This window comes from Stenotrophomonas sp. FW305-3-2-15-E-LB1 (assembly GCF_058787375.1).
Map to the genome: position 1 here is coordinate 1 of NZ_JBYSZR010000029.1, position 57,671 is coordinate 57,671.

At 68.8% G+C, this 57,671-nt stretch carries 47 protein-coding genes and 1 rRNA gene (1 of these 48 running past the window's edge); 22 read left to right on the plus strand and 26 right to left on the minus strand.

Annotation, left to right across the window (positions count from 1 at the left end; all coding sequences use genetic code 11):
- Positions 1-181: 181 nt before the first annotated feature.
- The 9 genes from recO to rpoE all read right to left on the minus strand — a co-directional run bounded on the left by recO (position 182) and on the right by rpoE (position 8,825).
- A complete protein-coding gene (recO, locus tag AC3WL7_RS17315; RefSeq protein WP_492751965.1) occupies positions 182-901 on the minus strand; it encodes a DNA repair protein RecO in 720 nt (239 codons plus the stop codon).
- Between the two features lie 18 nt (positions 902-919).
- On the minus strand, positions 920-1,816 hold the full coding sequence (gene era / locus AC3WL7_RS17320; protein ID WP_079222747.1) for a GTPase Era: 897 nt from the start codon (positions 1,814-1,816) through the stop codon (positions 920-922).
- Positions 1,813-2,493: a ribonuclease III gene (gene rnc / locus AC3WL7_RS17325; RefSeq protein ID WP_079222748.1), complete on the minus strand. Its 681-nt coding sequence runs from the start codon at positions 2,491-2,493 to the stop codon at positions 1,813-1,815. The genes era and rnc overlap by 4 nt, the downstream gene beginning before the upstream one ends.
- Complete coding sequence (locus AC3WL7_RS17330; protein ID WP_079222749.1) at positions 2,483-2,866, minus strand: DUF4845 domain-containing protein; 384 nt, start codon at positions 2,864-2,866, stop codon at positions 2,483-2,485. The genes rnc and AC3WL7_RS17330 overlap by 11 nt, the downstream gene beginning before the upstream one ends.
- Positions 2,867-2,898: 32 nt before the next feature.
- Positions 2,899-3,693: a signal peptidase I gene (lepB, locus tag AC3WL7_RS17335; protein ID WP_079222750.1), complete on the minus strand. Its 795-nt coding sequence runs from the start codon at positions 3,691-3,693 to the stop codon at positions 2,899-2,901.
- 54 nt (positions 3,694-3,747) lie between these two features.
- A complete protein-coding gene (gene lepA / locus AC3WL7_RS17340; protein ID WP_079225334.1) occupies positions 3,748-5,541 on the minus strand; it encodes a translation elongation factor 4 in 1,794 nt (597 codons plus the stop codon).
- Between the two features lie 180 nt (positions 5,542-5,721).
- Positions 5,722-7,257, minus strand: a complete 1,536-nt coding sequence (locus AC3WL7_RS17345; protein ID WP_492751972.1) for a DegQ family serine endoprotease — start codon at positions 7,255-7,257, stop codon at positions 5,722-5,724.
- Positions 7,258-7,332: 75 nt separating this feature from the next.
- Positions 7,333-8,208 carry a sigma-E factor negative regulatory protein gene (locus AC3WL7_RS17350; protein ID WP_492751974.1) on the minus strand — a complete coding sequence of 292 codons (876 nt, stop codon included), beginning with the start codon at positions 8,206-8,208 and terminating at the stop codon, positions 7,333-7,335.
- The gene (gene rpoE / locus AC3WL7_RS17355) at positions 8,205-8,825 is read right to left on the minus strand and encodes an RNA polymerase sigma factor RpoE (RefSeq protein ID WP_079222753.1); all 621 of its coding nucleotides are present in this window, start codon (positions 8,823-8,825) and stop codon (positions 8,205-8,207) included. The genes AC3WL7_RS17350 and rpoE overlap by 4 nt, the downstream gene beginning before the upstream one ends.
- A 234-nt stretch (positions 8,826-9,059) precedes the next feature.
- Between rpoE and AC3WL7_RS17360 the strand changes: the two genes are divergently transcribed.
- The 4 genes from AC3WL7_RS17360 (at position 9,060) to AC3WL7_RS17375 (ending at position 14,046) form a co-directional block, all read left to right on the plus strand.
- A complete protein-coding gene (locus AC3WL7_RS17360) occupies positions 9,060-11,123 on the plus strand; it encodes a 3-hydroxyacyl-CoA dehydrogenase NAD-binding domain-containing protein (RefSeq protein WP_492751978.1) in 2,064 nt (687 codons plus the stop codon).
- A 540-nt stretch (positions 11,124-11,663) separates the two neighbouring features.
- Positions 11,664-12,527 carry a pirin family protein gene (locus AC3WL7_RS17365; RefSeq protein ID WP_079225336.1) on the plus strand — a complete coding sequence of 288 codons (864 nt, stop codon included), beginning with the start codon at positions 11,664-11,666 and terminating at the stop codon, positions 12,525-12,527.
- Between the two features lie 145 nt (positions 12,528-12,672).
- The gene (gene aqpZ, locus AC3WL7_RS17370; protein ID WP_492751981.1) at positions 12,673-13,392 is read left to right on the plus strand and encodes an aquaporin Z; all 720 of its coding nucleotides are present in this window, start codon (positions 12,673-12,675) and stop codon (positions 13,390-13,392) included.
- A gap of 195 nt (positions 13,393-13,587) precedes the next feature.
- Entirely contained in the window at positions 13,588-14,046 is a 459-nt protein-coding gene (locus AC3WL7_RS17375; RefSeq protein WP_079222756.1) for a hypothetical protein, read from the plus strand.
- A 132-nt stretch (positions 14,047-14,178) separates the two neighbouring features.
- Here the strand turns inward: AC3WL7_RS17375 and AC3WL7_RS17380 are convergent, their stop codons facing one another.
- Positions 14,179-15,030, minus strand: a complete 852-nt coding sequence (locus AC3WL7_RS17380) for a pirin family protein (protein ID WP_492751984.1) — start codon at positions 15,028-15,030, stop codon at positions 14,179-14,181.
- 233 nt (positions 15,031-15,263) lie between these two features.
- Here AC3WL7_RS17380 and AC3WL7_RS17385 point away from each other — a divergent pair, with 233 nt between their 5' ends.
- Entirely contained in the window at positions 15,264-17,345 is a 2,082-nt protein-coding gene (locus AC3WL7_RS17385; protein ID WP_108758047.1) for a carbon starvation CstA family protein, read from the plus strand.
- Complete coding sequence (locus AC3WL7_RS17390; protein WP_049467479.1) at positions 17,345-17,569, plus strand: YbdD/YjiX family protein; 225 nt, start codon at positions 17,345-17,347, stop codon at positions 17,567-17,569. The genes AC3WL7_RS17385 and AC3WL7_RS17390 overlap by 1 nt, the downstream gene beginning before the upstream one ends.
- A 566-nt stretch (positions 17,570-18,135) precedes the next feature.
- Here AC3WL7_RS17390 and AC3WL7_RS17395 read toward each other — a convergent pair.
- Positions 18,136-18,738, minus strand: coding sequence for a glutathione S-transferase family protein (locus AC3WL7_RS17395; protein WP_492751989.1), 603 nt, complete (start codon positions 18,736-18,738; stop codon positions 18,136-18,138).
- Between the two features lie 44 nt (positions 18,739-18,782).
- Between AC3WL7_RS17395 and AC3WL7_RS17400 the strand changes: the two genes are divergently transcribed.
- The 3 genes from AC3WL7_RS17400 (at position 18,783) to AC3WL7_RS17410 (ending at position 21,417) form a co-directional block, all read left to right on the plus strand.
- Positions 18,783-20,333: a DNA recombination protein RmuC gene (locus AC3WL7_RS17400; RefSeq protein WP_492751991.1), complete on the plus strand. Its 1,551-nt coding sequence runs from the start codon at positions 18,783-18,785 to the stop codon at positions 20,331-20,333.
- Positions 20,334-20,405: 72 nt separating this feature from the next.
- The gene (locus AC3WL7_RS17405) at positions 20,406-20,804 is read left to right on the plus strand and encodes a hypothetical protein (protein WP_492751993.1); all 399 of its coding nucleotides are present in this window, start codon (positions 20,406-20,408) and stop codon (positions 20,802-20,804) included.
- A 67-nt stretch (positions 20,805-20,871) separates the two neighbouring features.
- Positions 20,872-21,417, plus strand: a complete 546-nt coding sequence (locus tag AC3WL7_RS17410; RefSeq protein WP_492751995.1) for a glutathione peroxidase — start codon at positions 20,872-20,874, stop codon at positions 21,415-21,417.
- Between the two features lie 63 nt (positions 21,418-21,480).
- Here AC3WL7_RS17410 and AC3WL7_RS17415 read toward each other — a convergent pair whose 3' ends face one another.
- The 6 genes from AC3WL7_RS17415 to AC3WL7_RS17440 are packed head-to-tail and all read right to left on the minus strand — an operon-like array spanning position 21,481 to position 25,561.
- Positions 21,481-22,482, minus strand: coding sequence for an MlaA family lipoprotein (locus AC3WL7_RS17415; RefSeq protein ID WP_200733946.1), 1,002 nt, complete (start codon positions 22,480-22,482; stop codon positions 21,481-21,483).
- A gap of 1 nt (position 22,483) precedes the next feature.
- Positions 22,484-22,795 (minus strand): STAS domain-containing protein, encoded by a 312-nt coding sequence (locus AC3WL7_RS17420; RefSeq protein WP_079224414.1) that lies wholly within the window; start codon positions 22,793-22,795, stop codon positions 22,484-22,486.
- Entirely contained in the window at positions 22,785-23,447 is a 663-nt protein-coding gene (locus AC3WL7_RS17425; protein WP_108747720.1) for an MlaC/ttg2D family ABC transporter substrate-binding protein, read from the minus strand. The genes AC3WL7_RS17420 and AC3WL7_RS17425 overlap by 11 nt, the downstream gene beginning before the upstream one ends.
- The gene (gene mlaD / locus AC3WL7_RS17430; RefSeq protein ID WP_079224410.1) at positions 23,444-23,965 is read right to left on the minus strand and encodes an outer membrane lipid asymmetry maintenance protein MlaD; all 522 of its coding nucleotides are present in this window, start codon (positions 23,963-23,965) and stop codon (positions 23,444-23,446) included. Before mlaD ends, AC3WL7_RS17425 begins: the two co-directional genes overlap by 4 nt.
- A gap of 58 nt (positions 23,966-24,023) precedes the next feature.
- Positions 24,024-24,773, minus strand: a complete 750-nt coding sequence (locus tag AC3WL7_RS17435) for an MlaE family lipid ABC transporter permease subunit (RefSeq protein ID WP_079224408.1) — start codon at positions 24,771-24,773, stop codon at positions 24,024-24,026.
- The gene (locus tag AC3WL7_RS17440) at positions 24,773-25,561 is read right to left on the minus strand and encodes an ABC transporter ATP-binding protein (protein ID WP_492752000.1); all 789 of its coding nucleotides are present in this window, start codon (positions 25,559-25,561) and stop codon (positions 24,773-24,775) included. Before AC3WL7_RS17440 ends, AC3WL7_RS17435 begins: the two co-directional genes overlap by 1 nt.
- Positions 25,562-25,773: 212 nt before the next feature.
- Between AC3WL7_RS17440 and recC the strand changes: the two genes are divergently transcribed.
- From recC to recD, 3 genes are read left to right on the plus strand one after another with little or no spacing between them, the layout of a single operon-like run.
- Positions 25,774-29,115, plus strand: coding sequence for an exodeoxyribonuclease V subunit gamma (recC, locus tag AC3WL7_RS17445; protein ID WP_492752002.1), 3,342 nt, complete (start codon positions 25,774-25,776; stop codon positions 29,113-29,115).
- Positions 29,112-32,750: an exodeoxyribonuclease V subunit beta gene (gene recB / locus AC3WL7_RS17450; RefSeq protein ID WP_492752004.1), complete on the plus strand. Its 3,639-nt coding sequence runs from the start codon at positions 29,112-29,114 to the stop codon at positions 32,748-32,750. Before recC ends, recB begins: the two co-directional genes overlap by 4 nt.
- Entirely contained in the window at positions 32,747-34,612 is a 1,866-nt protein-coding gene (gene recD, locus AC3WL7_RS17455) for an exodeoxyribonuclease V subunit alpha (protein ID WP_492752006.1), read from the plus strand. The genes recB and recD overlap by 4 nt, the downstream gene beginning before the upstream one ends.
- Positions 34,613-34,837: 225 nt before the next feature.
- Here the strand turns inward: recD and AC3WL7_RS17460 are convergent, their stop codons facing one another.
- The 6 genes from AC3WL7_RS17460 to AC3WL7_RS17485 all read right to left on the minus strand — a co-directional run bounded on the left by AC3WL7_RS17460 (position 34,838) and on the right by AC3WL7_RS17485 (position 40,491).
- Positions 34,838-35,236 (minus strand): hypothetical protein, encoded by a 399-nt coding sequence (locus AC3WL7_RS17460; protein WP_492752009.1) that lies wholly within the window; start codon positions 35,234-35,236, stop codon positions 34,838-34,840.
- A gap of 67 nt (positions 35,237-35,303) precedes the next feature.
- On the minus strand, positions 35,304-37,343 hold the full coding sequence (locus AC3WL7_RS17465) for an FUSC family protein (RefSeq protein ID WP_492752011.1): 2,040 nt from the start codon (positions 37,341-37,343) through the stop codon (positions 35,304-35,306).
- A gap of 3 nt (positions 37,344-37,346) precedes the next feature.
- On the minus strand, positions 37,347-38,807 hold the full coding sequence (locus AC3WL7_RS17470; RefSeq protein ID WP_492752013.1) for an efflux transporter outer membrane subunit: 1,461 nt from the start codon (positions 38,805-38,807) through the stop codon (positions 37,347-37,349).
- The gene (locus tag AC3WL7_RS17475) at positions 38,804-39,721 is read right to left on the minus strand and encodes an efflux RND transporter periplasmic adaptor subunit (protein WP_492752015.1); all 918 of its coding nucleotides are present in this window, start codon (positions 39,719-39,721) and stop codon (positions 38,804-38,806) included. The genes AC3WL7_RS17470 and AC3WL7_RS17475 overlap by 4 nt, the downstream gene beginning before the upstream one ends.
- On the minus strand, positions 39,718-39,927 hold the full coding sequence (locus tag AC3WL7_RS17480) for a DUF1656 domain-containing protein (RefSeq protein ID WP_010487502.1): 210 nt from the start codon (positions 39,925-39,927) through the stop codon (positions 39,718-39,720). Before AC3WL7_RS17480 ends, AC3WL7_RS17475 begins: the two co-directional genes overlap by 4 nt.
- 108 nt (positions 39,928-40,035) lie before the next feature.
- A complete protein-coding gene (locus AC3WL7_RS17485; RefSeq protein WP_079224394.1) occupies positions 40,036-40,491 on the minus strand; it encodes a MarR family winged helix-turn-helix transcriptional regulator in 456 nt (151 codons plus the stop codon).
- A 607-nt stretch (positions 40,492-41,098) separates the two neighbouring features.
- Here AC3WL7_RS17485 and folE point away from each other — a divergent pair.
- The 4 genes from folE (at position 41,099) to AC3WL7_RS17505 (ending at position 47,377) form a co-directional block, all read left to right on the plus strand.
- A complete protein-coding gene (gene folE, locus AC3WL7_RS17490; RefSeq protein WP_079224393.1) occupies positions 41,099-41,710 on the plus strand; it encodes a GTP cyclohydrolase I FolE in 612 nt (203 codons plus the stop codon).
- A 112-nt stretch (positions 41,711-41,822) separates the two neighbouring features.
- A complete protein-coding gene (locus AC3WL7_RS17495) occupies positions 41,823-43,292 on the plus strand; it encodes a DUF3375 domain-containing protein (protein ID WP_079224391.1) in 1,470 nt (489 codons plus the stop codon).
- Complete coding sequence (locus AC3WL7_RS17500) at positions 43,279-43,980, plus strand: DUF4194 domain-containing protein (protein ID WP_283221242.1); 702 nt, start codon at positions 43,279-43,281, stop codon at positions 43,978-43,980. Before AC3WL7_RS17495 ends, AC3WL7_RS17500 begins: the two co-directional genes overlap by 14 nt.
- Positions 43,981-43,996: 16 nt before the next feature.
- Entirely contained in the window at positions 43,997-47,377 is a 3,381-nt protein-coding gene (locus AC3WL7_RS17505) for an ATP-binding protein (protein ID WP_108760559.1), read from the plus strand.
- A gap of 54 nt (positions 47,378-47,431) precedes the next feature.
- On the opposite strand, the gene AC3WL7_RS17510 is transcribed toward AC3WL7_RS17505, so the two are convergent.
- A complete protein-coding gene (locus AC3WL7_RS17510; protein WP_079224385.1) occupies positions 47,432-48,211 on the minus strand; it encodes a sulfite exporter TauE/SafE family protein in 780 nt (259 codons plus the stop codon).
- 81 nt (positions 48,212-48,292) lie between these two features.
- On the opposite strand from AC3WL7_RS17510, the gene AC3WL7_RS17515 reads away from it, so the two are divergent.
- A complete protein-coding gene (locus AC3WL7_RS17515) occupies positions 48,293-48,685 on the plus strand; it encodes a YchJ family protein (RefSeq protein ID WP_492752029.1) in 393 nt (130 codons plus the stop codon).
- Positions 48,686-48,688: 3 nt separating this feature from the next.
- Here AC3WL7_RS17515 and AC3WL7_RS17520 read toward each other — a convergent pair whose 3' ends face one another.
- Positions 48,689-49,969: a GGDEF domain-containing protein gene (locus AC3WL7_RS17520; protein ID WP_492752032.1), complete on the minus strand. Its 1,281-nt coding sequence runs from the start codon at positions 49,967-49,969 to the stop codon at positions 48,689-48,691.
- 142 nt (positions 49,970-50,111) lie between these two features.
- Between AC3WL7_RS17520 and egtB the strand changes: the two genes are divergently transcribed.
- The 4 genes from egtB (at position 50,112) to AC3WL7_RS17540 (ending at position 55,616) form a co-directional block, all read left to right on the plus strand.
- Positions 50,112-51,383, plus strand: a complete 1,272-nt coding sequence (egtB, locus tag AC3WL7_RS17525; protein WP_492752034.1) for an ergothioneine biosynthesis protein EgtB — start codon at positions 50,112-50,114, stop codon at positions 51,381-51,383.
- On the plus strand, positions 51,380-52,366 hold the full coding sequence (egtD, locus tag AC3WL7_RS17530; RefSeq protein WP_492752036.1) for an L-histidine N(alpha)-methyltransferase: 987 nt from the start codon (positions 51,380-51,382) through the stop codon (positions 52,364-52,366). Before egtB ends, egtD begins: the two co-directional genes overlap by 4 nt.
- An 87-nt stretch (positions 52,367-52,453) precedes the next feature.
- Positions 52,454-54,610: a lytic murein transglycosylase gene (locus AC3WL7_RS17535; protein ID WP_492752041.1), complete on the plus strand. Its 2,157-nt coding sequence runs from the start codon at positions 52,454-52,456 to the stop codon at positions 54,608-54,610.
- Positions 54,611-54,884: 274 nt separating this feature from the next.
- Positions 54,885-55,616: a GYF domain-containing protein gene (locus AC3WL7_RS17540; protein WP_492752038.1), complete on the plus strand. Its 732-nt coding sequence runs from the start codon at positions 54,885-54,887 to the stop codon at positions 55,614-55,616.
- Between the two features lie 6 nt (positions 55,617-55,622).
- Here the strand turns inward: AC3WL7_RS17540 and AC3WL7_RS17545 are convergent, their stop codons facing one another.
- On the minus strand, positions 55,623-56,810 hold the full coding sequence (locus AC3WL7_RS17545) for a benzoate/H(+) symporter BenE family transporter (RefSeq protein WP_492752043.1): 1,188 nt from the start codon (positions 56,808-56,810) through the stop codon (positions 55,623-55,625).
- A gap of 639 nt (positions 56,811-57,449) precedes the next feature.
- Between AC3WL7_RS17545 and AC3WL7_RS17550 the strand changes: the two genes are divergently transcribed.
- Positions 57,450-57,671 (plus strand): 16S ribosomal RNA (locus tag AC3WL7_RS17550); its annotated part runs 320 nt beyond the window's last position; the annotation flags it as partial.

The following is a 57,671-nucleotide window of genomic DNA, read 5'->3' on the forward strand; positions in this document are numbered from 1 at the left end:
GGTTGAGGGGGCGTGAGCCGCATGGATGCGGCGACCGAGCCTACATGGACGTATTTACGGCGTCCCCCTCAACCGGACCCACCCCGCCATCCCACGGAATGCAGGCCTTTGACGTTGACGTTGACGTTGACGTTGATTCTGCAGGTGCAGGGCTGCAAGCCCTGCCGAACACCCCTCCCCCTTACCTCCGGGGAGTGAGCTGCTCGAGCAGTTCCCAGGATTTGAGGCCCTTGGCCCCCAGGTGATGGGACAGCACCCGCCGCATCGGCAGCCGCAGGCTGGCCAGGTCTGCCGCATCCGGCTCGTCGTCCGCCGCCAGCGCCAACAGCGCCGCGCCCGTCGCCGCCGCCTGGCGTTCACCGCCACGCTCGCTCAGCAACCGTTGCGGCCCCTCCTGCGGATCCAGCGCGTAACGTGCCGCCGGGTCCACCGGCTGGCCGTCACTGGCCGTATCCAGTTCGAACCCCAGCCCCAGCGCCGCCAGCAGCTCACGCTCGAAACGGCGCAGCGTCCACGCCAGCCCCGCCCCCACCGCCAGGCGCGCACGCGCCTCGCCGTAGGCGAGGTACAGCTCCGGCAGCGGGTCCTGGCGGGGCGCCAGGCGCAGGGTCAGTTCACTCAGGTAGAAACCGGCCAGCATTGCCTGGCCGACCAGGCGCGGGGCTGCGTCCAGCGCCTCGGCGCCGCGCAGCTGGGCCAGTTCACCACGCTGCAGGGCGCTGAAACGTATCCACTGCAGCGGCTGCAGGGCCGCACGCAGCACCTGGCCCTTGGCCGTGGACACCCCGCGCGCCAGCACGCCGATGCGGCCGTGCTGCGCGCTCAGTACCTCCACCAGCAGGCTGGTCTCACGGTAGGCCCGTGCGTGCAGCACGAACCCGGTGTCGTCCTCGATCAGCATCGAAGCGACCGCCGCGGCTTATTCGTAGCCGAAGGCCTTCAGTGCGGCCTCGTCATCGGACCAGCCTTCACGCACGCGCACCCAGGTTTCCAGGAACACCTTGGCCCCGAACAGACGTTCCATCTGCAGGCGGGACTTGGCGCCGATCTCCTTCAGGCGGGCGCCGCCCTTGCCGATCACGATGGCCTTCTGGCCTTCGCGCTCGACCCAGATGACCGCGCCGATGCGCAGCAGGTTGCCGTCTTCGGTGAAGCGCTCGATCTCCACCGTGGTGGCGTACGGCAGCTCTTCGCCAAGCTGGCGCATCAGCTGTTCACGCACCAGCTCGCCGGCCAGGAAGCGCTGGCTGCGGTCGGTGATCTCGTCTTCGCCGAACATCGGCGGCGCTTCCGGCAGCAGGGCCAGCACGTCGCGGACCAGGGCTTCCAGGCCGTTGCGCTTCTGCGCGGAAATCGGGTGCACGGCCGAGAAATCGCGGCCTTCGGTCACCTGCTGCAGGAACGGCAGCAGCGCGCCCTTGTCCTTCATGCGGTCGATCTTGTTGACCACCAGCACCACCGGGATGCCGGCATCGCGCAGCACGTTGAAGGCCAGGCTGTCTTCTTCGTCCCAGCGACCGGCTTCGATCACCAGCAGGCCGGCGTCGACGCCTTCCAGCGAGCCGCGCGCGGCACGGTTCATCACCCGGTTCATCGCCCGCTTCTGCACCTTGTGCAGGCCGGGGGTGTCGACCAGCACCAGCTGGCCTTCCGGGTAGGTGGCGATGCCCAGCAGGCGATGGCGCGTGGTCTGCGGGCGGTTGGAGACGATGCTGACCTTGGCGCCGACCAGCGCGTTGGTCAGGGTCGACTTGCCCACGTTCGGGCGGCCGATGACGGCCACGCTGCCGCAATGATGGGGAGTTTGTTCGCTCACTTGGAATCCAGTTGTTCTAGGACGGCAGCAGCCGCTTGTTGTTCGGCAAGCCGGCGCGAGGGGCCTTCGCCCTCGGTGCTGGCGGCAGGGTCCGCGACGTTGCAGCGTACCCGGAAGTGCTTGGCGTGGTCGTCACCGGATTCTGACACCAGTTCGTACTGCGGCAACGCCTTCTGTCGGGCCTGCAGCCATTCCTGCAGGCGGGTCTTGGGGTCTTTCTCGGGCCGGCCGGTGGCCGGCAGGGCCTCCATCGAGGCGGCAAACCAGGGCAGCACGACGGCCCGGCAGGCCTCGAAGCCGACATCCAGGTAGATCGCGGCCACGACCGCCTCCAGGGCGTCGGCCAGGATCGAGTCGCGGCGGTGGCCGCCGGACTTCAGTTCGCCGGGCCCCAGGGTCAGGCGTTCGCCCAGCTCGAGGGTGCGGGCGATCACCGCCAGGGCGCCTTCACGCACCAGCTCGGCGCGGGCGCGGGTCATGGCCCCCTCGTCGGCCTTGGGCCAGCGCTGGTACAGCGCCTCGGCGACCATCATGTTGACGATGCTGTCGCCGAGGAATTCCAGGCGCTCGTTATGCGGCGCACCGGCACTGCGATGGGTCAGCGCCTGCTTGAGCAGGGCTGGATCGCTGAAAACGTGACCGATCAGGTCACCACGTTGGATGAATTTACTGGGCACCGCTACGAACGAGGTCCTGGGATGATTCGAATTTGCCAACCACATCGAGGTTGCCCACCAGCGGCTGGCGCACTTCGTAGTTGACGTTGAGGGTCCAGCCGTTGTCACGACGGTTGAACTTGACGTTGGCCGGCTTCACGTTTTCCGAGTAGTTGATGTACAGGCGCCTGAAGAACAGATCCTGGATCTGCGCCGGGGCCATGGAGCCCACTTCCGGTTCCTTGGCCAGGCTCTTCATCGCCGAGCGCACGGCGTAGTACTCCTGGTACATCGGGAACAGCTTCATGCCGATGTAGAGGAAGAAACCCACCACGATCAGGACCACCAGGAAGGAGGTCAGGGTCATGCCGCGCTGCGTGTTCATCGTCTTCATTGCGTTCTCCCCAGATACGCGTGGATGTGAAGTCAGTTGATGCCCGAGCCGATGCGCGACGGCTGGAAGCCATCCTTGCAGAACCAGCCCTGGCAGTTGAGCCAGATCAGGAACGCGCGGCCGCGCAGGTTTTCTTCCGGCAGCAGGCCCCAGAAACGGCCGTCATCGCTGTTGTCGCGATTGTCGCCCATCACCAGGTACTTGCCCGCCGGCACGGTCCACTGTCCCTGGCCGCGAGGATAATCGGTCTCCAGCACGGTGTGGGTGCGGCCCGGCAGGTGCTCGACCAGCAGGTTGGCGCCCTCGCCCTGGCCCTTGTCGCCGGCGTAGATGCCCTTGTTGTCGTACTTCAGCGGCTCGCCATTGAGGATGACGCCGTCGCCTTCGAAGACCACGGTGTCACCCGGCACGCCGATGACGCGCTTGATGAAGTTCTCGCCCTTGGCCGGATCGTTGTCGCCGTGGCCGGGGAAGTGGAACACCACCACGTCACCCCGCGACGGCTCGCCCAGCGGGACGAACTTGGTGTTGGAGATCGGCAGGCGCAGGCCGTAGGAGAACTTGTTGACCAGGATGAAATCGCCGATCAGCAGGTTCGGCATCATCGAGCTGGACGGGATCTTGTACGGCTCGGCGATGAAGCTGCGCACGATCAGCACGACTACCAGCACCGGGAAGAACGCCCGCGAGTAGTCCACCAGCACCGGCTCGGTATCGAGCAGGCCCGCACGCTGCGCCCGGCGCTTGGCCAGGTACAGCTTGTCGGCCAGCAGGATCAGGCCCGAGGCCAGGGTCAGTACGACCAGGAGGATCTCAAACAGTTTCATTCAGGGTCCTTTGCAACGTCACCGGACGAACGGCCCCGAAGGGCCGCTGCGGGCTTACTTGTTGTCCATCTGCAGCACGGCCAGGAAGGCTTCCTGCGGGATTTCCACGCGGCCGACCTGCTTCATGCGCTTCTTGCCTTCCTTCTGCTTTTCCAGAAGCTTCTTCTTGCGCGAAACGTCGCCACCATAGCACTTGGCCAGCACGTTCTTGCGCATGGCCTTGACCGTGGTGCGGGCGATGATCTGCGAGCCGACGGCGGCCTGGATGGCCACGTCGAACTGCTGGCGCGGGATCAGGTCCTTCATCTTCTCGCACAGCTCGCGGCCGCGGCGGTCGGCATGGCTGCGGTGCACGATCAGCGACAGCGCATCGACCTTGTCACCATTGATCAGCACGTCCACGCGCACGAACGGGCCGGCGTCGAAGCGCACGAAGTGGTAGTCCAGCGAGGCGTAGCCACGGCTGACCGACTTCAGCTTGTCGAAGAAGTCCAGCACCACTTCGGCCATCGGCAGCTCGTAGCTGATCTGCACCTGGCTGCCCAGGTAGTTGATGCCGAGCTGGCTGCCGCGCTTTTCTTCGCACAGCTTGATGATGTTGCCGATGTACTCCTCGGGGGTGAGCACGTTGGCGCGGATGATCGGCTCGCGGATCTCTTCGACATGGTTGACCGGCGGCAGCTTGGCCGGGTTGTCCATGTTGACGATGGTGCCGTCGGTCTTCAGGACTTCATAGATCACCGTCGGCGCGGTGCTGATCAGGTCCAGGTTGTATTCGCGCTCCAGGCGCTCCTGCACGATTTCCATGTGCAGCATGCCGAGGAAGCCGCAGCGGAAGCCGAAGCCCATCGCTTCGGAGCTTTCCGGCTCGAAGCGCAGCGCGGCGTCGTTCAGGCGCAGCTTGTCCAGTGCCTCGCGCAGGTCCGGGTAGTCCTCGGCGTCGACCGGGAACAGGCCGGCGAACACGCGCGGCTGCATCTCCTGGAAGCCCGGCAACGGCTTGGCAGCCGGATCGGCGGCCAGGGTCAGCGTATCGCCGACCGGCGCACCGTGGACGTCCTTGATGCTGGCGGTGACCCAGCCCACTTCACCGGCACGCAGCGCCGGCAGCACTTTGCGCTTGGGCGTGAACACGCCGACGTTGTCGACCTGGTGGGTGCGGCCGGTGGACATCACCTGCAGCTTGTCGCCGGCCTTGATCTGGCCCTGCATGACACGCACCAGCGACACCACGCCGAGATAGTTGTCGAACCAGGAGTCGATGATCAGCGCCTGCAGCTTGTCGGTATCGCGCGGCACCGGGGCCGGGATGCGATGGACGATGGCTTCCAGCACGTCCTGCACGTTCAGGCCGGTCTTGGCGCTGACCGGCACGGCGTCGGCGGCGTCGATGCCGATGACGGCCTCGATCTCGGCCTTGGCGCGCTCGATGTCGGCGGTGGGCAGGTCGATCTTGTTGATCACCGGCACCACTTCCAGGCCCTGCTCGACGGCGGTGTAGCAGTTGGCCACCGACTGCGCTTCCACGCCCTGGGCGGCATCGACCACCAGCAGCGCGCCTTCGCAGGCGGCCAGCGAGCGGCTGACTTCATAGGAGAAGTCGACGTGGCCGGGGGTGTCGATGAAGTTCAGGTGGTAGGTCTGGCCGTCCTTCGCTACATACGGCAGCGAGACCGACTGGGCCTTGATGGTGATGCCACGCTCGCGCTCGATCGGGTTCGAATCGAGCACCTGCGCTTCCATCTCGCGGGCCTGCAGGCCGCCGCAAAGCTGGATGATGCGGTCGGCAAGCGTGGACTTGCCGTGGTCGACGTGGGCAATGATGGAGAAGTTGCGGATGTTCCGCATCGAATCAGAAGACATAGGTGGCGGCGGCGCGCGGCGTCGTCAGGGTAACGGTCGATTATCGCATGCCCGGGCCTCTGCCGCGAAAGCAGCCTGATCGGACCGGGCCCGGAATGGCCAAAGCCCCGCCGGGGCGGGGCTTCGGGGGAGTACCAGGGCCGCCCGGGGGCGGCCGTGAAGGCCTTACTGGCCGGCCTTGACCGCCACGAAGGCGCTGTTGCCGCTGCTGGCACGGACCAGCAGCAGGACCACGTCGCCCTTCTTGTAGCCGGACAGCGCGCGGTTGAGCGCATCGACACTGCCGACCGGAGTGTTGCCGACGCGCAGGACGACCATGCCCGGGGCCAGGCCGGCGTCACGGGCGCCTTCGCCCTTGACCCCGGTGATGCGCACGCCCTCGCCCGATTCCAGGCCCAGCTGCTTGCGCTGCACCGCGTTGAGCTCGGTCACGTCCAGGCCCAGCAGGGCATTGGCACCGGACTGCGGCGCGGCATCGGCATTGGCCGCCGACGGGCCGCGGGCGCTGTCCTGGCCGTCATCGGTCAGGGCGGTCAGGGTGGCACTGAGCTCACGCGGCTTGCCATCGCGGTACACGACCAGGGTGACTTTGCTGCCCGGGGCCATCGCGCCGATCAGCGGCGGCAGGTCGGACCAGGTGTTGACCGTGCCGCCGTTGACCGAGCGGATGACATCGCCCAGCTGCACGCCCGCCTTGGCCGCGGCACTGCCGGGCACGATCTGGTTGACCAGCGCGCCACGGCTGTCCGGCAGGCCCAGGCCCTGCGCCTTCAGCGAATCGATCGGTTCGACCACCGCGCCCAGCTGGCCACGGGTGACCTTGCCGCTCTTCTTGATCTGCTCGACCGCGCTCATCGCCAGGTCGATCGGGATCGCGAAGCTGATGCCCATGTAGCCGCCGGAGGCGGAGAAGATCTGCGAGTTGATGCCGACCACTTCGCCGCGGGTGTTCAGCAGCGGGCCGCCGGAGTTGCCCTGGTTGATCGCCACGTCGGTCTGGATGAAGGGCACATAGCGCTGGTCAGGGCCGCCGGTGCTGCGGCCGACGGCACTGACCACGCCAGCGGTGACCGAATGGTCGAGGCCGAACGGCGAGCCGATCGCGACAACCCACTGACCGGGCTTGAGGGTGTTCGAATCGCCCACGCGCACGGTCGGCAGGTTTTTGCCGTCGATCTTCAGCAGGGCCACGTCGTACTGCTGGTCGCTGCCGACCACCTTGGCGGTGAACTCGCGGCTGTCGCCCAGCTTCACCTTCACTTCGCTGGCGTCGGCCACCACGTGGTAGTTGGTCAGCACGTAGCCGTCGGGCGAGATGATGAAGCCCGAGCCCATGCCACGCCCCTTGATGCTGGGGCCGCCATCCTGGCCACCCGGCCCCTGCCCCGGCATCGGGAAATCAGGGCCGAAGAAGCGGCGGAAGAACTCAGGCATGTCGTCGTCGCCCATCGGGCCGCGCGAGGCCTGGCGGTTGTTGCGGACGATGGTGACATCGACGTTGACCACGCCGGGGCCGACCTGTTCGACCAGGTTGGTGAAATCAGGCAGGCCGCTGACCAGCGGCTGCGCCGGGGCACGCGGTGCGGCGGCGGCAGCCGGCGCCGCCTGCGGTGCGGCCGGTGCGGCGGGCTGGGCACAGGCCACCAGCGGCAGGGTCAGGGCGAGCAGGCCCATGGCCTGCGTGCGGAGTCGGTGAGTCATCGGACGGCAACCTCCGGATCGGATGGAGAGGGGGAAGGAGGGCCCCGCCAGTGGCGGGGCATGGGCCCGCACGTGTCAGTCGCGCGGGCGCTGCGGCGCCGGCAGTTCTTCCTGCAGGCGCGGTTCGAACGGGTAGAACGCGGCGCCGCCGGACGAGGTCGGGAAGCTGGCGTTGAGCGCACCGCCGGCGGCCGGGGCCAGGCTGGACTTCGGCCAGGGCCGGGCCTGCAGGCTGCCGACATCACCGAAGGGCAGGTGGCGGGTGCTGCTGGCCGGCACGCTGGGGCTCAGCGCCGGCTGCGCGGTGGCCACTGCGCGCTGCGGCGCGTCATCGCGCTGGGCCACGCGTGCGGCCTGCTGGCTGCGGGTCGCGCTGGCGCGGCGGGCGTCCTGGCGGCGGCTGGCCGCCATCGCTACGGCCGGTGCGGCGGCCACGGCCATCGCGGCGCTGTCGACCGAGGCCTCGGTCACGGCGGACGGGCCCGGCGCAGGCGCCAGTTCGGCCTGGCTGGCCACCACCTGCGGCGGCAGGGGCTCGCCAGGGCCGGCATCCTTCAGCTTCTCGCCGCCCATGAACAGGGCCACGGCGGCCACCGAGGCGGCCAATGCGGCACCACCGCCCCAGGCACGCCAACCGGTGCGGCGCACCTGGCGCCGCGGCTCGGCCTGCGGTGCCGGTTCGGCGGCGATGGCGGCGGCCACGGCCGCGCTGAAACCGGCCGGGGCCAGCAGCGACGCCTGGCCACGCATCACGTCGCCGAGCAGCTGCCAGCGTTCCTGGCTGCCGGACAGCTCGGGATCGTGTTCCATGCGGCGCAGCAGGAAGCGCGCCTCATCGGCACCGAGCTCGCCATCGACCAGGGCCGACAGCTGTTCGCGGTGGCGCTGGTCCAGGCGCTGGCCGGCGGGGGATTGGTGGTTCTGCGATTCGTTCAGGGGACTGTGGGTCATACGCGGCTCTTCTCACGGGTGGCGCTGCCGATGTCCAGCAGCGGCCGGAGTTCGGTGTCGATCGCCTCGCGCGCCCGGAAGATCCGGGACCGCACGGTGCCGATCGGGCACCCCATCTTCTGCGCGATTTCCTCGTAACTCAGGCCTTCCACCTCGCGCAGGGTGATCGCCGACCGGAGTTCTTCCGGCAGCGCGTTGACGGCCTTCATCACCGTCTGTTCCAGCTCCTGGCGCATCAACTCGCGTTCGGGCGTGTCGGTGTCGCGCAGGCGTGTTCCGGTATCGAACTGCTCGGCGTCGCCGATGTCGATGTCATCGGTCGGCGGGCGTCGATTGTGTGAAGCCAGGTAGTTTTTGGCGGTGTTCACGGCGATCCGATGCAACCAGGTGGAGAACTGGGCATCGCCACGGAAACTTCCGATCGCGCGGTAGGCGCGGATGAAAGTGTCCTGGGCGACGTCCTGACATTCGCTCCAGTCGGCGATGTAGCGACCGACCAGACCGACGACCCGGTGCTGGTACTTGCGTACCAGGACATCGAAGGCCGCGCTCTCGCCGCGCTGCACGCGCCGGACCAGTTCCAGATCCAGCTCCTGTGGTGTTTCAACATCGGCCATGAGGGGCCGCACTCCTGTCAGCCCAACCGACGTCGGGCAATGAGACTGCCAATCCCGGGAAAAGTTCAGTCGCCGATCACCTGGCGCCGCACCAGCTTTTAACCACCGTTCCGCTAGCGTCCCGGTCCGGGGCCATGGATCCGGGGTCGCCACCCCCAGCTATAGGGATTTGACGCGGGGGAAACAACCTCTGGATCATAGCCGCTTCTCCATACACAACCGGATGGAACGTCCATGCTCTCAGGCTTCGATGGTCTCCGCTTCAGCCACTGGCACCCCGAGATCCGCGATGACGGCGTGGTCGTGCTGTCACTGGATCGTCAGGACAGCAGTGTCAACGCAATGTCGCAGGACGTGCTGCTGGAGCTGGGCGACCTGCTCGAGCGCATCGCCCTGGACCCGCCCAAGGGCGTGGTCATCCAGTCGCTGAAGAAGGCCGGCTTCATCGCCGGGGCGGACCTGAAGGAGTTCCAGGAGTTCGACCGGCGCGGCACCGTGAACGATGCCATCCGCCGTGGCCAGTCCACTTACCAGAAGCTGGCCGAGCTGCCCTGCCCCACCGTGGCGGCCATCCACGGCCACTGCCTGGGCGGCGGCACCGAGCTGGCGCTGGCCTGCCGCTACCGCGTGGCCTCCAATGACAGCAGCACCCGCATCGGCCTGCCGGAGACCCAGCTGGGCATCTTCCCGGGTTGGGGCGGCAGCGCGCGCCTGCCGCAGCTGGTGGGCGCCCCGGCGGCGATGGACATGATGCTGACCGGCCGCACCCTGTCGGCCTCGGCCGCCCGTGGCATCGGCCTGGTGGACAAGGTGGTGGCGCCGGCAGTGGTACTCGATACCGCCGTGGCCCTGGCCCTGTCCGGTACCACCCGCCCGTTCAAGCAGCGCGCCACCGCTTGGGCGACCAACACCTGGCTGGCACGCAAGCTGCTGGCCCCGCAGATGGTCAAGCAGGTCGCCCGCAAGGCCAAGAAGGACCAGTACCCGGCGCCGTACGCGCTGATCAGCACCTGGCAGCGCACCGCCGGCAAGCCGGTGCAGGCGCGCCTGGACGCCGAGCGCCGCGCGGTGGTGAAGCTGGCCAGCACGCCGACCGCGCGCAACCTGATCCGCATCTTCTTCCTGACCGAACGCCTGAAGGGGCTGGGCAGCGGTAATGCCGGCATCCGCCACGTGCACGTGGTCGGCGCCGGCGTGATGGGCGGCGACATCGCCGCCTGGGCCGCCTACAAGGGCTTCGAGGTGACCCTGCAGGACCGCGAGCAGCGTTTCATCGACCCGGCCATGGAACGCGCGCAGGCGCTGTTCGCCAAGAAGGTGCGCGATGAGAGCAAGCGCCCGGCGGTGGCCGCGCGCCTGCGTGCCGACCTGGAAGGCAATGGCGTGGCCGAGGCCGATCTGGTGATCGAAGCGATCATCGAGAACCCGGAGGCCAAGCGTGCGCTGTACCAGACGCTGGAACCGAAGATGAAGCTGGACGCGCTGCTGACCACCAATACCTCCTCGATTCCGCTGGTGGAACTGCGCGACCACATCCAGCGCCCGGCGCAGTTTGCCGGCCTGCACTACTTCAACCCGGTGGCGCAGATGCCGCTGGTGGAAATCATCCACCACGACGGCATGGCGCCGGAGACCGAGCGCCGCCTGGCCGCGTTCTGCAAGGCGCTGGGCAAGTTCCCGGTGCCGGTGGCCGGCAGCCCGGGCTTCCTGGTCAACCGCGTGCTGTTCCCGTACATGCTGGAAGCCGCCACGGCGTACGCCGAGGGCATTCCGGGCCCGGTGATCGACAAGGCCGCGGTGAAGTTCGGCATGCCGATGGGCCCGATCGAGCTGATCGACACGGTGGGCCTGGACGTGGCCGCCGGCGTGGGCAAGGAGCTGGCGCCGTTCCTGGGCCTGCAGGTGCCCGAGGCACTGGCGACGGTGGACCCGGCCAAGCGCGGCAAGAAGGATGGCCAGGGCATCTACACCTGGGAGAACGGCCGGGCGAAGAAGCCGGACGTGGCGCGTGACTACCAGGCCCCTGCGGACCTGGAAGACCGCCTGATCCTGCCGCTGCTGAACGAAGCGGTGGCCTGCCTGCACGAAGGCGTGGTGGCCGATGCGGACCTGCTGGATGCGGGCGTGATCTTCGGTACGGGGTTTGCCCCGTTCCGCGGTGGTCCGATCCAGCACATCCGCGCGGTGGGCGCCGATGCGATCGTCGAGCGGCTGAAGGCGCTGCAGCAGCGCCACGGCGACCGTTTCGCCCCGCGCCCGGGCTGGGACAACCCCGTCCTGCGCGAACCGGTGGTGTGAGTGCGTCGGCCGGGCCTGCGGCCCGGCACCCGCGGTAGTGCCGGCCGCTGGCCGGCAGCCCTGAAAGCCAGAGCCGGAGCAACAGCCGGCTCTGGCTTTTCTGTTTGTTGGGCGGGGCGGTGTGGGCTTGGTGGTGGGTGCCGACCGTTGGTCGGCACATCTGTCAGATATCGAATGAACTCATCCACGCATGGCGTGGATGCGAGCGCAGCGACCGGCGTTTGATTTTGATTTTCTTTTTTCTTTTCCGTGGCTGACGCGCCCGGAAACTGTCGGGGGCCGGGCGGGTGGGTTGCGCAGGACCGTTGGCGCCATGGATGGCGCCATCGAGCCCCCATGGATGGGTTTACGGCCTGTCCTGCGCAGCCCACCCGCCCGGCCAGCCACAGCGCCAGTCGACTAACAGTCGACTCTACCGACCGACCAGCCACGAGGGGCTGCGCCGTTGGCTGGAACAACCTGTTACCCGCATGGGGCATGTGCCCATAACCACCGCATGCCATGCTGGCACCCTTGATCCCTGCCAGCGAGAACGCCCGCATGACCACCATCATCGCCCCGCGCGTCCACGACATCGGCGGCCTGGAAGTGCGCCGCGCGGTGCCCACCCTGCAGGCCCGCAGCATCGGCTCGTTCGTGTTCGTCGACCAGATGGGCCCGGCCATCATGCACCCCGGCACCGCCATCGACGTGCGCCCGCACCCGCATATCGGCCTGGCCACCGTCACCTACCTGTGGTCCGGCGCCATCGGCCACCGCGATACGCTGGGTTCGGACCAGGTCATCCGCCCCGGCGACGTGAACTGGATGACCGCCGGCCGCGGCATCGCCCATTCCGAGCGCACCCCGCCGCCGGATCGCAGCCACGACAACCCGATCCACGGCATGCAGACCTGGGTCGCGCTGCCGAAGTCGCACGAGGAAATCGAACCGGCGTTCTACCACCATGCCGCCGCCACCCTGCCCGAGCAGCGCCGCAACGGCGCGTGGCTGCGCGTCATCGCCGGCCGTGCCTACGGTGAGGAATCACCGGTGAAGGTCTTCGCCGATACGCTCAACGTGGCCATCGACCTCGACCCGGATGCGGAGATCGACATCGACAACGGCCATCGCGAACGCGCGCTGTACATCCTCGAAGGCCAGGCGCAGCTGGATGGCGTGGATATTCCGGCCCAGCACCTGGTCATCCCCGAGGCCGGCGCCGTTGGCCGCCTGCGCGCGAAGACACCGGTGAAGGCCATGCTGTTCGGTGGCGAACCGCTCGATGGCCCGCGCCACCTGTGGTGGAACTTCGTGTCCAGCTCCAAGGAGCGCATCGAACAGGCCAAGCACGATTGGGAAGCCGGGCGCTTCGGCACCATCCCCGGCGACGACAAGGAATTCATTCCGCTGCCGCAGTACTGAGGCAGAGAGCAGTCGAGCAGGCTCGACGCTACGGCAAGGCCTCGGCACGCCCCGCCGGGGCTCCACGCCGCGTATACGCGGCCATCACCTGCTGCGCACTCCAATGCGACCGCACGCATCCGCGCGCCTCATTGGAGAGCACGTCATGGGCATGGGCAAACGCTTGGCCGCCGAGTTCCTCGGCACGTTCTGGCTGGTCCTGGGTGGCTGTGGCAGCGCGGTGCTGGCCGCGAAATTCGGCGGCGACGGCAATCCGCTGGGCATCGGCTTCCTCGGCGTGGCACTGGCTTTCGGCCTGACGGTGGTGACCGGCGCGTACGCGTTCGGCCACGTGTCCGGCGCGCACTTCAATCCGGCGGTCAGCTTCGGGCTCTGGGCCGGCGGCCGCTTCCCGGCCCGCGACCTGCTGCCCTACGTCATCGCCCAGTGCGCCGGCGGCCTGCTGGCCGGCTTCATCCTCCTGCAGATCGCCTCCGGTGCGCCCGGCTTCGGCATTGACAGCAGCCAGGCCGGGGCATTCGCCAGCAATGGCTACGGCGCACTGTCGCCGGGTGGCTACAGCGTGGCCGCCGCCTTCCTGTGCGAGGTGGTGCTCACCGCCGTGTTCCTGGTGGTCATCATGGGGGCCACGCACGGCAAGGCACCGGCCGGCTTCGCGCCGCTGGCCATCGGCCTGGCCCTCACCCTGATCCACCTGATCAGCATCCCGGTCACCAATACGTCGGTGAACCCGGCCCGCTCCACGGCCGTGGCTTTCTTTGCCGGCAGCGGCGCGACCGGCCAGCTGTGGCTGTTCTGGGTGGCCCCGCTGCTGGGCGGCATGATCGGCGGGATGATCTACAAGTGGGTCGGCAGCGACCACTGAGCCCTACCCTGGCCATCACGGCCGACGCTCGGCCGTGATGGTTACGGTTGTAACCGCAATTTGTGCGATCGCTCACGTTCCGTTAAGGTCGGAGTGACCGCCCGTACACATGCGGACGGCACGGCATCCGGGGATGGGATGCCACCGCCACCGGCGCGCCGGTGGAGCCTTACAACACGCCACCTTGGGGGATGCATGAAGTTCGTGCCTGTTGTCTTGTCGAGCCTGCTGTTCGTCGCGGCCCATGCCGCCGCACAGGCTCCGGTCGAGTGTCCGTCGCTGCCCGCCAGCAGTGGCCTGCAATGGCAGCAGCAGGCACAGCCCGATTTCGTGGTGTGCCGTGCGGCCACCGCCGAAGGCCGCGAAGTGCTGAGCCTGATGCTCAGCCAGCGCGACCCGGGCATTCCACTCAGCCGCTCGCTGCGCCAGGAAAAAGGCAGCTTCGGCGGTGAATCGATGTACTGGTACCAGCCCGACCTGGGCGGCCAGCAACCGCCCGGCTACGCCGAGCGGCGCATCAGCGTGGTCAAGCTGGACAAGGGACGCTATGCGCAGATCGCGCTGTACCCGGACAGCAGCCAGGAACTGGGCAGCCTGCAGCAGCTGGCGCAGGGCATGAGCCTGACCCCGTCGGCCGTGGCCGACGGTCGCTGAGCGGTTGCGGGGATGACTGCCTGGCAGCATCCCCGCACTTCAACTTTGATCGGTAGCGCCGGGCCATGCCCGGCGAACCGGCGCTTGCGCGCGAAGCTGGGAAAGCCGCCGGGCATGGCCCGGCGCTACCCCTCAGAAGCGGCCTTCCTGGAAATCCACGAAGGCCTGCATCAGCTCCTGCCGGGTGTTCATCACGAACGGGCCGTGGCGCATGACCGGCTCGCGCAGCGGGCGACCCGCCACCAGGATCAGCCGTGCGCCTTCGCTTCCGGCCGACAGGTGCAGCTGTTCGCCGCCGCCCAGCACCGCCAGTTCCTGGCGCGCCACGTCACGCGCGGCGTCCTGCTCGCCCACCGTCACCCCGCCCTCGAAAACATAAGCGAAGGCGTTGTGCCCTTCCGGCAGCGTGTAGGTCCAGGCGCGGTCGGCCTCGAGGCTGATGTCCAGGTACACCGGGTCGGTGGCCGGCTGGGCGATCGGGCCGGCCGTGCCATCGACGGTACCGGCGATCACCTTCACCTCCACGCCCGCCGCCGGCTGCACCACCGGAATGCGCTCGGGCGCGAATTCCTGGTACTTGGGGTCGGTCATCTTGTCGCGCGCCGGCAGGTTCACCCACAGCTGGAAACCGCGCATCTGCCCGCTTTCCTGCTCCGGCATTTCCGAATGGACCAGGCCGCGGCCAGCGGTCATCCACTGCACGCTGCCCGGGGTCAGCAGGCCTTCGTTGCCGTGGTTGTCGCGGTGGCGCATGCGCCCGTCGAGCATGTAGGTGACGGTCTCGAAGCCACGGTGCGGGTGTTCCGGGAAGCCGGCGATGTAGTCCTCGGCGCGATCAGTGCCGAATTCATCCAGCAGCAGGAACGGATCCAGGTCGGGCAGCGACGGGCCACCGATGACGCGGGTCAGGCGCACGCCGGCACCGTCGGAGGTGGGCATGCCACGGATGGTGCGCTGCACGCGCACCGGCTCGGGAAGGCTCATGGCGACTCCTGTTGGATGGATGCCGATGAAGATGGACGCCGCACGCCGCAACGCCAATGGGCGGCACCGCAACCGATTGTTCCACCACTGGTGTTCGCCGGGCGTCATGTCCGCCGCGCGGCGGCGCCTGCGTTGTGTTCGACCAAAGTACTACCGCAGAAAAGTCCCGCACACATTGACCGTGCACAGGTCACGCGGGACTCTTTGAACATCTTTCCGGGAGAGAGCACCTCATGAAAGGGTTTTCCAAAATAGGCTGGGCGGCCCTCGCCCTGCTTGGCGCATTCTGTCTGGGCACAGTGGCCCTGCGCCGCGGTGAACACATCAACGCCTTGTGGATCGTGGTCGCCGCGGTATCGCTGTATCTGGTGGCCTACCGCTTCTACAGCCTGTTCATCGCCGACAAGGTGATGCAGCTCGATCCGACCCGGGCCACCCCGGCGGTGATCAACAACGATGGCCTGGACTACGTCCCGACCAACAAGCACGTGCTGTTCGGCCACCACTTCGCCGCCATCGCCGGCGCCGGCCCACTGGTCGGCCCGGTGCTGGCCGCGCAGATGGGCTACCTGCCCGGCCTGCTGTGGCTGGTGGTGGGCGTGGTGCTGGCCGGCGCGGTGCAGGACTTCGTGGTCCTGTTCCTGTCCAGCCGCCGCAACGGCCGTTCGCTGGGCGACCTGGTGCGTGAGGAAATGGGCCAGGTGCCCGGCACCATTGCGCTGTTCGGCGCCTTCCTGATCATGATCATCATCCTGGCGGTGCTGGCGATGGTGGTGGTCAAGGCACTGGCCGAAAGCCCCTGGGGCATGTTCACGGTGATCGCGACAATGCCCATCGCGATCCTGATGGGCGTGTACATGCGCTACATCCGCCCCGGCAAGATCGGCGAGATCTCGGTGGTCGGCCTGATCCTGCTGCTGGCCGCGATCTGGTTCGGCGGCAAGGTGGCGGCGGACCCGACCTGGGGCCCGGCCTTCACCTTCACCGGCACCCAGATCACCTGGATGCTGATCGGCTATGGTTTCGTCGCCTCGGTGCTGCCGGTGTGGCTGCTGCTGGCACCGCGCGACTACCTGTCCACCTTCCTGAAGATCGGCACGATCATCGCCCTGGCAATCGGCATCCTGGTGGTCATGCCGGAACTGAAGATGCCGGCCCTGACCCAGTTCGCCGCCAGCGGCGACGGCCCGGTGTGGAAGGGCGGCATGTTCCCGTTCCTGTTCATCACCATTGCCTGCGGCGCGGTGTCCGGCTTCCACGCACTGATCTCCTCCGGCACCACGCCCAAGCTGCTCGCCAATGAAGCGCACATGCGCTACATCGGCTACGGCGGCATGCTGATGGAATCGTTCGTGGCAGTGATGGCGCTGGTGGCGGCCTCGATCATCGATCCGGGCATCTACTTCGCAATGAACAGCCCAGCGGCCGTGATCGGTGCCGATGCGGCCTCGGCGGCGCACTTCATCACCAACACCTGGGGCTTCACCATCAGCCCGGAACAGCTGACCGCGACGGCGGCGGCCATTGGTGAACCGACGATCCTGCATCGCGCCGGTGGCGCCCCCACGCTGGCGGTTGGCATCGCGCAGATCCTGCATGAGGCGATCCCCAGCAGCAGCGACGCGATGATGGCGTTCTGGTACCACTTCGCGATCCTGTTCGAAGCACTGTTCATCCTGACCGCAGTCGATGCCGGTACCCGTGCCGGTCGCTTCATGCTGCAGGACCTGCTGGGCAACTTCATCCCGGCGCTGAAGAAGACCGAATCGTGGACGGCCAACATCATCGGCACCGCCGGCTGTGTCGCGCTGTGGGGCTACCTGCTCTACACCGGCGTGGTCGATCCGTTCGGCGGCATCCAGACGCTGTGGCCGCTGTTCGGTATCTCCAACCAGATGCTGGCCGGTATCGCGCTGATGCTGGGCACGGTGGTGCTGTTCAAGATGAAGCGTGACCGCTATGCGTGGGTGACCGCGCTGCCGGCGGTGTGGCTGCTGATCTGCACCACCTACGCGGGCTTCATCAAGATCTTCGACAGCAACCCGGCACAGGGCTTCCTGGCGCAGGCGCACAAGTACCAGGCGGCCATCGCCAGCGATACCATCACCGCGCCGGCCAAGTCGGTGGCGCAGATGCAGCAGATCGTGGTCAACGCCTACGTCAACACGGGCCTGACCTCGCTGTTCCTGCTGGTGGTGGGTGCGGTGCTGGTGTATTCGATCAAGACCATCCTGGCGGCGCGCCGCAATCCGCAGCGCAGTGACCGCGAGACCCCGTACGTGGCACTGAAGCCGCACGAAATGGTGGATCTGTAATGAGCACGCAACTCGTTCCCGTCGGCCAGTACCAGGCGCACCGCCGCATCTGGCGGCGCCTGGTGCAGACCGCACGGCTGTGCTGTGGGATTCCTGATTACGACAACTACGTCCGGCACATGCTGGAGAAGCATCCGGACCAGGAGCCGATGGACTACAAGACGTTCTTCCGTGAGCGGCAGGAAGCGCGGTATGGCGGTCGCAACGGCGGTCGCTGCTGTTGAAGTTGTGTGTGGGTGCCGGGCTTGCCGCCCGGCGCCCGCAGAAGCCGGAGCAACTGCAACTGCAACTGCAACTGCCAAAGCGTCGGCTCTGGGTTTCTGTTTGGTTGGCGGGGCGGTGTGGGCTTGCAGGACACGCCGTAAACCCTTCCATGGGGGCTCGATGGCGCCATCCATGGCGCCAACGGTCCTGCAAGCCCACACCGCCCCACCTCTGACAGACTGCCGGTGACGGCGAGACACATGCGGGGTCAGATCCGTTTCCCGAAGGAAACGGATCTGACCCCATTTTGTTTATCGATATCTGACACATGTGCCGACCAACGGTCGGCACCCACCAACAGCAGCAGGTTCCAACAGCTCGCAGGAAACTGTCGAAGGCGGGGTGGGTCCGGTTGCGGGGGCGTGAGCGCCATGGATGGCGCGACCGAGCCTCCATGGACGGATTCACGGCGCCCCCCGTAACCGGACCCACCCCGCCAACCCACGGATGCCCAGCTTTTGCCGTTGCCGTTGCCGTTGCATTGAGCAGGTGCAGGGCTGCAAGCCCTGCAAACAAACCCCACCCCTCAGGCAACGCCGTTGTCGACGTGCGCGGCAAACCCCGGCTGCTGCCGCAAGCGCTCGAACCACGCCTCGACATTCGCCAGCACCGGCTTGCCGCCCGGCGTGCTGCGCCAGCGCTGCGTCGACAGGCCGAGCACGACGTCCGCCAGGGTGAAATCCGCGCCGGCCACGTGCGCATGGCCGGCCAGCTGCGCGTCGAGCATCGTCATCAGGCGGTTCCACTGCGCCAGGCTCGCCTCCGCCCGCGCATCGTCCGGGTAATCGGCATGCCCGCGCACGCGCGCCATGAACACGTGGCGCCACGCCGTGTTCAGATCAGTCGCCTGCCAGTCCATCCACTGCTCCACCCGCGCCCGTGCCTGCGGCGCCACCGGCAACAGGTCGTGGCGCCCGGCGCGCGCGGCCAGGTAGCGGCAGATGCTGTTGGATTCCCACAGCACGAAGTCGCCCTCGCGCAGCACCGGCACCTGTGCGTTCGGGTTCAGGCCGCGCAGCAGCTCGGCATCGGGTGCCGCATGGTGCCGCACCGCCAGGTCCAGCCCGGCGCACAGCCACAGCACCTTGCGCACGTTGATCGAGGTCGGCTTTCCGTACAGTTCGAGCATGGCCAGACGCAGCGTTTGAGACGGGGCCAGCCTACACTGGCGGCATGCAAACCGAATTCCTGCTCCTCGGCGCCCTCCTCCTGGCCGTCCTCGTCCTGCAGCTGGTCGCCCTGCTGCGCCGCCCGCCCCATGACCGCCTGGAACAGGCCGTGCGCGAGGAGGCGCGGGCCGGCCGCAGCGAACTGCGCGAACAGCTCGATGGCTTTGCCCGCGCACTGACCGATCTGTCCACCCGCACCGACCAGCGCCTGGACCTGCTGCGCGAAGCCCTCGGCGAAGATGCGCGCAAGGCGCGCGCTGAAGCGGCCGAAAGCCAGCAGCGCAGCGGTGCGTTGATGGGCCAGCGCCTGCAGGAACTGCGCGCACAGCTGGAAGTGTTCGGCCAGCAGCAGGAAGCACGCATCCATGCCTTCGGCCAGCAGCTGCAGGAACTGACCACCCGCACCGACACCCAGCTGGGCGCGCTGCGCCAGACCCTGGTGGACGATGCGCGCAAGGGCCGCGAGGAAGGCGCGCAGTCGCAGCAGCGCCTGACCGAAAGCCTCGGCCTGCGCCTGCAGGAACTGACCCAGCGCAACGAACAACGCATCGCCGAGATGCGCACGACCCTGGAAGAACAGCTGCGCGCGCTGCAGAGCGACAACGCGCAGAAGCTGGAACAGATGCGCGTGACCGTGGACGAGAAGCTGCAGACCACGCTGGAAACGCGCCTGGGGCAGTCGTTCAAGCTGGTCTCCGAGCGCCTGGAACAGGTGCAGCGCGGGCTGGGCGAAATGCAGCAGCTGGCCACCGGCGTGGGCGACCTCAAGCGCGTGCTGACCAACGTCAAGACGCGCGGCAGCTGGGGTGAAGTGCAGCTGGAGAACATCCTCGAACAGACGCTCATCCAGGAGCAGTACGCGCGCGCGGTGAAGGTGCGCCCGGACAGCAACGAGATGGTCGACATCGCGGTGCGCCTGCCCGGCCGTGGCGACGACGCGCCGGTGTGGCTGCCGATCGATTCCAAGTTCCCGCGCGAGGATTACGAGCGCCTGCTGGACGCGCAGGACCAGGGCGATGCCGAGCTGGTGCGCGTCCAGGGCGCGCAGCTGGAACGCGCGGTGAAGGTGCAGGCCAAGTCGATCTCCGAGAAGTACATCGTGCCGCCGCACACCACCGATTTCGCGGTGATGTTCCTGCCCACCGAAGGCCTGTACGCCGAGGTCATCCGCCGTCCCGGCCTGGTCGACCTGCTGCAGCGCGACCACCGCGTGGTGGTGGCCGGCCCGACCACCATCACCGCGCTGCTCAACAGCCTGCAGATGGGCTTCCGCACGCTGGCCATCGAGAAGCGCTCCAGCGAAGTGTGGAGCCTGCTGGGTGCGGTGAAGAGCGAGTTCGGCAAGTTCGCCGGCATCCTGGAAAAGGCCGAGAAGCAGATCACCACGGTCGGCCGCAGCATCGGCGCGGCCAGCCGCAAGACGCGCACCATCGAACGCCGCCTGCGTGGCGTGGAGACGCTGGCCAACGAGCAGGTGCAGCAGCTGCTGGGCGACCTGGGCGAGGCGGAAGAAGAGGGTGGCGAGGACGAGGCCAGCGAGGGCGAAGGGACCTGAGTGCACTGACACACCACCTGCACCACGCAATGCGTATGCTGGCGGCCTCGATCACCGCCTGCAGGTCCGACCATGCGTCTACGCTTCCTTGCCAGCCTGGCCCTGGCCGCCCTGTTGTCGGCCTGCAGCAGCACGCCGCCCGCCGCTGATGCGGCGGCACAGCCGGCGGCGGCAGACACGCCGGAAGCCACCGAGGCCTACCAGGAAGCGCGCGATGTGGATTGCCGCGCCGCCGGTGGCACCCTGCAACCGCTGGGCCGCCTGCAACGCGTGCAGTGCGTGATTCCCTATGCCGATGCGGGCAAGGCCTGCAGCAGCAAGCGCGACTGCAGCGGCCAGTGCCTGGCCACGGGCGAAGCCGAGGCGGGCGTGGTGGCAACCGGCACCTGCCAGCGTGATGCCAGCCAGAACTTCGGCTGCCGCCAGCGCATCGAGGATGGCAAGGCGCAGGGCACGATCTGCGTGGATTGATCGCACGCGGCGCATCCGCGCAGCGCTATGCTGGTGGACCTTTCCCCGCCATAGCCGGAGCCCCCGCGTGAGCACCCCGATCCAGGATGTTTCCCTCACCACCATCGACGGCCAGCCGTCCACCCTGGGCGATTACCAGGGCAAGGTCCTGCTGGTGGTCAACGTCGCCTCCAAGTGCGGCCTGACCCCGCAGTACGAAGGCCTGCAGGCGCTGTACGCGGAAAAGCAGGCCCAGGGCCTGGAAGTGCTGGGTTTCCCGGCCAACAACTTCCTCGGCCAGGAGCCGGGCAGCGAAGCGGAGATCCAGCAGTTCTGCCAGCTGACCTACGACGTTACCTTCCCGATGTTCGCCAAGATCAGCGTGGCCGGCGAGGACACCCACCCGCTGTACCAGCAGCTGACCGCTGCGCAGCCGCAGGCCATCGGTGAAGGCCCGCTGCGCGAGCGCCTGGCCAGCAAGGAGATTCCGATCCACGCCGCACCGGCAGTGCTGTGGAACTTCGAGAAGTTCCTGGTCGGCCGCGATGGCAAGGTCGTCGCACGCTTCGCCCCGGACGTGGCCGCCGATGACGCGCGCCTGCGCGAGGCGATCGAGGCCGCGCTGGCCGCCTGACCCCGGGCCATGAGCAAAAAAAACCCCGCCAAGGCGGGGTTTTTCATGCATGGACCACGGTGATCAGTTGGTCCAGTTCGGCATCGGCATGGCATCCACCGGAATCGGTGAATTCTCATCGTCGCTGCCGCGCTCGCGCTTGCCGCGCAGGTCGTTCTCGATCTGGTAGTTGCGGCGCTGCAGCCAGGCATCGCGCACCAGCGCGTACTCATCCACCGCCGAACTGCGCAGGTCGTCCACCGCCATCAGCTGCGCGCGGGTGTCGACCAGCTGCAGGCCCTGCAGGGCGATGCGGATCTTGTCTTCCTCGATCGTGCGCATCGGCGACAGCGGCATGTCGCCCGCCAGGCCGAACACATCGCGCACGGTACGCGGGCCGAAGAACGGCAGTTCCACGTAGCGCGAACGGCGCCAGCCCCAGGCACCCAGGGTCTGCCCGAAGTCCTCGCGGCGGTTGGGCACCATCGCCTTGCTGGCCGGGTCGAACAGGCCACCGATGCCCACCGTGGAGTTCATCAGGAAGCGGCCGAGGGTATCCCAGGCATCATCCGGGCGGCCCTGCAGCAGCTGGTTGAGGATGGTGACCGGCGAGCGGATGTTGCTGAAGAAGTTGCTCACGCCGGTGCGTGCGAAGCGCGGCACGACGTGGGTGTAGGCAGTCGCCAGCGGGCGCGCGATCACGTTGTCCACGCCCACGTTGAAACGGTGCACGCGGCGGTTCAGCGGCTCCCACGGGTCATAGGCAGCCGTGGTGGCGGCCGTGCCGGCGTTGCCGTACAGCGCGTCGAAATCGTCATCGCCACCGGGGGCGGCGGCGGCGGCCGCCGTGGCGGCATCGGTTTCGGCGGTGTCGGCCGGCGGCGGGGTGGCCGTCGCCGTTGCGTCGTCCGCGGCAGCGGCCGGTGCCGCTTCAACCGTGCCGGTATCGGCAGCGGGTGCATCGGCGGCCGTGCTGGCCGGGACCACGGTGTCGGCCACCGGCGCATCGCTGCGCGCGGGCTTGCCGGCACAGGCGCTGAGCGCCAGGGCCAGGATCATCAGGGGAATGGCGCGTACGACGTTCATGTCAGCTCGCAGCAGAGGGTGCATTGAAATCCAGATCGGGCGACAGCCGGTAGGCCGCGCTCAGTTCGTTGAAACCAGCCGGGGTGCCGGAGATCGCCAGCGGGTGGCCCTGGGTGCGCGCACGCGCGGCCAGTTCGGCCAGCAGGGCCAGGCCGGCGCTGTCCACGCGCTCGACCTCGCCCAGCTCCAGTCGTGCCAGCTTTGCCGGCAAGGCCTGCAGCTGCGGCCACAAGGCGATCACCGCGGCACGGTCGAGCACCCCGCGCAGGCGCAGGGTGTCGCCTTCCAGCAGTGCCAGCGGCTTACTTGCCATTGCCGGCCGGCCCGGCCTGCATGCTGCCGCTGCGCAGTTCGCTGGCCACCTGCTTGATGCCCTTCTGGCGCAGCGGGGCGTCGAACTGGTTGCGGAAGGTCTGCACGTAGGAGATGCCTTCGATGTTGACGTCGAAGATCTTCCACTGGCCGTTGACGTTGCGCATCCAGTACTCGACCGGGGTCGGCTCGTTGCCGGCACGCACCAGCTCGGTGGCCACGCGCACGCCGCGGTTGCCCGGTAGCGGGCTCTCGCCCTTCAGGCGGAAGCTCGGCTTGCCCTGGATGTTCAGCAGGGTCGAGCCGTAGCGCTGCATCAGGCTGTCGGCCATCGCATCGGCGAACAGCTTGATGTCGGCGTCGGAGGCGCCGCGGGCGTGCGTGCCCAGCACCAGGCGCGCGGCATAGTCGCGGTCGAAGGTGCGGGTCAGTTCGCTGTCGATGTAGCTGCGCAGGCTGGCCGGGTTGCTGGTGAACTCAGCGCGGCGCTGCTGCAGGGTCGACATGATGCGGCTGCTGGCGTCGATCACCACCTTGCCGGCCTGGCCCTGCGGGGCGGCGGCAGCGGCGGGGGCGGACTGCGCCTGGGCCAGGAACGGGGTGGCCAGCAGCAGCGACGAGGCCAGCAGGGCCGGGATCAGTTTCATCTTCATGGTTGCGGTTCCGTTGCAGGCGACTGCTCGCCATCGTTGGGTTTCTGGCCAGCGCCACCGGCACTGCCACTGAACATGTACTTGCCGACCAGCTGCAGCAGGTCCACCGCCGGCTGGGTGAAGACGATCTCCTCACCGGGCTTGAGCACTTCCGGATCACCACCGGGCTGCAGACCGATATAGCTCTCGCCGAGCAAACCGCTGGTGAAGATGCCGGCGGAGGTGTCGGCCGGCAGGTCCTTGACCTTGCTGTCCATGCGCAGGGTCACGATCGATTCGAACTTCACCGGGTCCAGTTCGATCGAGGCGACCTGGCCGACGGTGACGCCGCCGATCTTCACCGGCGCCTGCTTGCGCAGCTGGCCGACCTGGGAGAAGCGTGCCTTCAGCTCATAGCCCTGGCCGCCCCAGCTCCAGCGCTGGTTGGTCGAGGCAACGGCCAGCACCATCAGCGATGCCAGGGCCAGCAGCAGGAATGCGCCGACGGAGAATTCGAGTCTGGGACCGCGTATGGCCATGTGGATTACCTGATCGAGTCGTGGTGGCCGCGCGCCCTGCGCACCGCCAAAGGAGGGGTTAGGTGAACAACATTGCCGACAGCACGAAGTTGAACATCAGCACCAGCAGCGAGGCGTTGACCACCGCACGGGTGGTGGCCACCGAAGTACCTTCGATGGTCGGCTCGGCATGGAAACCGACGTAGGAGGCCACCAGCGCGGCGGTGCCGCCGAAGATCGCCGACTTCAGCATCGCCACGCCGAAGTCATCCCAGAAGTCCACGCTGTTGCGCAGCGCCGACCAGAAGACGCCATTGTCCAGGCCCAGCACGTGCACGGCTTCGAAGTAGCTGGCACTGATGGCCAGCGAGCAGAAGATGCCGGTCAGCAGCGGCACGGTCAGCACTGCCGCCCAGAAGCGTGGCGCCACCGCCTTGGCCACCGGGTCGATGGCCATCAGCTCCAGTGCCTTGATCTGGTCGGTGGCCCGCATCAGGCCCAGTTCGGCGGCGATCGAGCTGCCGGCGCGGCCGATGAACAGCAGGGCGGTCAGCACCGGCGCCAGCTCGCGGTACAGCGACAGGCCGAGCAGGGTCGACAGCGCGTCGGCCGCACCGAAGGTGGTCAGCGTGCGGTAGCCCTGCAGGGTCAGCACCAGGCCGACGAAGGCACCGCCGACGGCGATGATCGGCAGCGAGCGCGCGCCGATCTTGTAGATCTCGCGGGTCAGCTCGGCCAGGAAATCACGCGTCGGCAGCGAACCACGCAGCACGGTCAGCGAGAACAGGCCGGCGCGGCCCAGCGAACGGGTGGCTTGCACGAACGGCATCAGGCAACCCTCGCCCGCGGAGCGGCGTCGAACGGAATGGGGCCGTCGGGCTGGCCATGCAGGAACTGCCGCAGCAGCGGGTCCTGGCTGGACTGCAGCGCTTCGGGCGTGCCCTGGAACACGATGCCGCCATTGGCAATGGCGATCACCTGGTCGCAGATCGGCAGGGTTTCATGCACGTGGTGGCTGACGATGATGCTGGTCAGGCCCAGGCTGTGGTTGAGCCGCTGGATCAGGCTCATGATGACCCCGGAGGCGATCGGGTCCAGCCCGGTCAGCGGCTCGTCGTAGATCATCAGAGGCGGGTCCAGGGCCAGCGCGCGGGCCAGTGCCACGCGGCGCGCCATGCCGCCGGACAGCTCGCGCGGCCAGGCATCGGCGGCGGCCAGCAGGCCCACCGCGTGCAGCTTCATCTGCACCAGCCGGCGCAGCACCGCGGCCGGCAGGCGGGTATGGGTGCGCAGGGGCAGGGCGACGTTCTCGGCCACGGTGAGGTCGGTCAGCAGGCCATTGCCCTGCAGCAGCACGCCCACGCTCTTGCGCATTTCCAGCAGCGCGCCGCTGTCTTGCGGAATGGGCTTGCCGAACAGGGTGACCTCACCGCCGACCGGGCGCAGTTCGCCGGTCAGCGCCGCCAGCAGGGTCGACTTGCCGCTGCCGGACGGGCCCAGCACGGCGGTGATGCTGCCCTGTGGAACCTGCAGCGAAACGTCGCGCAGGATCGTGCGTCCGCTCCGGTCGATGCGGACGTTGGACAACTGCACCAGACTGGAGGCGGAAGCCGACATGGGCACCATTAACGTTTTTTAGACATCGAAGGGTGGGGTCAGCCGGCTGAACATAAGCAGACTGGACGGTGCAGTATTGTGGCACGTCGCGGCCGGCGACAGGCCGGGACAATTCCCGGGGGTGCCGGAACAATCCATCGCAGCGGTCGCTGCGTCCCCCAGTGACGTACGTCACCATTGAATACTGCCGAGCGTCCTGCACACTGTGCACGATGACCGACCCGTTCAGCGACTTCCGCCTTTACCACTCCAACTCGTTGGACGTGCTGGCCGCCCTGCTGGCCCGCAACGTGCGCATCCCGGTGCCGGGCCAGCCGCTGCTGGCGCCGGAGGTGGTGCTGATCCCGCAGGTGGCGATGCGGCGTTGGCTGCAGGCAACCCTGGCGGCCGAGTACGGCGTGGCGGCCAACCTGGAATTCCTCACCCCGGGCGAGTTCGTCGCACGCGCGCTCAACGCCAACGTCACCGGCGAAAGCGACGACCTCGATGCCGCCGGCCTGCACTGGAAGCTGTACCAGGCGCTGCGCGACCCCGCGCTGCTGGCACAGCCACCGATGCGTGCGCTGCAGGCCTATCTTGCCGGCGGTGATGCCCTGAAGCCGTGGGCGCTGGCGGGCGAGCTGGCCTCGGTGTTCGAGAAGTACCAGGCCTGGCGCCGTGACTGGCTGCTGCGCTGGGATGCCGGCGCCGACCCGGCCGATCCGCAGGCGATCCTGTGGCGGGCCATCGCCGGCGGACGCGGTTACCGCGCGCGGCGCATCCAGGCCTACCTGGATCGCTTCGAAGGCCCGGACAAGCCGAAGCCGAACGGCCTGCCGCCGCGCCTGTCGGCGTTCGCCACGCTCAACATCTCGCCCGATGTGCTGCGGGTGATGGCCACCCAGGCCCGCGTGGGCGAGCTGCACTTCTATATGCCCACGCCGGTGCAGTCCTACTGGGGCGACCTGCAGACCCTGGCCGAGCGCCTGCGCAGCGGCGCGCCCGATCCCTTCGGCGAGGCCGCGGGCGAGAACCGCCTGCTGGAGGCCTGGGGCGCGGCTGGCCGCGACTTCATGGCGGTGCTGGGCAGCTACGAAGTGGTGCACCCGGCCGGCGAGATCGCCGCGTACTCCGATCCCGAGGATGACACCCGCCCGACCCTGGCCGAGGGCGGCCTGGCAGACAGCCTGCTGCACCGCCTGCAGCGCGATCTGTTCCACCGCCGCGCGCTGCCCTCGGGCGAACTGCGCGCGGAACTGCGCAGCGATGACCCCAGCCTGCAGGTGCATGCCTGCCATACCCGCCTGCGCGAACTGCAGGTGCTGCACGACCAGTTGCGCAGCCTGCTGCAGGACCCGCGCTTCGACCCGCCGCTGCAGGCCCGCGAGATCGCGGTGCTGGCGCCGGACATCGATCCCTACGTGCCGTACCTGGAAGCCGTGTTCGGTGGCCGTGGCGGTGACGAGGAACATATCCCCTATGCGCTGGCCGACAGCAGCCCGCTGGCGGGCGAGCCGCTGGCCGACGTGTTCGTGCACCTGCTGTCGCTGCCGGTATCGCGCTTCGGCCTGAACGAGATCCTGGACCTGCTGGCCAGCGCACCGCTGGCCGAGGCGGCCGGGCTGGAGGCGGTGGATTTCGACCGCCTGCATGGCTGGCTGCAGCAGGCCGGCGCGCGCTGGGGCCTCGATGCCAACCATCGCGGCCAGCTGCTGGCGCCGCGCGACGATGCCTACACCTGGCAGTTCGCGCTGGATCGCCTGCTGCTGGGCCACGCCACCGGCAGTGATGTGGACCTGGCCGGCGTCGCGCCGTGGATCGAACTGGAGGGCGGCGCACTGGACGCGCTGGACCGGCTGCTGCGCCTGCTGCGCGTGCTGGCGCTCTACCAGCGCAGGCTGGGCGAGACCCTGAGCCCGGCGCAATGGCGGCAGCGCCTGCTGTCCCTGCTCGATGCGCTGCTGCCGGAAGCCCCCAGTTCACCCAACAGCCAGCGCGCGCTGGAGCGCCTGCGCAAGCTGCTCAACCAGTTTGCCGACGACGCGCACAAGGCCGGCTTCGAGGACGGCGTGCCGCCGGAGGTGGTGCGTGCGCACTTCGCCGGTGCCCTGTCCGAGGCCGATACGCGTGCGCCGCTGCTGACCGGCGGCATCAGCTTCGGCCGCATGGTGCCGATGCGCCTGCTGCCGTTCCGGGTGATCTGCGTGCTGGGCCTCAACGATGGCGACTTCCCGCGCCGCGACCCGGCCGCTGGCCTGAACCAGCTCACCGCCGAGCTGGACACGCCGCGCCGCCGACCGGGCGACCGTTCGACCCGCGAAGATGACCGTTTCCTGTTCCTGCAGCTGTTCGCCGCCGCGCAGGATGTGTTCTACCTGAGCTACCTGGGGGCAGACCCGCGCGATGGCAGCGTGCGCGAGCCCTCGGTGCTGGTCAGCGAGCTGATCGACGCGGCTGCGGCCTACCACCAGGATCCGGTCGCGGCCACCCGCGGGTTCACCGTGCGCCATGCGCTGCAGCCGTTCTCGCCTGCCGCCTTCGGCGAGGGTGATCCGCGCCGTTTCAGCTACCGCCGGCAGTGGCACCCGGCCGCCGGGCGCATGGCCGGCCAGCGTGGCGGGTTGCAGCCGTGGTTCGACGCCGCGCTGCCGCCGCCCGTGGACGATGCGGTGGAAACCGAAGTCGCACTGGATACGCTGCGCCGCTTCCTGTGCGACCCGGCCGGGCAGTTCCTGGCCCAGGCCCTGGGCCTGCGCCTGGCCGACGACGTCGAAGACGTGGATGACCTGGAGCCGCTGGTGCTGTCCTCGCGCGGCCCGGAAAAGCGCAGCGTGCAGGCTGCGGTGGTGCGCGCCACCATCAGCGGTGATGTCGAGCCGCTGTACCCGCGCCTGCGCGCCCGTGGCCTGCTGCCGTCCGGTGCGCTGGGCGAGCGCCAGTTCGAGGCGGAACAGCTCAAGACCCGCCCCTACGCCAGCGCGATGCTGGGCTGGATGCAGGGGCAGCCGCTGGAAAGCCGCCGCTACGACGTGGAGATCGACGGCGTGCGCCTGCACGGCCGCGTGGCCGATCGCCACCCCGAAGGCCTGGTCCGGCTGCGCGCCGGCACGCTGAACGGCAATGCGGTGATCCGCCAGGGCCTGGACTGGCTGCTGGCCAATGCCGCCGGTGACGCGCTGCCGCTGGTGCAGTTTCACGATGGCGGCGACGCCGGGCCCGGGCCGCACATCCTGCCCGCACCGGGCGCGGCGGCTGCACGCGCCGCCCTGCGCGCCCTGCTGCAGCTGCGCCAGCGCGGCCTGCGCGAGCCGCTGCGCTTCGCCCCGTACACCGGCTGGGTGCTGTTCACCGCCCCCGTGGAAAAACAACGCAGCGAAGGCTGGAAGCAGTGGCACGGCAGCGACCGCAGCTGGGGCGAAGCCAACAGCGATGCGTGGCAGCTGCTGCTGCGCGGCGCCGATCCCTTCGCCGATGACGATGATTACGCCGACCTGCTGCGCAACAGCCAGGTCGTCTTCGGTGCGGTACGCGATGGGCGTGGCCCGGCGGGCACCGGCAAGGAGGCCGACGCATGAGCACCCCCGTGGATCCCTACCTGCTGCTGCCCCTGCAGGGCATCGGCCTGATCGAGGCCAGCGCCGGTACCGGCAAGACCTTCACCCTGGCCACGCTGTTCACCCGCCTGGTGGTGGAACAGGGCCTGCGCATCGGCCAGATCCTGGCGGTCACCTTCACCGACGCCGCCACCCAGGAACTGCGCAAGCGCATCCGCGAGCGCCTCGCTCTGGCCGCGCGCCTGGTCGATCTGCCGCCCGCCGATGACGAGGCCCCCGACGCGCTGCTGACCCGGCAGGTGCTGCAGCGCCACCTCGAAGCGGGCAGCGAGAGCGCCGTCGCGCTGAAGCGCCGCCTGCAGGTGGCCGCCGACGAAATCGACCTGGCCTCGATCTTCACCATCCACGGCTTCTGCACCCGCGTACTGCGCGAGCATGCGCTGGAAAGCGGGCATACCTTCGATCCGCCGGAACTGCTGGCCAGCGACCGCGAGCTGCTGGAGGAACTGGCGGCCGACCTGTGGCGCGTGCACGCCAACGATGCGGCGACGCTGGAGCCGCTGACCTGGCTGTGGTCGAACCCGGACGCGCTGGCCTCGGACCTGCGCGCGCTGCTGGCCTCGCCGCCGTTGTACCCGCGCCCGCAGCCGCTGGCGGTGGAGGATCCCCGCGCGGCCCTGCAGGGCGCGGCGGCGGACCTGTCGATGGCCGTGCGCGAGCATGGCGAGCAGTTCTTCCTCGACCTGTGCGAGGCCGTCGACAACAAGTGGATCAACGGCGTTTCCTACAAGCTGGGCTGGCTGCATCCGCTGGGCCGGCAGCTGCTGGCCTGGGCCGGGCGTGGCGATGCCACCGAACTGCTGTCCAGCGACCGCCTGCCGGCGCTGCTGCCCGATGCACTGATGGCCAAGACCAACAAAAAGTTCGCCGACCGCACGCCGTCCTCGCCACTGCAGGCTCCGCTGCAGCGCTACGTGGCCCTGCTGGCCCAGCGCGAGCAGTGGCTGCGCGCCGCCGCGCTGAACTTCCTGCACGCCCTGCGCGAGGAAGCCACCCAGCGCCTGGCCACGCTCAAGCGCACGCGCCGCGTGCAGACCTATGACGACCTGATCGACGGCGTGGCCCAAGCACTGGAGGGCTTGCAGCGGCTGGACCTGGTACGCAAGCTGCGCCAGCAGTACCGCATCGCCCTGGTCGATGAATTCCAGGACACCGATGATCGCCAGTGGGGCATTTTCCACACCGTGTTCGGCGATTCGCCGGAGGTGCAGCAGCTGGGCCTGCCACCGGCGCTGTTCCTGATCGGTGACCCGAAACAGGCGATCTACGGCTTCCGTGGCGGCGACATCCACACCTACCTCAAGGCCAAGCAGGCCGCACGGCCGGCACCGCCGCTGGACCAGAACTTCCGTTCGCGGCCCTCGGTGCTGCGCGCGCTGCAGGCGCTGTACGACAACGGCGGCGACGACGCGTTCCTGGAGGCGGGCATCGGCTTCGAGCCGGTCCGTCCCGGTGGCGTGCGCAGCGACGATGATTACCAGCGCGACGGCGCAGCAGCGCCGGCACTGACCCTGCGCGTGCTGCGCAGCGACGGCGACAAGGCATTGAGTGCCGACGCCTCGCGTGCCGCCGCCACCCACGCCTGCGTGGCGGACATCCACCAGACTCTGCTGGACGCGCGCGCCGGCACCGCCATCCTGCGCGGCCGCCCCGTGCAGCCCGGTGACATCGCCGTGCTGGTGCGCTCGCACCGCGAGGCAACGCTGGTGCAGCGCGCGCTGGCGGCGGTGGGCATTCCGGCGGTGGCAGCCGGCAAGCAGAGCCTGTTCTCCACCAGCGAGGCGCGCGACCTGCGCGCGCTGCTGCTGGCCCTGCTGCAACCGGCCGACGAAGGCCGCCTGCGCGCGGCGCTGGCGACGGTGCTGCTCGGCCAGCGGGCCAGCGCGATCGCCAGCATGGAACGCGAGGGTGACCTGCAGCGTGCGTTCCAGGCGCAGCTGCTGCACTGGCGCGAGCGCTGGCAGCGCGGCGGCCCGTTCGCCGTGGTGGCCGATGTCTGCGCCGCACAGGGCGAGCGCCTGCTGGCGCTGATCGATGGCGAGCGCCGGCTGACCAACTACCTGCAGCTGGGCGAACTGCTGCAGGAAGCCTCCGCGCAGGCGCTGGGCATGCATGGCCTGCTGGACTGGCTGCAGGGGCAGATGGCCAATGCCGACCAGAACGACGAGCAGCAGCTGCTGCGGCTGGAGTCGGATGCGCGCCGCGTGCAGATCATCACCCTGCACAAGAGCAAGGGCCTGGAGTACCCGCTGGTCTACCTGCCGTTCGTTGGCATCGACGGTGGCGCACCCAACAACGCCGCGCACTGCACCGTGCACGTGGGCGGCGAGCGCCAGCTGCACTGGAAGCTGGACAAGGACGAGGCCTGGGATGCCGCCAGCGGGCAGCGCGACCGCGAGCAGCGCGCCGAGGATGCGCGCCTGCTGTACGTCGGCCTGACCCGCGCCGAGCATGCGCTGTGGATCGCCATCGGCGACCTCGCCGGACTGGGCAGGACCCGCCTGGCACCGCTGCTGGGCGACCTGCAGGGGCTGCGCGCGCACGCCGATGTGCATATCGACGACAGCGAGCCGGTGCTGCGCCTGCCGCAGCTGCCGGTGGAACAGGAAGGTGAACTGCCGGCCGTGCGCGGCCTGACCCGGCGCGTGCCGCACGATTGGTGGGTGTACAGCTTCACCCAGCTGGCACATGCCGATGCCGGCAATGACATCGAAGCTGCTGCGACCGAACTGCCGTCGCCCGCAGCCGATGAGCCGGCCGGCGCGGAACTGCCGCTGGAACCGGCCCTGCCCGAACCCGCTGCCACCGAAGCCGCGCCGCTGGACCCGCGCTTCATGGGCAGTCGATTCGGCAACGTCCTGCACGAGGCGCTGGAGAACGTCGATTTCGCCGCGTGGGGCGGCTGGACACCCGACCAAGCCGCGCCCGATGGGCAGGCCGAGCTGCTGCGCAAGGCGCTGCACGACGAAGGCTATGCCGACGAGGACCTCGACGACGGCGTGGCGGTGCTGGTGCCGCTGGTTGGCCACACGCTCACCGTCGCGCTGCCCGAAGGCGGTGCCCTGCACAGCCTGGGCGAAGGCGAGCGCCGCGCCGAAATCGAATTCCACTTCGCGATCGAACCGACCGCCGTGCCGGCGCTGCTGCAGCTGCTGCACGCCCATGGCATTTCCAGCGCGCGCCGCGGTTTCGGCCTGCGCCGCCGGCTGGAAGGGCTGATGACCGGCAAGATCGACCTCACCTATGTGCGCGATGGGCGCTGGTACGTGCTCGACTACAAATCCAACCGCCTGCCGGGCTACAGCCCGGACCTGCTGCAGATCGCCATGCGCCACAGCGAATACGACCTGCAGGCGCTGATCTACACCGTGGCCCTGCACCGCTGGCTGCGCTTCCGCCTGGGCGGTGCCTACGACTACGTGCGCGACATGGGCGGGATCCGCTACCTGTTCTGCCGCGGCCTGGATGGCAACGGCAATGGCGTGCACGTGGACCGCTTCGCGCCAGCGCTGGTGGATGGGTTGGACGCGCTGTTCGCCGGTGGCGACGCCGCCCATGCCGAACTGGTCGCACGCGCCATCGGAGCCCGCGCATGAGCGCCACCCTGCTGCAGCAGCTTTACCGCGGCGGTCATCTGCGCACCCTCGACCATGCCTTGGCCACCAGCCTGCGGCGTCTGCGCGAGGACACGCCCGATGGCGTGGCGGTGGCCGCCGCACTGGCATCGCTGGCGGTGTCGCAGGGCCATGCCGCGTTCGATCCGGCACAGCCGCAGCGTGTGCTGGAAGGTTTCCAGGCCTGGCCCGCGCCGGCGCAGTGGCTGGCCCAGCTGCAGGCTTCGCCGTGGGTGGCGCAGCCGGATGACCCCGACGCGGCCGCCGACGAGGCACCGCTGGTGCTGGAAAACGGCCTGTTGTACCTGCGCCGCTACCGCGAATACGAGCGGCAGCTGGCGGCAGGACTGCAGCGCATCGGCCGCCACCCGTTGCCGACACCGGACATGGCGGCGCTGGCACCCTTGTTCGCGCGGTTGTTCCCCGCTGCCGCGGCGCAGGAAGACCACCAGGCCCGCGCGGCAGGGGTCACCCTGCGCCACCCGTTGGCGCTGGTGACTGGCGGCCCCGGCACCGGCAAGACCACCACCATCGCGCGCCTGTTGCTCCTGCTGGCCGCGCAGGCCCTGCATGCCGGCGAGCCGGTGCCGCAGGTCGCACTGGCCGCGCCCACCGGGCGTGCCGCCGAACGCATGGCCGAGAGCCTGCGCCTGGCCGTGCAGCGCCTGCAGGAAGAGGGCCTCGATCCGGCGTTGTGCGCCGCGTTGCCGGGCACCGGCACCACCCTGCACCGCCTGCTGGGTGTCATCCCCGATTCGCCGCGCTTCCGCCACCACGCCGACAACCCGCTGCCGGTGGATGTGGTGGTGGTCGACGAGGCGTCGATGATCGACCTGCCGCTGATGGCCAAGCTGGTCGACGCCATCGCCAGCGGCACCCGCCTGATCCTGCTGGGCGATCCGGACCAGCTGCCCTCGGTGGAGGCCGGCGATGTGCTCAGCGCCATCCTGCGCGCCAGTGGCGATGGCACCGGTACGCGCGCCGATGATGCGCAGGCCCTGCACGGCCTGCTGGCGGCGCCGACCCTGCAGCCGCAGGCCGTGCCACGCGCCTTCGCCGGCCGCCGCGTGCAGCTGCAGCGTGGCTACCGGCAAAGCGATGCACTGCAGCTGGCGCCGCTGGCGCAGGCCGTGCGTGAGGGCGACAGCCGCACGGCCCTGGCCCTGCTGCGTGGCGGCAGCCTGTCCGGTGTCAGCTTCCATGAAAACGATGCTGACCCGCTGCGCGGGCAACGCGAGCACCTGCTTTCGCACTGGCGCGCGCTGGCCGAAGCGGAAGATCCCGGCCGCGCGCTGCAGCAGGCCGGACGCCTGCGCGTGCTGACCGCCCTGCGCGAAGGCCCGCAGGGGGCACGCGGGCTCAACAGCCGCATCGAACAGCTGTTGGCCGGCAACACCCCCGGCTACTTCCAGGGCCGGCTGCTGCTGGTGACCGAGAACAGCTACCGCCATCGCCTGTTCAACGGTGACATCGGCATCTGCCTGCGCGACCCCAGCGGCGCGATGGTGGCGTGGTTCCCCGGCGATACCGCCGAACAGCCGCGCGCGTTCCACCCGGCCGCACTGCCCGCGCACGAGAGCGCGTTCGCGATGACCGTGCACAAGGCACAGGGCTCGGAATTCGATGAAGTGTGGTTGCAGCTGCCGCGCCAGGACAGCCGCGTGCTGTCACGCGAACTGGTCTACACCGGTCTCACCCGCGCCCGCCAGCGCCTGCATGTGGCCGCCAGCGAAGAGGTGCTGGTGGCAGCGTTGAAGCGGCACGCGAGCCGCCTCGGTGGATTGGCGTGGCGGCTGGGTGCGGAAGCGGGGTCGGATCCTGTTCCCGGCGGGAACGGGCTCTGACCCCCATCCACGCATGGCGTGGATCTACTGGCGACTGCGGCTGTTGGTAGGTGTCGACCGTTGGTCGACACATCTGTCAGACATCGATATCCGACCCCGTGCCGACCAACGGTCGGCACCCACCAAAGCAGAGCGCCATCCCTCAGGAAACCCGCTTTTGCCGTTGAGGTTGCCGGCCAGCGGCCGGCACTACCGCAGGTGCAGGGCGCAGCCCTGCCGCCACACCTACTCCGCAATCAACACCAGCCCGTCCGGAAACACGATCGCCGGCTCATCGGCACTCAGGTCGAAGAACCCCACGCCGTGCTTCTCGGCCAGGTCCTGCACGCGCCCATGCGCACGCTCGGCCACCGAATAGGCGAACGCGCCGTAGATCACCTGGCGGCCGATGCTGTAATCGGTCACCTCGGCACGATCGTCATCGTCGTCGCTCAGCGGCCCGTTCATCGGCGGGAATTCCTGTGCGATCTCCGCGAACCACGCCTGCAGCGCCGGGCTGCTCACCGCCGGGTCGTCGTACTCGTGGTTCTCACCCCATTCCGCCTGTTTCTCGAACCAGGCGATGAAGGCCGCTGCGTCGCGCGGGGCCGCAGTGGCCTCGAACACCATCATGTCGTAACTCATTGAACCGTCCCGTTGGCATGGTCGAAGGATGACGATGGTAGCGCCGGGCCAAGCCCGGCGGATCGCATCACACCGACGGTGCTTCGGCGTCCGCCAACCCCGGCGCCAGCGCCTTCGCTTCCGGGAACAGCGCGAAGCGCAGGCCGATCAGGCCCATCAGTGCTTCATCGCGCGCCTTGCAGGCGGCCACGCCACCCACGCGCCCCAGTGACGTGTCAAGGCGCTCGCGCAGGGCTTCGGCTGCGGCAATCGGGTGGCGCGCGGCGATCTGCCGGCGGTAATGCGCGGCGATCTCTTCCAGGATGTGCTCCACCGCCTCGCGGCTGCGCTCGGGCAGTTCCAGGCGGGCGCGGCGCAGCTGCAGGATGTTCAGGCCGATGCGCGCCTCGTTGAGCATGTCCACCGAGGCGATGTCGCTGCCTTCCGGCGTCGCCGCCAGGCGCGGGGCGAGCAGGCCCAGCAGATCGAGCATGCGCGCGGCGAAGCGCTGGCGGTCCTGCTGGCCGCGCCCTTCGGCGGCCTCGGCCAGCGTGTTCCAGCCCTGCCGCACCAGGCGGCGCGCGGTCCACTCGGCACCCACCGAACGGAACAGGCGGGTCATCACCACTGCAAAGCCGATGCCGATGAACATGGCGATGGACGAATTGAGGAAGCTCTGGATGTTGGCGCTGTAGGTGTTCTGCAGGCTCAGCAGGGCGGCCAGGTTCACCGTCAGCGGCAGTGCGAACAGCGCGCTCTTGGGGTGGTGCAGCAGCAGCCCCAGCGGCAGGAACGCCACCGCCAGCACCAGCGCCAGCAGGCCGAAGTCATGCACGGCCGGGAACACGCCGAACAGGTACACGCCGGCCACCAGCGAGGCGACGATGGCCCACACCAGGAACGAGACCATGCTCGGTGCCGGATCGTCCTGCGCGGCGAAGAAGGCCGCCGTCACCGCCGCCATCATCGCGCCGTTGCCGCCACCTTCCCAACCCAGGCCGATCCACAGCACGCAGTAGCTCATCAGGGCCACGCCGGCGCTGAGTGCGGAGAACAGCGCCATGCCGTAGTCGACATGCTTGTCGGTGGCCACGCGTTCGGTGCGGATGCGGTAGTGCGCGCGGTCCAGCGGCGCGGTGCCGTGGTCGATCGCATGCTGCAGGGTGCGGCAGTCCTGCCACAGGTCCACCAGTTCCTCCAGGCGCAGCAGCAGGCTGGCCAGCTGCAGGTGCTGCAGGTCGCTGTCCACCTGCGGCTTCAGCGCACTGATGCGCGCGCGCAGGCGGGCGTAGTCGCTGGCACTGGCGGGTGTGTCGATCCAGTCGTGTATGTCATCGACCAGCGCAGGCAGGCCTTCGGGCAGTGCCTGGCCATCGCTGCGCAGCGCGCTCAGGCGATCGGCGATCGAGGACAGCACCGGCAGCAACAGCAGCATGCGCTCGCGCAGGCGTTCCATCGAAATGGCCCCGCCGGCATGACGCGGATCATCGCGGCGCAGGAACTCGATGAGGGCCTCGAACTGCACCAGGTCGGCGGCCAGCCGGTTGCGCGGGGCATGGGCACGGCCGCGCTCGAGGATCTGCCGGCACCATTGCGACGCATCCTCCATCCAGTTGCCGATGCGCGTGCGCAGCATCGGCTGCACCGAAGCCGGGAACAGCAGCGAGGCCGCAAGCACCGCCACTACCGTGCCGAGGATGATCTCTTCGCTGCGCGCCACCACCGTGTCGAAGATGGTTTCCGGCGAAGTCACCGCCGGGAAGCCGATGAAGGCGGTGGTGTAACCGGCCAGCAGGAACGCATAGCCGCGCGGGCCGCGGTTGAGCAGGGCCAGGAACAGGCAGGCGGCCAGCCAGATCGACATCGCCGCACTCAGCACCAGGGGCGTTTCCACCAGTGCCGGCAGCACCAGCAGGGTGGCCAGGCCGGCCACCAGGGTGCCGACGATGCGGTACACGCCCTTGGCCCGGGTCGGGCCCAGCAGCGGTTGGCTGACGATGTACACCGTGCCCATCGCCCAGTAAGGGCGCGACAGGTTGCCGGCCATGGCGATGTACAGCGCGGCCACCGCGGCCAGGTAGGTCTTGATCGAGAACAGCCAGGCCTGGCGGTCGGTCAGCGCGTTCATGGCTTACTTCGCGGCAGTCGTGGTGGCGGCCGGGGTGGCACTGGCCTGCCAGCCGCCACCAAGCACCAGGAACAGATGGATCTGATCGCGCGAGACCTGCGCCTCGGCAGCGGCCAGGGTGGCATCGCTGGTGGCCAGGCTGCGGTCGGCATCCAGGCTGGACAGGTACGGCGTGCGTCCGCCTTGGTACAGGCGGCGGTTCTGCTCGGCGGCCAGTGCGGCCTGCTGCTGGGCTTCGCGCAGCGACTGCAGGCGGCGCAGGTCCTGCGCGTAGCGGTCCAGTGCGGTCTGCGTCTCGCGCAGGGCCTGCAGCACGGCATGGTCGAACTCGGCCAGCGCAGCATCGGCACCGGCCTCGGCGGCGTGGATGCGCGCGTGGGTGCCCGAGGACGGCAGCGTCCAGGAGATCAGCGGGCCGATCGACCACTGCTGGGTCATCGGCGTACCGAAGTCCTCCAGCAGGCCGGCGGCACCGAGCGAGGCGCCCAGGCGGATGTCCGGGTACAGCTCGGCGGTGGCCACGCCAATCCGCGCGGTGGCCGAGGCCAGCTTGCGCTCGGCCTGGCGGATGTCGGGGCGGCGCTGCAGCAGGGCGCGGCCATCACCCACCGGCAGCGGCTGGGCCAGGCGCGGCGCGTCGGCGCAGTCGATCACCCCGGTCGGCAGCTGGCCGGGGGTCTGGCCAAGCAGGGCGGCCAGTGAATAGGCCGCAGCCGAACGCTGCGCGCGCAGCGGCGGCAGTGCGGCTTCCAGCAGGGCCACCTGCGCGTTGGCGCGGGCCAGCTCCGGCGGCGTGCCGCGGCCGGCCTGGATCAGGCGCTGGGTGACCGAGCGGCTGCGCTGCTGCAGCTGCAGCGAATGCTCGGCCACGTGCAGTTCGTGGTTGGCGTGGCAGATTTCCAGGTAGCTGTCGGCCACCTCGGCCACCACGCTCACCTGGGCCAGGTCGCGTGCGGCGGCCACCGACTGTTCGTCGGCGTGGGCGGCTTCGGCACCGCGCTTGAGCTTGCCGAACAGGTCGAACTGGTAGCTGGCGGCGAACTTGCCGTCGGCCAGGTTGATCACCGGCAGCTCGTGCTCCTGCAGGAAGGCTTCGGCCGACAGCTGCGCGCGGCTGACCCCGGCCTCGGCCTCGTACTCGAAGCCACCGGCATCCATCGCCTGTTCGTACACGGCGGCGGCGCGGCGCAGGTGCGCATCGGCGGCCTTCAGTTCGACGTTGTCACGCAGCGCCTGGGTGATCAGGCCGTCCAGCACCGGATCGTTGTACAGCGACCACCAGCGGTCGGGCAGCGCTTGGTTGGCGGCGACGTCCGGGTTCCGGGTGTCGATGAAGGCGGCATTGGCCTCCGGCCGCTTGAAGGCCGAGCCTTCCGGCAGGGCGTAATCCGGGCCGACGGTCTTGCAGGCCGCCAGGCTGGCCAGCGCAACGATCAGGCCGAGACGGGGCAGGGTGGTGTTCACAGGCCCGCCTGTGTCGGCGTGGTGCCGGCCTTGTCTGCGTGCTTGCTGCTGTTGGTCTGCACCGTCACCGTGGCGGTACGGCCGGCGATCAGTTCGACGCCCTGCGGCACCTCGTCGATGGCGATGCGCACCGGGATGCGCTGCGCCAGCCGCACCCAGTCGAAGGCCGGGGTGACGTTCGGCAGCAGGGTGCTGCCGTTGCTGCGGTAGCGGTCCTCGATGCCGGCGGCGATGCTTTCCACGTGGCCGCGCAGTGCGGTCGACTCGCCCATCAGGCGGATGTCCACGCTCTGCCCGGGGGCCACGCCGCGCAGGCGGGTTTCCTCGAAGTAGCCATCGATGCGGAACGAGCCGGTATCCAGCAGCGCCAGCACCGGCTCGCCGGCCACCACGTAGTCGCCCACGCGCATGGTGCGGTCGTTGACCCGGCCATCGGCCGGTGCATGCACCTCGGTGCGGGCCAGGTTCAGATCGGCCAGGTCCACCGCGGCCTGGGCGGTGGCCAGCGCGGCCTGCGCGGCCTGCAGCTTGGCCCGGCGCACTTCGGCATCCTCGGCGGCCACCAGGTCCTGCAGGCTGCGGTCGCGGCCGATCTCGCGGCGCAGCTGTGCCACCGACGCCTGGCGCTCGGCCAGGCTGGCCTTGGCCTGTTCCAGCGCGATGCGGTAACGCGCGCGGTCGACCACGAACAGCACGTCGCCCTTCTTCACTGCCTGGTTGTCAGCCACGTTCACCGATTCCACCAGGCCGGACACATCCGGGGCCACCTGCACCACGTCGGCGCCGACATGGGCGTCACGGGTCCACGGCTCATCCATGTAATAGACCCACAGCTGGCGCAGCACCAGCAGGGCCACGATCACCGCTGCGCTGGTCAGCAGTATGGGAAGGGTCTTCTTCACGATCTTGTTCACGATTGCATCCAACGCAGGAGGTGGAACAGCAGGCCCAGCACGATCCCGTACAGCGCCAGGTTGAACAGCGCCGGATGCCAGACATGGCGATAGGCGCCGGCACGCTGCAGCAGCGCGTGCAGGCCGCTGTTGACCAGGTAGGCCAACAACATCAACCCGAGCAGGGTCGGGACGAACACTCCGTGGAGACTGAATTCACCGGGCATCGGTAGGGGGCGGGATTGGGGGAGGGGAGGGCAACACACAGGACAACGGCAACGGGCAAAAGCCGCTGGCGCGTGCACGGCAGCGGCGGTGTTTCAAGGAGAACGGCGTCACGTGATGCGGTCGGCCGCCTCGGCCAGCAGGCGCCATGCCTTCAGCACGGCCTGCAGTTCATCCATGGAAAGTTCGCCGAACACGTCCTGGCGCAGGCCGATGAGCTGTTCTTCCAGCTCGCGCACTAGCACCTGTCCCTCGTCGGTCAGCCACAGCAGGTTGGCGCGGCGGTCGCTGGCGTCGCTTTCGCGGCGGACCAGTTCGCTGGCGCACAGCTTGTCCAGCAGGCGTACCAGGGACGGGCCTTCCATGCCCAGCTGCTGGGCCAGCGCCACCTGGCGGATACCGCCGCCGGAGCGGCCGATCATCAACAGGGGCATGGTGCAGGCGGTGGAGATGCCGTAGCTGCCGAGCCGGCTGTCGGCCAGACGCTGCCACTGCCGCCCTGCATAGAGCAGGCCGGAGCTGAGCTGCATCTGCAGCCGGGTGCGTTCGTCGAGGGGTGTGTCCATAAGAGATAGATAGGATACTACTAATTTCATTCCTATCAATAGGTTTTGCTGAATGGGTGATGGGGGCTGTACTGAGGAAAGCGTTGCGCCTGCCTGGTGTCGGGTGGGGCAGCGGGGGCCGGACGGTGCAGGACACGCCGTAAACCCGTCCCTGGGGGCTCGGCCGCGGCATCCATGCCGCGGACGGCCCTGCCCCGCCCGGCCCCCGCTGCCCTCCCATCACCCCGCGAGCGCGGTGGGTTGGCTCTTAGAAGCAAAAGCAGAAGCAGTGCGGACCAACGGTCCGCACCCACCACAGCAGCAGCGCCGCGCGGTGCTTCCGAAGCCATGAACCCCAGCTTTTGCCCCCGCTTTCGGGTGGTCCGAGCGCGCCTGAAGGAAACTGTCCGGGAGGGGGAGAGGGGGCTGCGCAGGACCGTTGGCGCCATGGATGGCGCCATCGAGCCCCCATGGATGGGTTTACGGCGTGTCCTGCGCAGCCCCCTCTCCCCCTCCAGCCCAGTACCAGACAAGGCGCCCAAAAGACCCCCCGATGAACCGTCCCCACAGGACGACCCACCCCCCGGTCGGGTACGATGCTCGCCCCCCGTTCGGGACGCTGTACGCAATGAGCAAGAACAACGAAAAGGCCGCCCCGCAGGGCGATGTGACCCAGGACCAGGCCGAGGATGCCGTGCGCACCCTGCTGCGCTGGGCCGGCGAGGACCCGTCCCGTGAAGGCCTGCTGGATACCCCCCGCCGTGTCGCCGAAGCCTATGGCGACTGGTTCAGCGGTTACCGCGACGACCCGCGCGCCTACATGGAGCGGACCTTCGAGGAAGTGGCCGGCTACGACGAGCTGATCGTCCTGCGCGACATCGAGTACGAAAGCCACTGCGAGCACCACATGGCGCCGATCATCGGCCGCGTGCATGTCGGCTACCTGCCGGCCGGCAAGGTCGTGGGCATCAGCAAGCTGGCCCGCGTGGTCGAGGCCTACGCCCGCCGCTTCCAGGTGCAGGAAAAGATGACCGCGCAGATCGCCCAGTGCATCCAGGATGTGCTGCAGCCGATCGGCGTCGGCGTGGTCGTCGAAGGCGCCCACGAATGCATGACCACCCGCGGCATCCACAAGCGCGGCGTCAGCATGGTCACCTCCAAGATGCTGGGCAGCTTCCGCGACGACGCGCGTACCCGCGCCGAGTTCCTGCGCTTCATCGAAGTGGGCGGCAGGCGCTGAGCCGCCTGCCCGCACCGCGCCGGCCCCGCGTGGCCGGCACGTCCACGGCTGCCCCCGCGGCGGCCGTGCATGGCTGCCCGCAGCCGCCAGCGTCCATGAATCCTTTCGCTGCATGAAGCACCGCGAACGCATTGCCCGTTACCGCCATCTGCGCGAACAGCCCCAGTGGAAGCTGCTTGCCGCCGACCACGCCCCGGAAATCATCGGCCTGCTGCAGGGCCTGCTGATGGACGGCGAGCGCACGTTGCCGTCTTCGGTGCTGAACGAGCGCCTGCAACGCGCGCTGGACCAGCTGGCCGGCGACGAACTGTCGCGCGAGCTGCCGCGTACCGCCCAGGCCTACATCGCCCACTGGCTGGCCCAGGGCTGGCTGGAACGCCGCCTGCCCGAAGGCGCCGACCAGGAGCAGTACGAACTGTCGACCCCGGCGCTGCAGGCGATCCGCTTCGCCGACAGCCTGGAGCAGGCCCGCGTGGCCGCCACCGAAAGCCGCCTGGCACTGGTCATCGAGCAGCTCTCGGCCCTGGCCGCGCAGACCGAAGCCGATCCCGATGCGCGCCTGTCCGCGCTGCACGACGAGCGCGACCGCATCGATGCCGAGATCGCCCGCGTCGGCGCCGGCCGCGTGGTCGCCCTCGATGGCAAGCGCGCGCTGGAACGCACCCGCCAGATCATCGGCCTGGCCGACGAACTGACCGAGGACTTCCGCCGCGTGCGCGACGACTTCGAGCAGCTCAACCGTGATTTCCGCGAACGCATCATCGACGACGAAGGCGAGCGCGGCGACGTGCTGTCGCAGCTGTTCGAAGGTGTCGATGTCATCGGCGAAAGCGATGCCGGCCGCAGCTTCCAGGCGTTCTGGCGCCTGCTCAATGATGCCGAGCAGAGCGCCCAGCTCGACGCCGCGCTGGAGGCCGTGCTCGCGCGCGGCTTCGCCCGTCGCCTGGACCGCAACGAACGCAACTTCCTGCGCGGCTTCACCAGCACCATGCTGGAACGCGGCGGCCAGGTGCACGACGTGCTGCAGAACTTCGCGCGCAGCCTGCGTGGCTTCGTGCAGAGCCGTGGCTACCTGGAACAGCGCCGCCTCAACCAGCTGCTGAAGCAGGCGCAGTCCGAAGCCCTGGCCCTGCGCGATGATTTCCCCGCCCAGCGCAGCATCGGCCGCGACCTGCAGCTGACCACCAGCCGCCTGCGCTCGTGGTCGCAGTGGAAGCTGCACGACCCGCGCAGCGCCCAGGTCGATGGCAACGTCGAATACAACGATGCGGCCGCCATCAGCCTGGAAAGCGTGGGCGACCTGGTCGCGTCGTCGGAAATCGACTTCCGGACCCTGCGCCGCGACCTGCACGACCTGCTGGACGCACAGCCGCGCCTGAGCATCGCCGAGGCCCTGGCCCAGCGCGAAGCACCGCAGGGCCTGGGCAGCGTCATCGGCTACCTGTCGCTGGGCACGCGCTTCGGCAACGTGGTCGCCGGCGAGCAGGAACTTGCGCAATGGCGCGGAGGCGACGGCCAGGTGCGCCGCGCACGTATTCCGCTGGTTTGGTTCACCCAGGAGAGACGCCATGAGCTGGCATGAAGATCCCATCGAAGCAGCGGCGCCCGACCTGGTCGAAGACGCCTACGAGGCCGAACCGGCACCCGTGGCTGCCGCGCCGCGCCGCGGCAACGACGTCTATTACATGGGCGATACCGGCCGCCTGCCGCTGGATGCGCGCCGCGCGCTGTGCCAGCTGCTGATCGGCCCCAGCATCGACCAGCTGCGCCACGCCAAGCTGTGGCCCGCGCTGATCCGCAGCGAGGCCGCCATCCGCTCGTCGCTGGCCGACCTGTTCCTGGAACTGGTGCTGGACCGTGACAGCGGCGTGGCGTTCACCCGCCAGGCCGACACCGAAGACGTCGATGCACCGGTGCTGCTGCGTACCTCGCCGCTGACCTTCATCGATTCGGTGCTGCTGCTGTTCCTGCGCCAGCAGCTGGCCGAGGCCGATGCGCGCGGCAACCGCGCCGTCGTCGCCGACGCCGAGATGGCCGAAGCCCTGGCCATCTACGAGAAGAACCTGTCCACCGACCGCGCCGGCTTCAACCGCCGCGTGGCCTCGGCCGTGCAGAAGATGAAGGACAACCACATCCTGACCCGCCTCGGCGGCCAGGAAGACCGCCACGAAGTCTCGCCGGCGCTGAAGCTGATGTTCTCGGCCGAAGACGTGTCCCAGCTCTCGGCGGTGTACCGCCAGCTGCGCGAAACCCCGGCTGCAGAAGCCTGAGAGACCCGAGCACCGCATGGCCATTTCCAAGCACACTCCCGCCCTGTTCAACGACGGCCTGCCGGACCCGCGCCTGCAGCAGTTCCGCATGCGTCGCCTGCAGGTGCACAACTGGGGCACCTTCAACGGCCTGACCGAAGTGCCGATTGCCGAGCGTGGCTTCCTGTTCGTCGGCCGTTCCGGCTCGGGCAAGTCGACCCTGCTCGATGCCATGTCCGCGCTGCTGACCCCGCCGGCCATCGTCGACTTCAACGCCGCCGCGCGTGAAGCCGAGCGCAGTGGCCGCGACCGCAACCTGGTGTCCTACGTGCGCGGTGCCTGGGCCGACCAGCAGGACAGCGGTACCGGCGAGATCGCCACCCAGTACCTGCGCAAGGGCGCCACCTGGACCGCGCTGGTGCTGGAATACCGCGCCGGCGATGGCCGCGTGGTGTGCCTGGTGCGCCTGCTCTGGATCTCCGGCAACGGCACCTCGGCCGGTGATGTGCGCAAGCACTACATGATTGCCGAGCGTCCCTTCGACATCGCCAAGGACCTGGGCGGCTTCGACCTGGACCTGCGCAAGCTGAAGCAGAAGCTGGCCGACATCCACCACTTCGACACCTTCTCCGGCTACGCCGAGCGCTTCCGTCACCTGCTGGGCATCGACAACGAAATGGCGCTGCGCCTGCTGCACAAGACGCAGTCGGCGAAGAACCTGGGCGACCTCAACGTCTTCCTGCGCGATTTCATGCTGGACACGCCGCGCACCTTCGATGCCGCCGAGCGCCTGGTCAGCGACTTCGCCGAACTCGACGGCGCGCACCAGGCGGTGGTCACCGCCCGCCGCCAGGTCGAAACCCTGCTGCCGGCGCGCGCGCACTACACCGAACTGAAGCACATGCATCGCCAGCGCGGCGATGACGAGACCCTCAAGCTGGGCATCGACAGCTTCCGCGAGAGCCGCCGCCAGCTGCTGATCGAAGCGCGCCTGCGCGAGATGGACGTGCGCGACCGTGGCCTGCTGGGCGAAGAAGCCCAGCGCCGTGCGGCGCTGGACAACCACACCGAACGCCTGGCCGAGCTGGAACTGCAGCGCCGCCAGCAGGGCGGCGAGCGCATCGAGGAACTGGAACGCGAGCAGGGCCGCGCCGAAGCCGAGCGCGATCGTCGCCTGGCCAAGCAGGCGCAGGCCCGCGACGCCGCGCGCCACCTGCAGGCTGAACTGCCCGAAGACGCACACGCGTTCGCCGAGCTGGTCGAGCGCGCGCAGAACGAACTGCAGGACCGCCAGCGCGCTTCGGCGGCGCTGGACGATGCGATCAGCGAACGCCTGGGCGGCAAGCGCGATGACGAGCGCCGCTTCGGCGAAGTGCGTGGCGAACTGGAAGCGATGCAGCGCACGCCGTCCAGCATCCCCGCGCCGATGCAGAAGCTGCGCGCGCGCCTGGCTGAAGAAACCGGCATTTCCGAAGCCGCGCTGCCCTTCGTCGGCGAGCTGATCCAGGTGCGCAGCGAGGAGCAGAACTGGCAGGGCGCGATCGAGCGCGTGCTGGGCGGCTTCGCGCAGTCGCTGCTGGTGGACGACAAGCACTACAACGAAGTGGCCGACTGGGTGAATCGCACCCATCTCGGCATGCGTTTCACCTACTACCGCGTGCGCCGCAACGACGATGCGTTCGCCCGCGAGCCGTCCGCGCGTTCGCTGCTGCACAAGCTGGAACTGCGCGACCACGCTTTCGAAGGCTGGCTGCGCCGCGAGCTGGGCAAGCGCTTCGACTACGAGTGCGTCGATGCCAAGCAGCTGCGCAACGTCGACCGCGGCATCACCCGCGAAGGCCAGGTCAAGCATCCGGGCGACCGCTTCGAGAAGGATGACCGCAGCGCGGTGAACGACCGCCGCCGCTGGATTCTCGGCTTCAACAACCGCGACAAGCTGGTGGTGTTCGAGCGCGAGGCGCAGGAACTGGCCAAGCGTATCGCCAGCTGCGATACCGATATCGCCAGCCTGCGCGGGCAGCGTGACCGCGACAACGAACGCCGCCTGGCCTGCCATGAACTGATCGGCATCCAGTGGAACGAGATCGACGCGGCCGCACCGCAGCAGCGCCTGGCCGATATCGAAGCCACCCTGCGCGACCTGCGCGAAGGCAACGCCGACCTGGCCCGCCTGGCCAAACAGATCGACGCGGTGCGCGCCGATATCGAACAGGCCCGCCGCACCTATGAGGACACCCGCGTCGAGCGTGGCCAGCTGGTGCGCGAACGCGACCGCCTGGACCGTGCCCGCCAGCAGAGCCGTGCCCTGGTGCTGCCGGCGCTGGCCGAAGACCAGGAAGCCGGCCTGGCCGAACGCCTGCAGGAGCAGGGCCCGCTCAGCCTGGAAACGCTGGAAGCGCACATGCGCCAGGTCAGCAACGCGCTGAACGAACAGCTGTCGTCCTCGCAGCAGGACGTCAACCGCGTCGAGAACCTGCTGCTGGGCTGCTTCCGCCGCTTCGTCCAGCAGTGGCCGGAGGAATCGGGCGACTTCACCGTGTCGGTGGCCTCGGCCGAGGATTTCCTCGCCCGCCTCGAGCGCCTGGAACGCGACGGCCTGCCGCAGCACGAAGAGCGCTTCTTCGACCTTCTGCAGAACCAGAGCAAGAACAACCTGCTGGCCCTGCAGCGCCACAGCGCCGAGGCCCGCAAGTCGATCGGCCAGCGCCTGGACGAGGTCAACGCCAGCCTGGAACAGGTGCCGTTCAACCGCGGCACCCTGCTGACCATCGAGCTGAGCGACCGCCGCCTGCCGGAAGTGGGCGAGTTCCACCTGCAGCTGCGCGAAGTGCTGTCGCAGCAGCAGACCGAGCAGCGCGAGCTGGCCGAATCGCAGTTCACCGTGCTGCGCCAGCTGGTCAACCGCCTCGGCTCGCAGGAAGGTGAGGACAAGCGCTGGCGCGAGCTGGTGCTGGACGTGCGCATGCACGTGGAGTTCATCGGCGTGGAGCTGGATGCGGAAACGCGCCAGCAGGTCGAGATCTACCGCAGCGGCGCCGGCAAGTCCGGTGGCCAGCGGCAGAAGCTGGCCACCACCTGCCTGGCGGCGGCGCTGCGCTACCAGCTTGGCGGTGCCGACAGCCAGCTGCCCAGCTACGCCGCGGTCGTGCTCGACGAAGCCTTCGACAAGGCCGACAACGAGTTCACCGCGCTGGCGATGAACATCTTCGACAACTTCGGCTTCCAGATGGTGGTGGCCACCCCGCTGAAGTCGGTGATGACGCTGGAGCCGTTCATCGGTGGCGCCTGTTTCGTCGAGATCAGCGGCCGCCATGATTCGGGCGTCCTGCTCATCGAGTACGACGAAGAAGGCAAGCGCCTGAAGCTGCCCGAACGCAGCCGACAGCAGGCCAACGAACCGGAAGAAGCCGAGGCCTGAGCACCTCGGCGGCCCCCCTGGTAGCGCCGGGCCATGCCCGGCGGCACTTCGCCCTCACGCCCCGCGGAACGTATCCCACGCCATCCGCGCGATCAGCACCACCACCAGCCCCACGAACAGCTTGCGGATGAACGGCGTGCCGCCCTTCAGTGCCAGCCGCGTGCCCACCACCGAGCCGATGATGTTGGCCGCCGCCATCGGCAGTGCGAACAGCCACAGGATGTTGCCGGTCGGGATGAAGAACGAGATCGCTGCCACGTTCGTCGCCAGGTTCACCACCTTCGACGCCGCCGAGGCGCGCAGGAAATCCAGGCCGAAGAAGCGCACGAACAGGAAGATCAGGAAACTGCCGGTGCCCGGCCCGAAGAAGCCGTCGTAGAAGCCGATGGCCGCACCGATGGCCAGGGCGATCACCAGCTCGCGGCGGCCGATCTCCTGCGGCCGGTGCAGCGCACCGAAATCCTTCTTCCACAGCGTGTAGCCCAGCATCGCCACCAGCAGCACCAGCACCAGTGGCCGCACCGCGTCCTTGGGCAGCAGGCTCACCGCCGTGGCACCGGCGAAGGAGAAGATGAAGGCCGTACCGGCGGCGAACAGCACCGGTTTCCACGGGAAGCGCACGTTGCGCGCATAGCGCCAGGCAGCCGCGCCGGTGCCGAACATCGAACTGAACTTGTTGGTGCCGAACAGCATCGCCGGCGTCTGCTGCGGCAACACCGTGAACAGGCCCGGCAACTGCACCAGCCCGCCGCCGCCCACCGCCGCATCGACCAGGCCAGCGATGAAGGCGATCACCACCAACCACCACAACTCGGGGGGAACCAGTTCCAGCACGGCAATCAACCAAAGTGGGGGCGCGACAGCATACGCCTATCATCGATGGATGCCGGGGGCGTCCCGCGCGACAATGGCGGCATGACCCGCACCCCTGCCGATCCCTGTCCCTGCGGCCTGCCCGCCGACTACGCCGCCTGCTGCGGCCGCTACCACGCCGGCGAAGCCGCGCCGGACGCCGAGCGCCTGATGCGCTCGCGCTACAGCGCCTACGTGCGGCAGTTGGCTGACTACCTGCGCCTGACCTGGCATCCGGATACGCGCCCGGCCGAACTCTCGCTGGACGAGGCGCCGGGCCAGCGCACCCATTGGCTGGGCCTGACCGTGAACGAACACAGCGTCACCGGCCCGGACAGCGCCGAGGTCCGCTTCACCGCCCGTTACCGCATCGGCGGTGGCAGTGCCGTGCGGATGAACGAGCACAGCCGCTTCCTGCGCATCGACGGCCGCTGGTACTACCTCGACGCGGTCTGAGCCTCAGCCCCCGCGCACGGCCAGCACGCGCTGGCCGCCATGCGCGCAGACCCGGTTGCGGCCTTCTTCCTTGGCCGCATACAGCGCCTGGTCGGCTGCCTTGACCACCCCGGACGGCCGCGCATCCACGCGGCTGTCGGCCAGGCCGATGCTCACCGTCACCTGCACCACCTGGCCCGTGCCGCCACGCCCGCGCTGCTGCTGCCCGGCTGCATCGTCCCGGCTGCGCGTGCTGCGGTCGCGCAGCTGCATGCGGCTGTCCTCGATGCTCTGCCGCAGCGCCTCCACCGCATCCACGCAGGCCGGCGCCGGCCGGTCCAGGAACACCACCGCGAACTCCTCGCCGCCGTAGCGGAACGCGCGGCCGCCGTCGCCCACCCGCGCCAGGCGCGACGCCACCAGCTTCAGCACGTCATCGCCGGTGTCGTGGCCGTGGGTGTCGTTGAACTTCTTGAAGTGGTCCACGTCCACCATGGCGATGCTGTAGGTGCCGGCGGCACGCTGCAGAGTCTCGTTGAAGGCGCGCCGCCCGGGCAGCCCGGTCAGTTCATCGCGGAACGCCATGTGGAAGGACTCCTGCAGGGTCGCGCCCAGCATCAGCAGCAGCGCTGCCACGCTCAGCGCCGGCAGCAGCGCCGGTTGCAGGAAGATGCGCGGCAGCATCCACCACAGGCACAGCAGCGCCAGCAGCATGGCCGTGTGCAGGGGGCGCGGGTGCTGCCAGGCCTGCCAGGCCAGCGCGGCGGTGGCCAGCAGGAACAGCAGGGCCGGCAGCTGCGCCAGCGCATTCCAGTCACTGGGTATCCAGGCGAAATGCCGGTTCGACAGCAGGTCATGCATGCCCTGTGGCTGCTGCACGGCCAGCAGGATGAAGATGGCCAGCAGGGCGCCGCTGCCGATCCCGCGCAGCAGCAGGTCCTGGCGGCGCCGGCCGCGCTCGGGCCACAGCGCGTGGGCGGCGAACAGCAGCGGCAACCAGCTGGACACGGCATGGAAGCGCAGCGGCGTCAGCGGGCTGATGTAGCCCAGGCGCAGGTAGTGGGCCAGGTCGGGGTGCAGCACCGTGAAAACGGCAGCCACCAGCAGCAGCAGGCACAGCGTGCGCACCTGGTTGTACATCAGCGCCAGCCCCGAACCCAGGCAGGCCAGCAACCACGGCAGCACGCGCTGGCCGGTCCGGCCGACATCTTCGTTACCCAGCGTGGTCCACAGCACCAGCGCGACCAGCAGGGCAGGCAGCACGAACAGGTAATGCGCAGGCTGGCGGAGCGGATGATGGGACAAGCGGTCATTCCAGCGCGGTCACTACACGGCCGCAGCACTGGCGTTAGCGGCGTCGCTGCGGGGTTCTTGAATGGGCACGATGTGAATGCGCCGGCGCCGTGCAATGACATCGCGCTCACCCGCCGCAGCCGAAGCTGGGCCCATGGACAGCGCAACCCTCGCCGTCGCTGCCCCGCAGCGTGAACTCGCCAGCCACTTCGCCCATGTGCGCGGACGCAGCCAGCAACTGGCCGCACCGCTCAGCGCCGAAGACGCGATGCTGCAGAGCATGGACGATGCCAGCCCGGCCAAATGGCACCTGGCCCACACCACCTGGTTCTTCGAACGCTTCGTGCTGGCCAGCGTGCGCGGCCACCAGCCATGGGATCCCGCGTGGGATTTCCTGTTCAACAGTTACTACAAGAGCCTGGGCCCCGCCCACGCACGGCCGCGCCGTGGCCTGCTGTCGCGGCCCTCGCTGCAGCAGGTGCGCGACTATCGCCGGCACGTGGACGAGCAGGTGCTGGCGCGCCTGGCCGACGGCGACCTCGGTGAAGCAGCGCTGCAGCACCTGCAGCTGGGCCTGCAGCACGAACAGCAGCACCAGGAGCTGCTGCTGACCGACATCAAGCACGCGCTGTGGTGCAACCCGCTGCAACCGCCCTATCGCGAAGACCTCGCGGCGATCGCCAGCGTGCCCAGCGCGCTGGGCTGGAGGGCGCAGGACGAGCGCATCGTCACCGTCGGCGCAGCGCGCTGGCCGCAGCAGGCGGCCTTCGCCTATGACAACGAATCGCCGCCGCACCGCGTGTTGCTGCCCGCGCACGCCCTCGCCGAGCGCCCGCTCAGCAACGGCGAGTACCGCGCCTTCGTCGATGCCGGCGGCTACCGCGACCCGCGCTGGTGGCTCAGCGAAGGCTGGGCGCTGTGCGAAGCCGAAGGCTGGCAGCACCCGCTGTACTGGCACGGCGACCTGCAGCGCGAGTACACGCTGGGTGGCTGGCGCGATCTCGATCCGCATGCGCCGGTCTGCCACCTCAGCTATTACGAAGCCGATGCCTGTGCGCGCTGGCACGAAGCGCGGCTGCCGACCGAGTTCGAATGGGAAGCCGCCGCCGCCACGCAGCCGCCCAACGGCCACTTCGCCGACGACGACCAGCTGCATCCGCATGCAGGGCAGGGCAGCGGCCTGCGCCAGCTGTTCGGCGATGTCTGGGAATGGACCTCCAGCGCCTATGGCGCCTACCCCGGCTTCCAGCCCTTCGGCGGCAACCTGGGCGAATACAACGGCAAGTTCATGTGTGGCCAGTGGGTGTTGCGCGGCGGCAGCTGCGCCACCCCGCGCGGCCACGTACGCAGCAGTTACCGCAACTTCTTCAATCCACCGGCCCGCTGGCAGTTCTCCGGCGTGCGCCTGGCGAGGGATCTTCCATGAGTACCGTGCAGGACGCGCTGCAGGCGCTGACCGACCTCACCCCCGGCCGACAGCAGATCCTGGCCGACGCCGTGGCCGGCCTTTCGCGCGCCGCGCGCCAGCTGCCGTCCAAGTATTTCTACGATGCACGCGGCTCGCGCCTGTTCGAGCAGATCACCCACACCCCCGAGTACTACCCCACGCGCACCGAACTGGCGCTGCTTGACCGGGTGCTGCCGGAGATCGCCCGCGCCGTCGGCGCGCATGCCCACGTGGTCGAACTGGGCAGCGGCAGTGGGCGCAAGACCGCGCGCCTGCTGGCCGCCCTGCAGGACCCGGTGGCCTACACCCCCATCGAGATTTCGCGCGCCGCGCTGCTCTCCAGCATCGATCACCTGGCCCCGGCCCTGCCGCAGGTGGAGATGCTGCCGGTCTGCGCCGATTTCACCCGCCCGGTGCAGGTCCCCACGCCGGAACGCCCGGCGGCGCGGCGCCTGCTGTTCTTCCCCGGCTCCACCCTGGGCAACTTCGCGGGCGACGAAGCGATCGCCCTGCTGCGTGCGATGCGCCAGACCATGGGCGATGACGGCCTGGCGCTGGTCGGCATCGACCTGCACAAGGACCCGGCGCTGATCGAGGCCGCCTACAACGATGCCGACGGCATCACCGCCGCCTTCACCCTCAACCTGCTGGCCCGCCTCAACCGTGAAGTGGGCAGCGACTTCGATCTCGATGGCTTCCGCCACCAGGCCCGCTACAGCACCGCGCGCCTGCGCATCGAAACCGATCTGGTCAGCCAGCGCGAACAGGACGTGCACCTGGACGGGCAGACCTTCCACTTCCAGGCCGGCGAGCCGATCCGGGTCGAGTACAGCCACAAGTACACCGAGGCCAGCTTCAACCACCTGCTGCAGCAGGCCGGCCTGGAAACCGTCGCCCACTGGGACGCGACCGACCCCGCCTACGGCCTGCGCCTGCTGCGCGCCTCCGCTCCGCATCGCTAGCGCCTGGCCATGCCTGGTGGCTGCCACACGGTCCGCCCGCGCTAACATGGCTCCAGCACCGGCACCACGGAGGACGCCATGCCCTTGATGACCACGCTCGGCCTGGCCGCCGCGCTGGCCGCGCCGTCGCTGGCGCCAACGACGCCCGCCGCGGATCCAGCCTTCGCCCGCTGCATGACGCAGTTGCAGGCCACGGCCGCCAAGCAGGGCGTGGCCGCGGATCGCTTCACCGCGATCACTGCCGGCCTGCAGCCCGACCCCAGCGTGCTGCCACTGCTGGACGCGCAGCCTGAATTCACCACGCCCATCTGGGATTACCTGGCTGCGCTGGTCGATCGCCCGCGGGTGGATGACGGCCGCGCGATGCTGCAGCAGCACCGCGACCTGCTGCAGCGCGTCTCAGTGCAGTACGGCGTCGATCCGGCCACCATCGTCGCCGTATGGGGCGTGGAGAGTGACTATGGCCGCGTGTTCGGCAAGCGACCGCTGCTGCAGTCGCTGGCCACGCTGTCCTGTGCCGGCCGGCGCCAGCCCTTCTTCCGTGGCGAACTGCTGGCGCTCATCAGGCTGATCGAGCAGGGCGACCTGCAGGCGCAGGGGCTCACCGGTTCATGGGCCGGCGCCTTCGGCCACACCCAGTTCATGCCCAGCACCTACGCACGCATCGCCGTCGACGGCGATGGCGACGGCCGCCGCGATCTGGTCGGCAGCATTCCGGATGCACTGGCCTCCACCGCCAACTATCTCAAGCGTGCCGGTTGGCGCAGCGGCGAACCGTGGGGCATGGAAGTGCGTGTTCCCGAGGGTTTCAAGACGGCGCAGGCCGGGCGCACCCAGCGTCGAGCGCTGGCGGACTGGCGCGCACTGGGCATCACCGGCCTGGATGGCAGCGCCCTCGCGCCGCCGGGCCTGCCGGCCGATGCCCGCGCGGCCCTGCTGCTGCCTGCCGGCAGCAAGGGCCCGGCGCTGCTGGTGTTCCGCAACTACGATGCGATCTACAGCTACAACGCCGCCGAAAGCTACGCACTGGCCATCGCCACCCTGGCTGACCGGCTGCGTGGCGGCAATGGGCTGGCCACGGCCTGGCCCACCGATGATCCCGGCCTGGGCCGCGACGAGCGCCGCCAGCTGCAGACCCTGCTGCTGGCCCGCGGCCACGATATCGGCAGCGCCGATGGCATGATCGGCAACGCCAGCCGGCGCGCGATCCAGGTCGAGCAACGTCGCCTGGGCTGGCCCGATGCCGATGGCCGCCCCGGCCAGCGCATCCTGCGCGCGCTGCAGGCCGAACCGCGCACGCCGGCCACGCCCACCCGTTTCAGCCTTCCCGCCAACTACAGTGCCGCGCAGTCGCCGGCCATACGGAGTCGATCCACCGTGCAACAGATCCAGGGTGTCAGCAGCGGCCAGTTCCAGGGACTCGATGCCTGGCTGGTGGAAACCCCCGAGGCCACCGCCGCCATCAGCGTGTTCGGCGGCCAGCTGCTGTCCTTCGTGCCCAAGGGCCAGCCCGATGTGATGTGGCTTTCGCCCAAGCGTGCCGAGCTGCCGACCCCGATCCGTGGCGGCAGCCCGGTGTGCTGGCCGTACTTCGGCCGCCAGGGCCAGGGCAACGATGTGCCGGCGCATGGTTTCGTCCGCACCCTGCCGTGGGAACTGCAGCAGGCGCGCCGGCTCGACGACGGCAGCATTGAACTGACCCTCGCGCCGCCGGCGCTGCAGGATCTCGGCCTGCGCCTGACGATGACCGTGCGGGTGGGCCGCGAACTGCGCCAGCAGCTGGTCACCGAGAACACCGGCACTGCACCGGCTACCTTCACCCAGGCCCTGCACAACTATTTCCGCGTGGGCGACGCCACCCGCGTCGAGGTGGACGGCGTGGACGGGGTGACCTACCAGGACAAGTACGAGAACTACGCCCAGACCCGCCGCCAGCAGGGGCCGTGGTCGCTGCGCGACCCGCGCGACCCGGGCCGCAGCGACCGCATCTACAGCCCGGCCGGTGGCCGCTACGTGCTGCGCGACCCGGTGCTGAAGCGCCGCATCGAGCTGCATACCGAAGGCAGCCGCGCGTTGGTGGCGTGGAACCCCGGTGCTGAAGCCGCAGCGAAGATGGCCGATGTCGGCGATGGCTGGCGCGACTACGTCTGCCTGGAGGCGGCCAACGCCGGTCCCGATGTGGTCACCGTAGCCCCGGGCGGCCGCCATGTGCTGGTGCAGGTGATCTCGGCATCGCCTCTGTAGCCGGCGCCAGGCCGGCTGCTTTTGACCGCGGGCCCGTCATGGCACCGGGTACTAGTCGCAATCTGCACGGAACGCAGCCGACCTGAGTCCCCGGATGCCGCCCGGACACCCTCATCCGGCCCGGGAAAGGACCAGGCCATGGGCTTTTCCAGGCCGGATCGACAGCAGTGACGCTATTGGCCTGGACTGGCCTGCAGCACTCGGCAAGCATCCCTCGCACCGTCACGACGGCGGTGCAAGGGTGCCCGGTGCGGCAGGAACAAGGAGAGGCTTCATGGAAGAAGGGCGGTGGCACTACACCGATGGCGGCAGCCACCACGGGCCATACACGCTGGCCGAACTTCGGCACCTGCTGGAAAAGCGGACCATCACGCCGGAAACGTTGCTGCAGCGCGAGGGCGATTACGGCTGGCGGCCTTTTGCCGAAATCGACATGGCGGCAGACGCGCCGGTCGCTGCGGCCGCCCATGATCCCTACCGCGCACCCGCAGCCGCAGTCGGTCCGGAAACGACCGCAGCGAGCGCAGTGGATCACCTCGGCGGTGAGATGGCGCCGTATGCCGCGTTCGTGGGCCCGCGCTTCGCCGTCTATCGCCAACGCTGGCGGCTGGACTTCGGCGGCGCCAACGCTGCCAGCACGTGGCACTGGCCGGGCTTCCTCTTCGGGGTCATCTGGATCATGTACCGCAGGATGTACGGTATTGCGGCGCCCTGGTTCGGCTTGATGATCACCCTGTTGGTGCTCGAGAAGCTCGCCGGCCTGCCCGAGCTGGTCACCTTGCTCATCTCTATGGGGCTGTCCATCACGGCGGGCGTCTGCGGCAACGGCTGGTACCTCTCCCACTGCCAGCGGAACATGGCCGAGGTACGCCGCCTGCGCGGCTACGATGAACCACGGCGGCTGCGCGCGCTGGCCGAGCGGGGCGGCACCAGCGTGGGTTCCGCGCTCGCCGCCCTCGGTGTAGCCCTGGCCATGAGCCTACTGGGTGCGCTCATGGCGGCCTGAACCGTCTCAACCTGATGTGCGTGGCCGCAGTACCAGCAGGCACAGCGAACCTGCCACCAGCCCCCAGAATGCCGAGCCGATGCCGGCCAGTGATACCCCGGAGGCGGTGACCAGGAAGGTGACCAGCGCGGCCTCGCGGTCGCGCTCCACGGCCAGGGCGCTGGCCAGGCTGTTGCCGATGGTGCCGAACAGGGCGATGCCGGCCACGCAGGCGACCAGTTCCTTGGGGAAGGCGGCGAACAGCGCCGCCACGGTCGCCCCGAACAGGCCGATCACGATATAGAAGGCGCCGGCCGCCATCGCTGCGGTGTAGCGGCGCGCGGGGTCCTCATGTGCATCGCGGCCCATGCAGATCGCCGCGGTGATCGCCGCCAGGTTCAAGGCGTAGGCGCCGAAGGGGGCCAGCAGCGTGTTGACCACGCCGATCCAGCCGATCACCGGCGAAATGGGCGCGCTGTAGCCGGAGGCGCGCATCACCGCCACCCCGGGGATGTTCTGCGAAGCCATGGTGACCACGAACAGGGGCAGGGCGATGCCGGCCACCGCCTGCCACGACAGCGAGGGTGTGACCCAGTGCGGGGTGGCCAGCTGCAGGTGCAGGTCCTGCGCATGCAGCAGGCCGCGGCTGGCGGCGATGATGATGCCCACCAGCAGCGTGGCGATCACCGCATAGCGCGGGAACAGGCGGCGGCCGGCCAGCCAGGTGACGAACATCGCCAGGGCGAGCACGACCTGGGTGTTCATTGCCACGAACACATCCAGGCCGAAGCGCAACAGCACGCCCGACAGCATGCCGGCGGCCAGCGCCATCGGTACCCGCTGCATCAGGCGGGCGAAGATGCCCGAGAAGCCGGCAATCATGCCCAGCACTGCGGCGAGCAGGAACGCGCCGGTGGCTTCGGACAGCGAAGCGCCACCAGCACCGACCACCAGCATCGCCGCGCCGGGGGTCGACCACGCGGTGACCACCGGCACGCGGTAGCGCAGCGACAGGCCGATACAGGTCACGCCCATGCCCAGGCCGAGCGCCCACATCCATGAAGCGATCTGTGCCTGGTTGGCGCCGACGGCCTGTGCGGCCTGGAACACGATCACCGCCGAACTGGCGAAGCCCACCAGCACCGTAATGAAGCCGGCCACGATCGCCGGCACCGAAAGATCGCGCCACCACACCTGTCGAACCTGCGTGCCCATCGCTGTCTCGTCTGTATGCATCCGTACATACATAGCGCTTGCGGCGTTGACCGCGCAACGCGCGGGCAACGCCGCAGTGATGCTGGCACGCACGCTATGCATGGCGCAGGCGACGTCTTTGCCATCTTCCTGAAAAAAAGTGTTGACGAATCCTGCAGGATCTCTAGAATTCGCTCCCTTGCTGCGGCGTGGCAACTTCCTCGGAAGTGACCCGCCAACAGCGACGCCACACCGGCGAACGAGATGATCGAACGAAGGTGTTGACGGACTCAGAAAGTCCGGCATAATAGCCGGCTCGCAACGACGAAAGACCTTCGGGTCCAACGACGAAGCAGCATCGGCAACAACGTCCACTCCGGTGAGGCGGCCTTGAAAAAGGTGTTGACGAAGCGAAAAGGCCGGCTATAATGGGCGGCTCGCTACGAAGGAAACTTCGCAGCACACGGGAACGGCGCTGAGGCCACTTCCCAGGATCTTTGAAAGTATGCGCAGGTATCTTGTGAAGGCGCCTGCAGGAAGGATGACTGTCCATCTTGCAGACGTTTGATCAAGCAACTATTAATTGTTTTAAAGCAAGCGATACGTTGCCAGCATCAATCATCTGCAGCTTTAAATTTTGATCTTCGGATCATGTAGTTTTAAGTGAAGAGTTTGATCCTGGCTCAGAGTGAACGCTGGCGGTAGGCCTAACACATGCAAGTCGAACGGCAGCACAGTAAGAGCTTGCTCTTATGGGTGGCGAGTGGCGGACGGGTGAGGAATACATCGGAATCTACTTTTTCGTGGGGGATAACGTAGGGAAACTTACGCTAATACCGCATACGACCTACGGGTGAAAGCAGGGGACCTTCGGGCCTTGCG

Coding starts and splice junctions, on each gene's coding strand:
- AC3WL7_RS17535 (WP_492752041.1), top strand. CDS start 52,454: ATGACCACGCTCGGCCTGGCCGCCGCGCTGGCCGCGCCGTCGCTGGCG.
- AC3WL7_RS17545 (WP_492752043.1), bottom strand. CDS start 56,810: ATGGGCACGCAGGTTCGACAGGTGTGGTGGCGCGATCTTTCGGTGCCG.
- AC3WL7_RS17460 (WP_492752009.1), bottom strand. CDS start 35,236: ATGAGTTACGACATGATGGTGTTCGAGGCCACTGCGGCCCCGCGCGAC.
- recO (WP_492751965.1), bottom strand. CDS start 901: ATGCTGATCGAGGACGACACCGGGTTCGTGCTGCACGCACGGGCCTAC.
- AC3WL7_RS17425 (WP_108747720.1), bottom strand. CDS start 23,447: ATGAAGATGAAACTGATCCCGGCCCTGCTGGCCTCGTCGCTGCTGCTG.
- AC3WL7_RS17465 (WP_492752011.1), bottom strand. CDS start 37,343: ATGAACGCGCTGACCGACCGCCAGGCCTGGCTGTTCTCGATCAAGACC.
- AC3WL7_RS17515 (WP_492752029.1), top strand. CDS start 48,293: ATGACCCGCACCCCTGCCGATCCCTGTCCCTGCGGCCTGCCCGCCGAC.
- AC3WL7_RS17330 (WP_079222749.1), bottom strand. CDS start 2,866: ATGAAGACGATGAACACGCAGCGCGGCATGACCCTGACCTCCTTCCTG.
- recB (WP_492752004.1), top strand. CDS start 29,112: ATGAGCACCCCCGTGGATCCCTACCTGCTGCTGCCCCTGCAGGGCATC.
- egtB (WP_492752034.1), top strand. CDS start 50,112: ATGGACAGCGCAACCCTCGCCGTCGCTGCCCCGCAGCGTGAACTCGCC.
- recD (WP_492752006.1), top strand. CDS start 32,747: ATGAGCGCCACCCTGCTGCAGCAGCTTTACCGCGGCGGTCATCTGCGC.
- AC3WL7_RS17385 (WP_108758047.1), top strand. CDS start 15,264: ATGAAAGGGTTTTCCAAAATAGGCTGGGCGGCCCTCGCCCTGCTTGGC.
- AC3WL7_RS17480 (WP_010487502.1), bottom strand. CDS start 39,927: ATGCCCGGTGAATTCAGTCTCCACGGAGTGTTCGTCCCGACCCTGCTC.
- AC3WL7_RS17390 (WP_049467479.1), top strand. CDS start 17,345: ATGAGCACGCAACTCGTTCCCGTCGGCCAGTACCAGGCGCACCGCCGC.
- AC3WL7_RS17350 (WP_492751974.1), bottom strand. CDS start 8,208: ATGACCCACAGTCCCCTGAACGAATCGCAGAACCACCAATCCCCCGCC.
- recC (WP_492752002.1), top strand. CDS start 25,774: ATGACCGACCCGTTCAGCGACTTCCGCCTTTACCACTCCAACTCGTTG.
- AC3WL7_RS17495 (WP_079224391.1), top strand. CDS start 41,823: ATGAAGCACCGCGAACGCATTGCCCGTTACCGCCATCTGCGCGAACAG.
- AC3WL7_RS17380 (WP_492751984.1), bottom strand. CDS start 15,030: ATGAGCCTTCCCGAGCCGGTGCGCGTGCAGCGCACCATCCGTGGCATG.
- AC3WL7_RS17440 (WP_492752000.1), bottom strand. CDS start 25,561: ATGTCGGCTTCCGCCTCCAGTCTGGTGCAGTTGTCCAACGTCCGCATC.
- AC3WL7_RS17505 (WP_108760559.1), top strand. CDS start 43,997: ATGGCCATTTCCAAGCACACTCCCGCCCTGTTCAACGACGGCCTGCCG.
- AC3WL7_RS17345 (WP_492751972.1), bottom strand. CDS start 7,257: ATGACTCACCGACTCCGCACGCAGGCCATGGGCCTGCTCGCCCTGACC.
- AC3WL7_RS17395 (WP_492751989.1), bottom strand. CDS start 18,738: ATGCTCGAACTGTACGGAAAGCCGACCTCGATCAACGTGCGCAAGGTG.
- rpoE (WP_079222753.1), bottom strand. CDS start 8,825: ATGGCCGATGTTGAAACACCACAGGAGCTGGATCTGGAACTGGTCCGG.
- folE (WP_079224393.1), top strand. CDS start 41,099: ATGAGCAAGAACAACGAAAAGGCCGCCCCGCAGGGCGATGTGACCCAG.
- lepB (WP_079222750.1), bottom strand. CDS start 3,693: ATGAAACTGTTTGAGATCCTCCTGGTCGTACTGACCCTGGCCTCGGGC.
- aqpZ (WP_492751981.1), top strand. CDS start 12,673: ATGGGCATGGGCAAACGCTTGGCCGCCGAGTTCCTCGGCACGTTCTGG.
- AC3WL7_RS17405 (WP_492751993.1), top strand. CDS start 20,406: ATGCGTCTACGCTTCCTTGCCAGCCTGGCCCTGGCCGCCCTGTTGTCG.
- egtD (WP_492752036.1), top strand. CDS start 51,380: ATGAGTACCGTGCAGGACGCGCTGCAGGCGCTGACCGACCTCACCCCC.
- mlaD (WP_079224410.1), bottom strand. CDS start 23,965: ATGGCCATACGCGGTCCCAGACTCGAATTCTCCGTCGGCGCATTCCTG.
- AC3WL7_RS17375 (WP_079222756.1), top strand. CDS start 13,588: ATGAAGTTCGTGCCTGTTGTCTTGTCGAGCCTGCTGTTCGTCGCGGCC.
- lepA (WP_079225334.1), bottom strand. CDS start 5,541: ATGCGGAACATCCGCAACTTCTCCATCATTGCCCACGTCGACCACGGC.
- AC3WL7_RS17420 (WP_079224414.1), bottom strand. CDS start 22,795: ATGGCAAGTAAGCCGCTGGCACTGCTGGAAGGCGACACCCTGCGCCTG.
- AC3WL7_RS17500 (WP_283221242.1), top strand. CDS start 43,279: ATGAGCTGGCATGAAGATCCCATCGAAGCAGCGGCGCCCGACCTGGTC.
- AC3WL7_RS17365 (WP_079225336.1), top strand. CDS start 11,664: ATGACCACCATCATCGCCCCGCGCGTCCACGACATCGGCGGCCTGGAA.
- AC3WL7_RS17360 (WP_492751978.1), top strand. CDS start 9,060: ATGCTCTCAGGCTTCGATGGTCTCCGCTTCAGCCACTGGCACCCCGAG.
- AC3WL7_RS17485 (WP_079224394.1), bottom strand. CDS start 40,491: ATGGACACACCCCTCGACGAACGCACCCGGCTGCAGATGCAGCTCAGC.
- AC3WL7_RS17400 (WP_492751991.1), top strand. CDS start 18,783: ATGCAAACCGAATTCCTGCTCCTCGGCGCCCTCCTCCTGGCCGTCCTC.
- AC3WL7_RS17435 (WP_079224408.1), bottom strand. CDS start 24,773: ATGCCGTTCGTGCAAGCCACCCGTTCGCTGGGCCGCGCCGGCCTGTTC.
- AC3WL7_RS17540 (WP_492752038.1), top strand. CDS start 54,885: ATGGAAGAAGGGCGGTGGCACTACACCGATGGCGGCAGCCACCACGGG.
- AC3WL7_RS17415 (WP_200733946.1), bottom strand. CDS start 22,482: ATGAACGTCGTACGCGCCATTCCCCTGATGATCCTGGCCCTGGCGCTC.